Source organism: Oribacterium sinus (assembly GCF_014202695.1).
Lineage (GTDB): Bacteria > Bacillota > Clostridia > Lachnospirales > Lachnospiraceae > Oribacterium > Oribacterium sinus.
This window is the reverse complement of record NZ_JACHHH010000001.1, coordinates 226,410-284,080: the sequence shown is the minus strand read 5'-3', so window position 1 is coordinate 284,080 and position 57,671 is coordinate 226,410. Positions and strand designations below refer to the sequence as shown.

49 protein-coding genes (2 of these 49 cut by a window edge) are annotated in these 57,671 nt (G+C 43.2%); 9 read left to right on the top strand and 40 right to left on the bottom strand.

The features are described from left to right. From gap to HNQ46_RS01025, 30 genes are all read right to left on the bottom strand, one after another. A protein-coding gene (gene gap, locus HNQ46_RS01170; protein WP_007155861.1) for a type I glyceraldehyde-3-phosphate dehydrogenase crosses the window boundary here: on the bottom strand, positions 1-897 show its 5' portion. 129 nt of this gene lie to the left of the window's left edge; only the first 897 of its 1,026 coding nucleotides appear in the window; its start codon is at positions 895-897; its stop codon lies off the left edge, out of view. 438 nt (positions 898-1,335) lie between these two features. Beyond that, entirely contained in the window at positions 1,336-3,021 is a 1,686-nt protein-coding gene (locus tag HNQ46_RS01165; RefSeq protein ID WP_183681870.1) for a Na/Pi cotransporter family protein, read from the bottom strand. Positions 3,022-3,387: 366 nt separating this feature from the next. Next, a complete protein-coding gene (locus HNQ46_RS01160) occupies positions 3,388-4,416 on the bottom strand; it encodes a hypothetical protein (protein ID WP_183681867.1) in 1,029 nt (342 codons plus the stop codon). A 203-nt stretch (positions 4,417-4,619) separates the two neighbouring features. After that, positions 4,620-5,438, bottom strand: coding sequence for an N-acetylmuramoyl-L-alanine amidase family protein (locus HNQ46_RS01155; protein ID WP_183681864.1), 819 nt, complete (start codon positions 5,436-5,438; stop codon positions 4,620-4,622). A gap of 110 nt (positions 5,439-5,548) precedes the next feature. Next, the gene (locus HNQ46_RS01150; protein WP_007155856.1) at positions 5,549-6,391 is read right to left on the bottom strand and encodes an undecaprenyl-diphosphate phosphatase; all 843 of its coding nucleotides are present in this window, start codon (positions 6,389-6,391) and stop codon (positions 5,549-5,551) included. Between the two features lie 23 nt (positions 6,392-6,414). Beyond that, positions 6,415-7,080: a uracil-DNA glycosylase gene (locus HNQ46_RS01145; RefSeq protein ID WP_183681861.1), complete on the bottom strand. Its 666-nt coding sequence runs from the start codon at positions 7,078-7,080 to the stop codon at positions 6,415-6,417. Further along, the gene (locus HNQ46_RS01140) at positions 7,077-7,763 is read right to left on the bottom strand and encodes a metallophosphoesterase family protein (protein ID WP_183681857.1); all 687 of its coding nucleotides are present in this window, start codon (positions 7,761-7,763) and stop codon (positions 7,077-7,079) included. Before HNQ46_RS01140 ends, HNQ46_RS01145 begins: the two co-directional genes overlap by 4 nt. Continuing rightward, positions 7,760-9,676: a BMP family ABC transporter substrate-binding protein gene (locus HNQ46_RS01135; RefSeq protein WP_183681854.1), complete on the bottom strand. Its 1,917-nt coding sequence runs from the start codon at positions 9,674-9,676 to the stop codon at positions 7,760-7,762. Before HNQ46_RS01135 ends, HNQ46_RS01140 begins: the two co-directional genes overlap by 4 nt. Positions 9,677-10,021: 345 nt before the next feature. Then, complete coding sequence (locus tag HNQ46_RS01130) at positions 10,022-11,134, bottom strand: N-acetylmuramoyl-L-alanine amidase family protein (protein WP_183681851.1); 1,113 nt, start codon at positions 11,132-11,134, stop codon at positions 10,022-10,024. 179 nt (positions 11,135-11,313) lie between these two features. Further along, positions 11,314-12,672, bottom strand: coding sequence for a H2O-forming NADH oxidase (nox, locus tag HNQ46_RS01125; RefSeq protein ID WP_183681848.1), 1,359 nt, complete (start codon positions 12,670-12,672; stop codon positions 11,314-11,316). Positions 12,673-13,151: 479 nt separating this feature from the next. Continuing rightward, complete coding sequence (locus HNQ46_RS01120) at positions 13,152-14,996, bottom strand: sugar phosphate nucleotidyltransferase (RefSeq protein ID WP_183681846.1); 1,845 nt, start codon at positions 14,994-14,996, stop codon at positions 13,152-13,154. Positions 14,997-15,180: 184 nt separating this feature from the next. Beyond that, positions 15,181-17,301, bottom strand: a complete 2,121-nt coding sequence (locus HNQ46_RS01115; RefSeq protein ID WP_183681843.1) for a glutamine synthetase III family protein — start codon at positions 17,299-17,301, stop codon at positions 15,181-15,183. A gap of 264 nt (positions 17,302-17,565) precedes the next feature. Continuing rightward, positions 17,566-18,432, bottom strand: coding sequence for a class II fructose-1,6-bisphosphate aldolase (gene fba, locus HNQ46_RS01110; RefSeq protein WP_040648254.1), 867 nt, complete (start codon positions 18,430-18,432; stop codon positions 17,566-17,568). 84 nt (positions 18,433-18,516) lie between these two features. After that, the gene (thrC, locus tag HNQ46_RS01105) at positions 18,517-19,992 is read right to left on the bottom strand and encodes a threonine synthase (protein ID WP_183681839.1); all 1,476 of its coding nucleotides are present in this window, start codon (positions 19,990-19,992) and stop codon (positions 18,517-18,519) included. A gap of 13 nt (positions 19,993-20,005) precedes the next feature. Then, positions 20,006-20,623: a uridine kinase gene (gene udk, locus HNQ46_RS01100; RefSeq protein WP_243155795.1), complete on the bottom strand. Its 618-nt coding sequence runs from the start codon at positions 20,621-20,623 to the stop codon at positions 20,006-20,008. Between the two features lie 43 nt (positions 20,624-20,666). Next, positions 20,667-21,371: an ABC transporter permease gene (locus HNQ46_RS01095; protein ID WP_183681836.1), complete on the bottom strand. Its 705-nt coding sequence runs from the start codon at positions 21,369-21,371 to the stop codon at positions 20,667-20,669. Further along, positions 21,346-22,305, bottom strand: a complete 960-nt coding sequence (locus HNQ46_RS01090; protein WP_183681833.1) for an ABC transporter ATP-binding protein — start codon at positions 22,303-22,305, stop codon at positions 21,346-21,348. Before HNQ46_RS01090 ends, HNQ46_RS01095 begins: the two co-directional genes overlap by 26 nt. After that, positions 22,302-24,641 (bottom strand): hypothetical protein, encoded by a 2,340-nt coding sequence (locus HNQ46_RS01085; protein WP_183681830.1) that lies wholly within the window; start codon positions 24,639-24,641, stop codon positions 22,302-22,304. The genes HNQ46_RS01090 and HNQ46_RS01085 overlap by 4 nt, the downstream gene beginning before the upstream one ends. A gap of 6 nt (positions 24,642-24,647) precedes the next feature. Continuing rightward, positions 24,648-25,883: a sensor histidine kinase gene (locus tag HNQ46_RS01080; protein ID WP_183682178.1), complete on the bottom strand. Its 1,236-nt coding sequence runs from the start codon at positions 25,881-25,883 to the stop codon at positions 24,648-24,650. A 56-nt stretch (positions 25,884-25,939) separates the two neighbouring features. After that, a complete protein-coding gene (locus HNQ46_RS01075; RefSeq protein ID WP_007155840.1) occupies positions 25,940-26,641 on the bottom strand; it encodes a response regulator transcription factor in 702 nt (233 codons plus the stop codon). Positions 26,642-26,746: 105 nt separating this feature from the next. Continuing rightward, positions 26,747-27,892, bottom strand: a complete 1,146-nt coding sequence (locus HNQ46_RS01070; protein WP_183681827.1) for a bifunctional chorismate mutase/prephenate dehydratase — start codon at positions 27,890-27,892, stop codon at positions 26,747-26,749. A 123-nt stretch (positions 27,893-28,015) separates the two neighbouring features. Continuing rightward, on the bottom strand, positions 28,016-28,774 hold the full coding sequence (locus HNQ46_RS01065) for a lysophospholipid acyltransferase family protein (RefSeq protein WP_183681824.1): 759 nt from the start codon (positions 28,772-28,774) through the stop codon (positions 28,016-28,018). Positions 28,775-28,857: 83 nt separating this feature from the next. Then, positions 28,858-29,673: an ABC transporter permease gene (locus HNQ46_RS01060; protein ID WP_183681821.1), complete on the bottom strand. Its 816-nt coding sequence runs from the start codon at positions 29,671-29,673 to the stop codon at positions 28,858-28,860. Positions 29,674-29,760: 87 nt separating this feature from the next. Next, a complete protein-coding gene (locus HNQ46_RS01055) occupies positions 29,761-31,302 on the bottom strand; it encodes a DUF2142 domain-containing protein (protein WP_183681818.1) in 1,542 nt (513 codons plus the stop codon). Next, a complete protein-coding gene (locus tag HNQ46_RS01050) occupies positions 31,299-31,676 on the bottom strand; it encodes a DUF2304 domain-containing protein (RefSeq protein WP_183681815.1) in 378 nt (125 codons plus the stop codon). The genes HNQ46_RS01055 and HNQ46_RS01050 overlap by 4 nt, the downstream gene beginning before the upstream one ends. Positions 31,677-31,679: 3 nt before the next feature. Next, entirely contained in the window at positions 31,680-32,654 is a 975-nt protein-coding gene (locus tag HNQ46_RS01045) for a glycosyltransferase family 2 protein (RefSeq protein ID WP_183681813.1), read from the bottom strand. 93 nt (positions 32,655-32,747) lie between these two features. Next, positions 32,748-34,070 (bottom strand): lipopolysaccharide biosynthesis protein, encoded by a 1,323-nt coding sequence (locus HNQ46_RS01040; RefSeq protein WP_243155794.1) that lies wholly within the window; start codon positions 34,068-34,070, stop codon positions 32,748-32,750. 21 nt (positions 34,071-34,091) lie between these two features. After that, positions 34,092-34,781, bottom strand: coding sequence for a glycosyltransferase family 2 protein (locus HNQ46_RS01035; RefSeq protein WP_183681810.1), 690 nt, complete (start codon positions 34,779-34,781; stop codon positions 34,092-34,094). A 44-nt stretch (positions 34,782-34,825) separates the two neighbouring features. Continuing rightward, on the bottom strand, positions 34,826-35,872 hold the full coding sequence (locus tag HNQ46_RS01030) for an ATP-grasp domain-containing protein (protein WP_207719920.1): 1,047 nt from the start codon (positions 35,870-35,872) through the stop codon (positions 34,826-34,828). Then, entirely contained in the window at positions 35,869-36,981 is a 1,113-nt protein-coding gene (locus HNQ46_RS01025) for a DegT/DnrJ/EryC1/StrS family aminotransferase (RefSeq protein WP_183681804.1), read from the bottom strand. The genes HNQ46_RS01030 and HNQ46_RS01025 overlap by 4 nt, the downstream gene beginning before the upstream one ends. A 132-nt stretch (positions 36,982-37,113) precedes the next feature. Between HNQ46_RS01025 and HNQ46_RS01020 the strand changes: the two genes are divergently transcribed. The 8 genes from HNQ46_RS01020 (at position 37,114) to HNQ46_RS00990 (ending at position 44,919) form a co-directional block, all read left to right on the top strand. Next, positions 37,114-38,721, top strand: a complete 1,608-nt coding sequence (locus tag HNQ46_RS01020) for a L,D-transpeptidase family protein (protein ID WP_183681801.1) — start codon at positions 37,114-37,116, stop codon at positions 38,719-38,721. A gap of 11 nt (positions 38,722-38,732) precedes the next feature. Further along, complete coding sequence (locus HNQ46_RS01015; RefSeq protein ID WP_183681798.1) at positions 38,733-39,758, top strand: glycosyltransferase family 2 protein; 1,026 nt, start codon at positions 38,733-38,735, stop codon at positions 39,756-39,758. 1,049 nt (positions 39,759-40,807) lie between these two features. After that, positions 40,808-41,293, top strand: coding sequence for a transposase (locus HNQ46_RS01010; RefSeq protein WP_183681795.1), 486 nt, complete (start codon positions 40,808-40,810; stop codon positions 41,291-41,293). Positions 41,294-42,091: 798 nt separating this feature from the next. Continuing rightward, positions 42,092-42,229, top strand: a complete 138-nt coding sequence (locus tag HNQ46_RS12355; RefSeq protein ID WP_456299638.1) for a listeriolysin S family TOMM bacteriocin — start codon at positions 42,092-42,094, stop codon at positions 42,227-42,229. 67 nt (positions 42,230-42,296) lie between these two features. After that, positions 42,297-43,229, top strand: a complete 933-nt coding sequence (locus tag HNQ46_RS01005; protein ID WP_456299639.1) for an ATP-binding cassette domain-containing protein — start codon at positions 42,297-42,299, stop codon at positions 43,227-43,229. A gap of 1 nt (position 43,230) precedes the next feature. Further along, complete coding sequence (locus tag HNQ46_RS01000; RefSeq protein WP_183681789.1) at positions 43,231-44,007, top strand: ABC transporter permease; 777 nt, start codon at positions 43,231-43,233, stop codon at positions 44,005-44,007. Further along, positions 43,997-44,308: a DUF5963 family protein gene (locus HNQ46_RS00995; protein WP_183681786.1), complete on the top strand. Its 312-nt coding sequence runs from the start codon at positions 43,997-43,999 to the stop codon at positions 44,306-44,308. The genes HNQ46_RS01000 and HNQ46_RS00995 overlap by 11 nt, the downstream gene beginning before the upstream one ends. 17 nt (positions 44,309-44,325) lie before the next feature. Next, a complete protein-coding gene (locus HNQ46_RS00990) occupies positions 44,326-44,919 on the top strand; it encodes a nitroreductase family protein (RefSeq protein ID WP_183681783.1) in 594 nt (197 codons plus the stop codon). A 107-nt stretch (positions 44,920-45,026) separates the two neighbouring features. Here HNQ46_RS00990 and HNQ46_RS00985 read toward each other — a convergent pair whose 3' ends face one another. From HNQ46_RS00985 to rfbA, 10 genes are all read right to left on the bottom strand, one after another. After that, entirely contained in the window at positions 45,027-46,502 is a 1,476-nt protein-coding gene (locus HNQ46_RS00985) for a lipopolysaccharide biosynthesis protein (RefSeq protein WP_183681780.1), read from the bottom strand. Positions 46,503-46,647: 145 nt separating this feature from the next. Further along, complete coding sequence (locus HNQ46_RS00980) at positions 46,648-47,619, bottom strand: glycosyltransferase family 2 protein (protein ID WP_183681778.1); 972 nt, start codon at positions 47,617-47,619, stop codon at positions 46,648-46,650. Between the two features lie 191 nt (positions 47,620-47,810). Continuing rightward, positions 47,811-48,785 (bottom strand): glycosyltransferase family 2 protein, encoded by a 975-nt coding sequence (locus HNQ46_RS00975; protein WP_183681775.1) that lies wholly within the window; start codon positions 48,783-48,785, stop codon positions 47,811-47,813. 124 nt (positions 48,786-48,909) lie between these two features. Further along, a complete protein-coding gene (locus HNQ46_RS00970) occupies positions 48,910-49,770 on the bottom strand; it encodes a glycosyltransferase (protein WP_183681772.1) in 861 nt (286 codons plus the stop codon). Continuing rightward, on the bottom strand, positions 49,770-50,744 hold the full coding sequence (locus HNQ46_RS00965; protein ID WP_183681769.1) for a glycosyltransferase family 8 protein: 975 nt from the start codon (positions 50,742-50,744) through the stop codon (positions 49,770-49,772). Before HNQ46_RS00965 ends, HNQ46_RS00970 begins: the two co-directional genes overlap by 1 nt. Before the next feature lie 62 nt (positions 50,745-50,806). Beyond that, positions 50,807-52,528: a 2-isopropylmalate synthase gene (leuA, locus tag HNQ46_RS00960; RefSeq protein ID WP_183681766.1), complete on the bottom strand. Its 1,722-nt coding sequence runs from the start codon at positions 52,526-52,528 to the stop codon at positions 50,807-50,809. A 122-nt stretch (positions 52,529-52,650) separates the two neighbouring features. Then, a complete protein-coding gene (gene glmM / locus HNQ46_RS00955) occupies positions 52,651-54,003 on the bottom strand; it encodes a phosphoglucosamine mutase (protein WP_183681764.1) in 1,353 nt (450 codons plus the stop codon). A gap of 169 nt (positions 54,004-54,172) precedes the next feature. Then, a complete protein-coding gene (gene rfbD, locus HNQ46_RS00950) occupies positions 54,173-55,090 on the bottom strand; it encodes a dTDP-4-dehydrorhamnose reductase (protein ID WP_183681761.1) in 918 nt (305 codons plus the stop codon). Between the two features lie 2 nt (positions 55,091-55,092). Next, positions 55,093-56,109 carry a dTDP-glucose 4,6-dehydratase gene (gene rfbB, locus HNQ46_RS00945; RefSeq protein WP_183681759.1) on the bottom strand — a complete coding sequence of 339 codons (1,017 nt, stop codon included), beginning with the start codon at positions 56,107-56,109 and terminating at the stop codon, positions 55,093-55,095. Positions 56,110-56,118: 9 nt separating this feature from the next. Next, the gene (gene rfbA / locus HNQ46_RS00940; RefSeq protein ID WP_183681756.1) at positions 56,119-57,003 is read right to left on the bottom strand and encodes a glucose-1-phosphate thymidylyltransferase RfbA; all 885 of its coding nucleotides are present in this window, start codon (positions 57,001-57,003) and stop codon (positions 56,119-56,121) included. Between the two features lie 277 nt (positions 57,004-57,280). Here rfbA and mnmA point away from each other — a divergent pair, with 277 nt between their 5' ends. Then, on the top strand, positions 57,281-57,671 hold the start of the coding sequence (mnmA, locus tag HNQ46_RS00935) for a tRNA 2-thiouridine(34) synthase MnmA (protein ID WP_183681753.1). The gene runs 698 nt beyond the window's last position; 391 of the gene's 1,089 nt are visible here — the first part of the coding sequence; its start codon is at positions 57,281-57,283; its stop codon lies beyond the right edge, outside the window.

Here is a 57,671-nt window from a genome sequence, read left to right as displayed (position 1 = left end):
AGTAGCATCGAAAAGAGATCCATAGGTCATTCCGATGATATCGCTGGAAACCAACTCTTCCTCTGTGTAGCCAAAGGTCTCAGGATCGGAAGCCTTCTTCATAGCAGCATTGATAGCTTCCTTGGTAACTTCCTGAGAAGACTTAACAACTGCGAAAAGGAGGGTTGTGGAACCTGTTGGAACAGGAACTCTCTGTGCAGAACCGATTAACTTACCGTTTAACTCAGGGATAACCAAGCCGATAGCCTTAGCAGCACCGGTAGAGTTTGGAACGATGTTGATAGCTCCTGCGCGAGCTCTTCTTAAATCTCCCTTTCTCTGTGGTCCGTCAAGGATCATCTGGTCTCCGGTGTAAGCATGGATAGTTGCCATGATACCGGACTGAATTGGAGCGAAATCATTTAAAGCCTTAGCCATCGGTGCAAGACAGTTGGTGGTGCAGGATGCTGCGGAAATGATGTTGTCCTCAGCCTTAATGGTCTCATGGTTAACATTGTATACGATAGTAGGAAGATCATTTCCTGCAGGTGCGGAAATAACTACCTTCTTAGCACCGGCCTGGATATGAGCATTTGCCTTATCCTTGGAGGTGTAGAAACCGGTACACTCAAGAACTACGTCTACGGAAAGCTGTCCCCAAGGTAACTTGGAAGCGTCAGCCTCCTTGTAAATCTTAATCTTCTTTCCCTTAACTTCGATATAGTCTTCTCCGGCAACTACTGTATCTTCATACTTATATCTTCCCTGAGAAGAATCATACTTTAAAAGGTGCGCAAGCATCTTAGGATCGGTTAAATCGTTGATGGCAACAATCTCTGTTCCTTCATGATCAAACATCTGACGAAATGCCAAACGTCCGATACGTCCAAATCCGTTAATCGCTACTTTTACTGCCATATCCTTTTCCTCCTACATAATAAATCATTTTAATTTCTTAAACAGCACGTTCATTCTATTGCAGGCAATGTGTTTTTGCAAGTACAAATGACGAAAAAACGCAAGTTTTCACCAAAAGTTTACAGATTTCTAAAAAGAAAAATTAAATCATTATTAAAATAATTATTTTTAAATCTAATTCCGCTTTCTTGAAGTTCTTACTATCCTCCTTATTCCGGAAACCATAGCATAAAAAAAGAGCGGTAAAATCAAAATATATATAGGTTTACGGCAATATAGGTCTAAATACGGGGTAGTCTGAGCCCGTCGGTACTTGCGAAAAACAAGTGAAATGCAGTTTTTCGCTTAGTATCCGCTACGTGGCGATGCTAGCGAGAGCGTGCCCCGATTTTAGACCTATATTGCTTAGAAAACCATTTTGATTTTACCGCTCTTTTTTTAAATCATCGTTTTCACATAACCCGCCACATTATCCGCATGGTCGGAAATTCTTTCCAAGTCGGAAATGACATCCAAGAAAATTACACCGGCCTGAGGCACACAGTCCCCGGAGCTTAATCTTAGAATATGGGTCTCTCTCATATCCTCTTCCATCTCATCCACCTGATCCTCCAGATGAGCTGTTCTTACCACAGCATCCAAGTCATTGTTCTCAAAGGCATCAATACTGGCTTCAAAGGACTCCATAACCTTATTGGAAATCTTCTTTAAATCATCCTGACCGATTTCCGAGAAAGAGATATCGTGATCCTGAGCATACTGAGCCTGCTCCGCAATATTTTCCGCATGATCCGCAGCTCTTTCCACATCGGTAATGGTATTAAACATATTGGTCACTTCCAGCTTCTGATTCTCATTTAAAGAAAGATTTCCGATGTGAATCAGATAATCCGTCAGAAGCTTCTGCATATTATCAATGATTTTCTCTCTGGCATAAACCTCTTGGATTTCTTCCACCTTCTCTTCCAGTAAGATGCCCATGGCGTGAGAGATATTTACCGCCGTAATTCTGGCCATATTGACAACCTCTGCCTTAGTAGCGGAAATGGCGATGGCGGGAGATTCCAAAATACGCTTGTCCAAGTGCTGAATCAGATTCTTCTCCACCTCCGTGTAGTGGTTCGGATTCTCCTCATCCTCCTTATCCTGCTTACTCTCTCTAACCAAAGTTCCGGAAAGATTCACCAGTAGATCTCCAAATGGGAATAAAACAACGGTACAGGATACGTTAAATATGGTATGGAAGAGGGAAATTTCCACTGGGCTTAATTGTCCCTGGAAAAAACTCTTCATTGGAAGACTTAAAAAGAAAATAATAGCTCCGAACAAAATCGCACCGGTCACATTAAAGAGAAGGTGAATTACCGCCGCTCTCTTAGCGGTTCTGGAGGCTCCGGTAGAGGAAAGCATAGCGGTTACACAGGTACCGATGTTTTGTCCCAGAGTGATATAGAAGCCCGCGGCTCTCGGTACCGCACCGGATAAAGCCAAGGTCTGAAGGATGGATACGGAAGCTGCAGAGGACTGGATAATTCCCGTTACCACCGCACCGGTTAAAATACCAAGAATAGGATTTCCTCCCATTACCTGAAAGGCTTTCGCAAAAATAGGAGAATCCGCATAGGGAGACACGGAATCACTCATAAATTCCAAGCCGATAAAGATAAAACCTACACCGATACAGAAATTGGCTACAAGGTCATCTTTACCTTTTTTCCCAAAAAGAAGGCGGAAGGCACCCACTCCCACTAAGAGTGGTGCAAAAAATTCCGGCTTCAAAAAAGCCAGGGAGGAACTGGACACCTGGGTTAAGGAAACCATCCAAGCGGTAATGGTGGTTCCGATATTGGCACCCATGATAATGCCGACAGACTGACTAAGATTCAAGATTCCGGCATTTACAAAACCTACCACCATAACGGTGGTTGCAGAGGAGGATTGCACAAGAGCTGTTATGGCTGCTCCTAAAACAACGGCCATCACACGATTTCCCGTTACCAAATTCAGGAACTTGGACATACGGGAGCTGGCGGCTTTTTGCATACCGTCACTCATCACCGTCATACCGTATAGAAACATTCCCAAACCACCAATTAAGCCAAAAAGGCTTCCGATGAATTCCATGATTCTCTTTTCTCCCCTTTTCTTTAGACCCGTAAAGAGACCGTTTCCTTCAGCTCTTCTTATAGTCTATAACCTACCCGACTTCCCTCCTGAGAAATCCTGTAACGTAAAAAAAGCCAGTGTAAAAACACTTGGCTTAGTATACAAATACTTTCTTAAAAAAACAAGGAATTTCTCTTGAGTCAGGAGAGGGGCAGTGAAAACCCGCACTACAACAAGCCTTGTTCCCAGCTTCCTACAATGTTTTTCAATGCCATATTCGTTCCTATCTCATTTCCTTTTAAATTATCGGCCTATTTCAAATTCATATAAGAAGGGGATGTAAAAAATCAAAATAATTTTTTACATCCCCTTCTTGGAAAAATCTTATTCCTCTGAATCTCCAAAGCTATCTGTATAAGGAAGACCTGCATCCTGTACATCCTGCTTTTCTTCTCCAATGGGATAAGCCAGGAAGGAGTTCTTGTCCCACTGCACTACGCCGATGGAAGTCACTAATCCGCAAATGAAAGTGAAAAACAGCTGTAAACCGAGATTCTTAAAATAATCTGCTTGCAAATTGGCCGTTTCCACAATAGCCACTACATTTTTAAACGTAAAAGACAGGCTGAGCTTTGTTCCCTCCATGCCGAACATATCCGGTGTAAAATATCGCTGAATCATTAATGCCCAATCCAGGCGGTTAATTAAGTACATAGCTGCCAGCATAATAATGGCGGAGATGATAATACCGATCTTTTGAATTCGACCGGCAAAAACTTTATATCCTCCCATAACCAAACCGCCCATGACTACACCGCCAAACCAGCTTACATAGCCCAACTGAGAAATACAGAGAACCACTGCCCCTGCTACCACCGCGCCTAAAAGAGCACCTACTGTTCCCAATAAGATACTGCTTGATCCTCTAAGGGCAATCTTATCCTGTTTTTCCTGAATTCCTCTTTCAATCTCCGCATATTCCGATTTCGTAATAATCTTTACTCCCTGAGCAAAATAGGTGGATACTCCCTGAGTAACGCCGCTGATTTCCGAACAATTCTGAAATCCCCTATCCTGCAGGAATCTGGCCAAAGCCGGTAAAATCTCTTGGAATCTTTTCACTGTACCGTCCTTGGTAAAGGCTCCGCCAAGGGTGAAAACCACACGATAATTTTTCTTGTTCACTCCTATAGTCTTTAAATATTTATTATACTCTTTTATGCCTTCAAAGTCCGCCTTTGTGGGCTTCTCGCCTCTGGTGACAGAGACATTCAGATAATATAGAGAGCCTTTATCCGCATTTGTAATCAGCATATCATAACCGCCGACCTCTCCCACTGCAGCATTACCGTTCTTATCATAATAAAACCCTAAGCCCTCTGCCAAAGTCTTTACTAAAACCATCTTCTTCATGTCCTCCAGTTATTTCTTTGTAATCTTAATTCTTTAAGAATACTCCGTAAATTTTATGAACCTTTTCCATTATACAGATTTCCTCTAAAAAAGCTACTCTCTTTTTTCTACAAAAAAGGTCTGAAATCGAGACAGCTTGGAACGTCTCGTTTTCAGACCTTTACTGCAAAACTATGTTTTTAAAAATTCTTTAAGGAGCCTATTTAAGAGGAAAATCCGTAGTAGATATTTACTCCCTTAACCAATCCATCTGCCAGATTGTTTAAGGTCTTTTCACCATGGTCGGAAACCTTATCTCCCAGCTCAATGTCTACAGAAGGAATGGTGGAATAGGATGTTTGGGTTAAATCCATATCCATTCTTCCCTTACCGAAAATCTTCACTCCCTGTCCCTTTAAACCGCTGATCAGGCTGTCTCCCAGCTTTTCGTGGTTCTGCCAGTTACTTGCCACCGGCTCCATCCTCTTTAATCCATCCGGAACGGACATAAAGAATGCACCCTTGTCCTTGGTGGTTGCATCCCAATGCAGAGCAATATGGGCATCCGCCTTGTTGTTGGCTAAAACGGTACGGGCAATATTGTCTAGCTGAACATCCTCTTCACTGCGAATCATCAGCACATCATATCCCTCTGCCAGAAGCTTTTTCCCTAAAATATGAGCCATCTGCAATGTTACGGTAGCTTCTCTGGTGCCGTCCTGGAAGGTCATACCGGAGGACACTGCCGAAGCCGTAGTCACGCCTGCCGCATTGGTTCCGCCGGTTAACTTTCTGGTACCGTCCGGATGGCAAAGGGTTCTCTGCTTCTCTCCCCCCTTGGTTCCGTGACCTGCATTTACCGCAATGGTAATATGCTTCGGCTCCTTAACATCACTGGTATATAAAACGGCCTTTCCTGTATTGATTTTAGAATTTCCCGCATACTTCCAGTTTAAATTTAAACCGATTTCCGTTGCGGCGAAGCTTTGCATCCCCATCACAAGGGATAAGGCCATAGCTAAAACTACTCCTCTTGCTTTCATTTTACTCCCTCTTTTCCTTTTTTATTCTCCTAGTATATCGACCGTTTAAGCATAACGAAGTAGCCTTTTCTATACAAGCCCCTTTCCTTTACAGTGCCATTACGGATTTCTTACAGCACCAAATGGGATACGGCAAACCATAAAAGAATCACGCCGCCAAAGAGAATTCTATAATAAGCGAAGGGAAGAAAATTATGGCTGCGAATATAGCGCAGTAAAAAACGAATACAGTATAGGCTGACAAAATAGGACAAGAGCATGGATAAAAGCAACATAAACCATTGTCCTGCACCAAAATTCCCTGCATGCTTAATCAGTTTTAAAAGACTGGCTCCTGCCATCACCGGCACACTTAAGAAGAAGGAGAATTCCGTGGCTGCCAATCTTCCTACTGATAGAAGCATGGCCCCCAAAATAGTAGCTCCTGAACGGGAGGTTCCCGGTATCAGAGCCAAGCACTGGAAAAGTCCGATCAGAAGAGCATTTTTCCAAGAAAGTTCCTCTACAGTTAAAGTATGAAACTGATGTCCCTCATTTCTTCTTTCCAGTAAAATGAAGAAGATACCATAGAGAATCAGCATCAGTGAGACCACAAAGGCATTGTAAAGATGAGCATCCAAAAAATCATCCAGCAAAAGTCCCAAAACCGCTGCAGGAAGACAAGCTACTAAAATTTTTCCGATCAAAATACATTTTCCCTGCTCCAAGTAGTAGCCTTTCCCCTGAGATCTTCTTGCTACGGGCCAGATACGGAAGAAAAATTCTTTGATTACCGCTCCAACCGCCCCCAGCTGAATCAAAACTTCAAAGGTGGAGAAAAACTCCTTGCTTTGCTGCAAAGGAATAATACTTTGCAGTAAAATCATATGTCCTGTGGAGGAAATGGGAAGCCACTCGGTAAATCCCTCCACCAAAGAGAAAACAATGACTTTTAATAACTCAACAATGTTCATGGAATATTCTAACCTTTCTATTTTTATGCTTTCAAAGCCCAATCAATTTCCTCCTGCCCTTCCTTTCGAAGGTAGGCATTGCACCGGGAAAAAGGCCTGGATCCGAAAAATCCCCTGTAAGAGCTTAAAGGACTTGGATGGGGGGCTTTTAAAATCAATCGTCTTTTTTGATGAATCATCTTTGCCTTACTCTGGGCGGAAGATCCCCATAGGATATAAACTACGGGCTCTTCCTTCTCTTCTATGGCCCGTATGGTTGCATCCGTAAACTCCTCCCAGCCGATGCCCCTATGAGAATTGGCCTCATGGGCTCGAACCGTAAGCACCGTGTTTAAAAGAAGCACCCCTTGCTTTGCCCAGGCATCCAACTCTCCGCTCTTCGGAATTTTACAGCCTATATCCTCCTGTAATTCTTTGAAAATATTCTGTAAGGAAGGGGGAAAGGGAATGCCTTTTCCCACGGAAAAAGATAAGCCCTGGGCTTGCCCAAAATTATGGTACGGGTCCTGCCCCAAAATGACTACCTTCAGCTTTTCATAGGGACAAAGGCTATAAGCTCGAAAAAGCTTTTCCTTGGGAGGAAAAATAGTATGATGCTTATACTCTTCTCTCACGGTTTCATAGAGTTTTTTATAATAGGGTTTTTGAAATTCTCCCTGCAGCTTGCTTAGCCACTGCCCTTCAATCATAATGTTCCTCTTCCCTTTTTGTTGGTTACTTGTTTGTATAGGTCATAGAGGAAAGATCCCGTCTTTCCCTCATTGGGATATTCATCCTCCCCAATATCTAAAATATATTTATCAAATGCATTAATTATTTTCGTGCCTGAGGAATGCATGCACTCTTGTTTATAGGCGTCTCCATAGCTTTTATGAATATGCCCGTGAATCATGTACTTGGGTTTATATTTTTGCAATAAGTCCTCAAAGGCCTGAAAGCCCTGATGGGGCAAGTCTTCCATGTCTCCGTACCCCTTCACCGGCGCATGGGTCAGTAAAATATCAAATCCATTCTTTAGGACAATGTCTTTCTTTACTTTTTGAATGCGCTTCTGCATCTCCTGTTCCGTATACATATGGTCTCCGGGCTTGTAACGGAAGGAGCCTCCCAGTCCCAGTATACGAAGTCCTTTAAAATCATAAACCTTATCTTCGATGCACTCACAGCCTAAGGGCGGTCTTTTCTCGTAGCCCTGGTCATGATTTCCGTGCACATAAAGAAGAGGTGCCTTGCCCATGGTAACCAAAAACTGCAGGTAATCGGAGTGTAAATCTCCTGCGGAAAGAATCAAGTCAATATCCTTTAGCTTTCCCTTATCAAAATGATCCCATAAACCCTTGTTTTCCTCATCTGCTATACATAATATTCTCACAGTAAAAATCCTCCCGACAGGATAGCCTCTTGGGATTCTTTGGTAAATCGGTCCAAGGGAGGGATTTCTCCCACCACATTATCATTTAACCAACGCATATCTACAATTTCTTCCAAGTCCAAACTCTCGTCTCCTTCCCTTCTAAGCTTTTCGCTTTGGCTGTGAATTTCTCCGGAAAAGGGCGCAAGACTTCCTTCTACAATTTCTCTCCTTAAGATAGAAATCAATTTTTTAGAGGCATAGCTTAAATCCCGGGAAAGGATAATATCAATAACCCCTTCCTTCAGTCCAAAGTAATAGTTCAAGGCATTATGGGCCTTAGCCAAGCTGTTGGCATGGTAGGAGCCCTCTAAAATCGACTGCAAAATCAAAGCATAATACTTTCCCCAGTCATAAACCGGAGCCGCCACATTAAAGACCTTCTCTCCCTCTTCCCTGATATAAAGTCCAAATTCTCTGCTGACTTCTGTCGGCTTCGCAAATTCCGGTCCGGAAATCGTTCTGATTCCCTGCTTCCGAAACTCTTCCTTCCAGTTTACGTCCTGCAAACCGCTCCAGGAAAGATGTACTTTGCTCCATGGATTGATAAACTGGGCGCCGATGGCAAAGGCATTGATATTGGCAATGGTTCCGTACAGCGGAAACTGCTCCACATAGCCTAAGTCATTTCCATCGGTAATGGATGCCGCCAAAGCCCCCATCAAAAACTTGGCTTCATACATTCTGCCATAGTAGGTACGAATGGAATTGTAAGAGGTATTTACCGAACAATTCAGGATGGAAGTCTCCGGATGCTCCAGAGCCATCTTGATACTAAGCTGAGCCATCAGGCTGGCTGTGGTAAAAATGAGCTCTGCCCCCCAGCGAATGGCCTCCTCTATACTATCCTGAATACGCTCCTCCGTATTACAGGACTCAAAAATCTTCGTTTCTACCAAGCCCCGGAACTTCTCCATAATGTAATTTCGTCCCAGCTCATGGGCATAGGCCCAAGTGGAATCCTGTACCGTACGTTCATACAGAAAAGCAATCTTCAGAGGATGCTTTCCGTTATAGAGCTTTCCGCTCTGGAACAAGTCCATAAAGCCGCTGACTTTTTTCACTTCCTCAGGATTCTGTACCAGCACCACATCTCCGGCAGACTTTCTATATTCATTCCAAAGACGTTCTATATTTTCTTTAATTTCCTCCGTACTGTTATGCAAAATAGATTCCATCCCGAAGACGGTAAGATAAACATAGAAAGCATCTCCGATAGTATTTCCCAGCTTTCCTCCACCCATTTGCATATAGAGCTCCGCAAAACGAGAATAGGCCGCACGAAGGTCTCGGCAAAGCTCCTCTTCCCAAAGCTCTCCGGGTTTTTTCCCCATTACCTGACAAAGCCGGTCATAGGCTCCCAGCTCGGAAAAACGAATTCTATAGATTCCGGTACATTTATAAAAATCCACAAATTCATAATACAGCTTATTTTCCCGTTCCTCTGTGCGCTTCGGTAATATACGAATTACTGTAGCGGGAATGGAAACCGCTTCATTAAAGCGGCTGACGGAAACTCTCTTGTTTCCTTCCTGTACATAGAATTTATACATGTATTCATAAACCAAGATAGGCTCCCGAACACCCTCTTCCTTGACAGAATCATAAAGAGCCGACCATTTAAAGGCAAATTCCGTTTTTGCCCCTAAAATCGGCATGAAATTCTTGGCAAAGGCCTGCTGTCTTCCGGTGGTTTTGGTTCCTACAATATCTTCCAAGGGTATCTCCAGGACACCAAGGCGGTTCTCTCCCTGAATATCTTCATCCTTTAATTTATCATCCAAAGCTTCCAAATAAGGATACTGCCCCGTCAAAAGGGCATTTCTATAGGCTCTGTCTCCTAATTTTTTGGCTTCTAAATAATCCTCTATCATTCCTACTCCTCTCTAAGAAACAATAAACCGATTCCTGACGAGTAAATTTCTTGCCATATTTTAGCATAAGTTCCTTGTTTTGCGACAATATACAAGCGTAAATTTTTATTAACCTTAGTTCTGTATAAAAGCTTAATTCTGTATAAAAGCTTAGGTCTGTAAAAGCCTCCATGTAATATAGGTCTGAAAACGGGGTATTTTCGAAATCCCCATCTTCAGACCTATTCTTTAGAAGCATTATTCTTATTTGATTTTTTTACCGCAAGACCTGTCCTAAAGCCCTTATCAAAAATTCTATAGAGAATTCCGGACAAAAAGTCCTATCGCACTCCCTGAAATTCTATATTACTGTGGTCCCTGGGTATTGCCTTCCTGAATGGTTCCCTGTCCCTGTGCACCGCCGGGAGTAGAGGAAGAGGAATTACTTCCGCCGGGACCGTTACTGCTGGGGCCGTCTCCGTTTGCAGGACTACTCTGGCTATTGCTGTCACCTCCGGGAGTATTACCGCTATTTCCTCCGGGGCCTACATTATTGTTGTTATTATTGTTGTTATTATTGTTGTTATTGTTGGTATTGTCGGTATTCGCATTGGCTTCGGTAGCCGTTACATTGGAAATATCGGAGGTGCAAACACCGTGCTCATTAAAGCTAAAGTCCCTTCCATCCAGATTAACGGTGGTATTGCTGAGCATCTTTCCGTCCTGTAAATAGTAGTAATGGCTCTTCTCTTTCAGCCATCCCTTCACCATCTTACCGTTATCCTGGAAATAGTACCAAACGTTCTCAATCTTGGTCCAAGCTCTAGCCATCTTTCCGTTAGAAGGATCCAAATAATACTTATTGCCGTCTGTGTCCGTCTTCCAGCCCGTTTCCATATTACCATTGCTTGCGGAAAGATAATAGTAAGTTCCGTTTAATTGTAGCCAGCCGGTCTGCATAGCACCATCATTTCCGAAATAATACCACTTATCGGAAATCTTCTGCCACTGTCCCATAACCAAAGAGCCGTCTTCCGAACGGAAATAATACCATTTATCGGAAATCTTTCTCCATCCCTTGGCCATAACACCGGAAGCCTTCAGATAGTACCAAACGTCCTTTCCATCCTTCTGCAGTTTCAACCAGCCGGTCTGCATGGTACCGTCTGTCTTTAAGTAATACCACTGCTTATCAATCTCTCTCCAACCGGTTACCATAAGACCTGACGGACGAAAATAATGCCAGGAGTTATTAATCTTCTTCCAGCCGGTTACCATATAGGTATCGGCTCCAATGTAATAATATCCGGAAGATGTATGAATCCACTTTCCGCTAACCTTCTGATTGGTCTTAGAATCCACAAAGTAATACTTTCCGTCCTGCTGTCCCCATCCCGCCGCAAAGGCTGTCAGCGAAAGGCTGGCTACACAGAGCCCAAGTGCCAAAGCTTTTATGCCGAATTTCTTTCCCAGTTTCATAATCTTCCTCCCATTAAAACGGATTCTGTATAAGTCTATGAAAAAGGCAGCTCTCCTATAGAAAACTGCCTATTTTCGTCTTTTCTAAACTATAGCATAGCAAGCTTTCAAATTTCTATACTAAGCTCTTACTTTTCCTTAACAATTATAAGAATTTTTTCCGTTTTTAAGGATGTTTCTTAGCCCTTTAAGCCTAATTCCTTATTCAGCCAGTTCAATCCTGTTCTGGTGACATAGTTATAGGGCTGATTGAAGTGAGGCATAAAGAAAAGATCCACCAAAGGAAGCTCCGGCATGGTCAGGCCCTTCTGAATAGCCAGAGAGAAGAAATGAATGATGGCAGTTGCATCGTAGCTGGAGCCTAACTGGCAGCCCACAATCTTTTTATCCTCCTTCTTGTAAACAATACGAATCTTCACCTTCGGATTCTCCACTTCCATAAAGGCAGGGAACTGGGTATCCTCGTAATCCTCGTAGGATACGTCCATGCCTTCTCTCTCCGCCGCTGCTAAGGAAAGTCCAGTACATGCCAGCTTGTAGCCGTAGATTCCTAAAGCACTGGAGCCCTGAACGCCTAAGCTTTCTACAGGAGTTCCGCAGATGTTATGGCCTGCCACAACGCCGGAACGTACCGCATTGGTCGCCAAGGCGATATAGTTTTCTCTGCCTCTTGCATTGTCATAAAGGCTTGCACAGTCTCCGATGGCATAAACGGAAGGATCGCTGGTCTGCTGCTTTCTGTTTACCAGGTAAGCACCGTTTTGATACAACTTTAAGTGGTCCGCTCCCAGGCTTGCATTGGGTCTGAAGCCCACTGCACAGATTACCATATCCGCATCATATACACCCTTATCGGTCTTAACGCCGGATACCTTACCCTCTCCTAAGAACTCTTCTACCTTCTCACCCAAAGCAAGCTTAATGCAGTGCTCTTCCATTCTGTTCTTCAACTCATCGGAGAAGGGAGCATCAAAATATCCTGCAAGAATACGATCCACCATATCGATTAAGGTTACTTCCAAGCCAAGACGCTGGAAGGCTTCCGCAAGCTCCACACCGATATAGCCTCCTCCAAGAACACATACCTTCTTGAATTCGCCCTTATTCTTCAGCTTTTCAATAACCTCCGCAGCGTTCTGGTAAAGCTTTACCATCTGTACATTTTCTAAATCAAAGCCTTTTACCGGGATTCTGTTGGGGATGGATCCTGTAGCAAAAACCAAATTGTCGTAGTGATCTTCAATCACCTGTCCGTCTTTAAGCTGTACCTTAACGGTCTTCTTGTCATAATCCACGGAAAGTACCTGAGACTCCATATTTACCTTGGCTCCCTTTGTCAGAAAGTCCTGTGGCTTTGCATAGAACAGGCCGTCTCCGGAATGAATCTGTTCTCCGATCCAGAGTGCCATTCCACATCCTAAAAAGGAAATGTTGCTGTTCTGGTCATAAATGGTAAGCTCCTGATTGGGATAAGACAAAATGGTGTTTGCGCAGGCTGTTCCTGCGTGGTTAGCTCCTACTAGTATTGTTTTTGCCATGGGATTCCTCCTTGAATTTTGATATTTTTTTAGCAATAGAATTATTTTATACTATTTTATGGAGAATAAAAGTGAAAATAGTATAAAGAATTGTTCTTATTCTTATCGGCGATTTGGATAGGCGTTATAAGAATGAGTAGGCAGTACTCTTTTGAGCCTGTGCAGCTTATAAACTCATGAATTATATACGTTTAAGCCTGCGTTGGCTGTACGCCATAATAAGCCTACGCATTCGGGCTGCACGCCATAAGCCTACGCATTCCGTAGGAATGCTAAAGCAACCGATACGGATTTTTGTCCATAAGCTAGCTTATGAGCAAAAATCTGCATCGGCTGCTTTTTATAAAAGTGGCTTCGCCACTTTTAGGCTTATGGCTGAGTTAAGACTTTTGAGCTAATGACTGAATGGCTACTTTTGAGATTATACTTTATTGCCAAGTCTAGCTTCATGGCTTTCAAATCTAAAAACGATTCCGGTTCTAAATTCCCAAAATCTTCTTGGCATCCTTGAAGTATCTAAGCATTTTCAGACTGTATTCTCCAAATTCTTGTCCTTTTCTCATCTTATAAGCACACCACAGGCTCCATAACAGTCCTGATAATCCCATATAGGCAATCAGTAGTTTTTCCAAATCCGCTTCTGTTCTTCTGCTCAGAATCAGCGGTTTTTCTTCTCCTTCCGCCTTCGCCACCTGCAGATAATCTTTTAAAAATTGCTTTGCTTCTTCAAAATCCATATAGGAGTAGATTGCTCCCATGGCGATATCCAGCAAGGGATCTGCCATGCCTGCGTACTCCCAGTCAATCATCTTCACGCCTTCTTTTGTGAAGATAAAATTATCCTGCACCGCATCGATATGACAAAGGCAAAGGGGTGGGTTCGTTCCTTCCGTAAACTGAAGCATCCTTTTCATTCCTTCTTTGATTTTTCCATAGTCCTGATAGGGGATTTCTCCTCCTCCTTCCAGGCAGATATCTTCGTAATATTGGATTTTTTCTCCCAGGGAAAAGGCGTGATTCACCTCTTTTTTTCCTTCGTGCAGCTTTAATAAAAGCTTCATACAGGCTCTTCTTTCCTCTTGTTTGGAAAAGTCTGCATTTCTGGCTTCCTCATAGTAGCGGGAAATCTTATAGCCGTTTTCCGGATTAAAGTACAGAAGCTCCTCTGTAATCTCCAGATCCTTTACAATGCTGTAAATTTCCTCTTCTTCTCTTCTGTTAATCAGCTTGCCGGTGCCCACTCCGGGGATTCGGCAAATGAAATCCTTTCCGGCATAGTCTTTATTTTCACTTTCCTCATGGATACTGAACAGGAAGGATTTATTGGTCATTCCCGCCTTTAAGCAACGAAGCTTTACAATATCCCGCTCCGGAATCCGAAAAACCGAAGAAATCAGCTCCATAGCTTCCGAACCGGAATGGTCATTGTACTTTTCATCAAAAAGACGCAGCTCTTCTAAATTTTCAAATTCATAAATCTGTCCGTCCTTTTGCTCATTTCGATAGATTGGGGGCAAATGCTTTAACTCTAAACGGAGCACATCCTCCCAGTAAAAATCTTCCGTTCCCGGTCTATGGTAGTATTCCTCTATAAAGGGCCGAAGAGCCGCGAAAAATTCCTTCTTCAGGAACACCGGACCGTACATACAGTAGGCATCTTCTCCGCCTACCTCCACTCTTTTAATCTGTCCGTCCTTTCCGCAGTCTAAAACCCACTCCTTAGTCTCTCCTGCCATGTAGCTGGCAGCATACCAGGATAGGGGCTCAATGCTGTGATACATATTTTCCCGCATCCAGTTGTCGGAAGAAAGAATATAAAAGTTTTTCCCCTCCACCGCCTTTCGGGCATGATACAGGGTTCCGATGGTATTCTTCGTAGAGTACTCCGGATTATATAAAAGCTTCACGCCATAAGCATCTACAAGGTAGTCAAACTTCTCCTTCAAATATCCTACCACGATGGTGATATCCTTAATCCCTACCTCATGAAGCTGCTTAATCTGTCGCTCAATCATTCTTTCCCCAAAAACCTCCAGCAATCCCTTGGGACATTCATAGGTTAGGGGAACGAAGCGGGAGCCGAAGCCTGCGGCCAAAATCAGTGCCGCATCCACCTTGTGTTCCTGTAAAAAGGCCTTTCCTTTTTCCGTCAGGTTCCGCTTTTCTCCCTTGCTTTCCTGTTTTTCCAGATAGCCCTCTTCTTCCCAGTGCTTGATGCACTGATTCACCTTTCCCAGGGACATCCCTGTTTCCTCAGCCCATTGTCTTTGGCTGTACTCCGGATGCTCCATCATATTTCGCAATAAAATAGTACAGGAATTCATTTTTTCTCCTCTTCTATGCCAGGCAGTAACGTTCATTATAATTATATATCGTCATATTATGAACATTATAATAGAAAAAAAGAAAATTTTCTCCTGTACTACTTTACGATTTATTGAAATTTATTTTTATTCACAAAGGGCTGTCAAAATCAAAATGATTTGTTTAGCAAGATCGGTCTGATTCTTAAATCTCGGAAACTTCGTATAAAAGGTCTCCATAGCTTGGGAAAGGCCATAGGCTCTTGTCCATGATGGTCTCCAGTAAATCTGCCGGCTCTCGCAACTCCGCCATATCCTTGGTAATCACCTTATGGAAGAAAAAGGCTTTTTCCTTTTCCTCCGAAAGCTCTGCAGCCTCTTCCAAATGCTGCAAAAGCTTTTCTCTGGCCTTTTCCATATCCTCCAAATACTGAGAGGCCCGGTTTAGCAGCTTTTCCTGGGCATAGGTGCTGGCCTTCGGAGAAGCAGCCTTAACGGCATTTAAAGATTCAGCCAAGTTTTGTACGAAGCGAATCGCTGCCGGAATAATCTGTTTTCCGGAAATATTCACCATGGCTCTTCCCTCAATGGAAATCACCTTACTGTAATGTTCGTACTCCACCAGCTCCCGGCTTCTAAGCTCTGTCTCCGTATAGATGCCGAAGGAGGAGAATAAATCAATGGACTTCTTCGTGGTCAAGGCGGAGATGGCATCCACCATAGATGGATGATTGGGAAGGCCTCGTCTCTTCGCCTCCTCTACCCATTCCTTTCCGTAGCCGTTACCATTGAAAATAATCCGCTCATGCTCTCTTAAGAGCTTCTTCAGATAATCATGTACCGCCGTTTCAAAGTCTTCCTGCTGTTCCAGAAAATCCGCTGCCAGCTTAAACTGCTCCGCTGTAATGGTGTTCAGGATAATGTTGGCACCGGCAATGGAATCGGATGAACCCACCATACGAAACTCAAACTTGTTTCCGGTAAAGGCAAAGGGCGAGGTTCTGTTTCTGTCCGTATCATCTCTTGCCACATCCGGAAGGGAACGTACACCGGTATTGATATGCTCTCCCTTTGTGGATTTTGTTGCATAGCCTGTTCCGATGAGCTGGGCTACCACCTCTTCCAGTTGACTACCCAAAAAGCAGGAAATAATGGCGGGAGGTGCCTCATCCGCCCCAAGTCTATGGTCATTTCCCACATTGGCCGCAGACATCCTCAGTAAGTCCGCATGGTTATCCACAGCAGCTAAAACGCAGGCCAAAACCAGAAGGAACTGCACATTTTCATGGGGTGTTTCTCCCGGATTCATCAGATTGATGCCGTCATCGGTGGACAAGGACCAGTTGTTATGCTTTCCGGAACCGTTAATGCCTTCGAAGGGCTTTTCATGAAGAAGGCACTCCAAACCATGCCGGGAAGCCACCTTCTTTAGATTTTCCATCACCAGCTGATTGTGATCCACCGCTAAATTGGCTTCCTCAAACATGGGCGCCATCTCATGCTGGGCAGGAGCCACCTCATTGTGCTCGGTCTTTACAGGAACCCCTAAAGCCCAAAGCTCCTGATCCATATCCCCCATAAAGGCGGCAATTCTCTTCCGAATGACTCCGTAATAATGGTCATCCAGCTCCTGGCCCTTTGCCGGCATTCTGCCGAAAAGAGTTCTTCCGGTATAAACCAGATCTTTTCTTCTAAGGTATTTTTCCCGGTCTACCAGGAAATACTCCTGCTCTGCACCAACAGTCGCCTTAACGGAACGGCTGCTCTGATTTCCAAAAAGACGGAGGAGTCGTAAAGCCTCCCGATTAATCGCCTCCATGGAACGAAGAAGGGGAGTCTTTTTATCCAGTGCTTCTCCGGTATAGGAGCAAAAGGCTGTAGGAATGCAGAGGGTTGTGGTCTCTCCGTCCTTTCTCAGGAAAGCAGGACTGGTACAATCCCAAACCGTGTAGCCTCTGGCTTCGAAGGTAGCTCTTAAACCGCCAGAGGGAAAGGAAGAGGCATCCGCCTCGGAACGCACCAGCTCTTTTCCGGAAAATTCCAGCATCACCTTTCCTTCTCCCACAGGGCTCAAAAAGGCCTCATGTTTTTCCGCGGTAATACCGGATAAGGGCTGGAACCAGTGAGTATAATGAGTTGCTCCCTGCTCAATGGCCCATTCCTTCATTCCCTGGGCCACCGCATCTGCCAAGTCGGGACTTAAAGCATAGCCCTCCTGCATACTTTTCTTCAGCTTCTGGTAAACATTTTTCGGTAAACGCTCCCGCATTACACCGTCATGAAATACATTTTTGGAAAAATTCTCTATCCCGTTTCCAGTCCGCATATTACTCCTTTACTGATTGCTTTACCAAACGATTCCTCTTTTTAAATGCAAAAGGGACTGTAAAAATCAAAATAATAAATAGATTTTCGGCAATATAGGTCTAAATGAGGGGTAGTCTGAGCCCGTCGGTACTTGCGAAAAACAAGAGAATCGAAGTTTTTCGCTTAGTATCCGCTACGTGGCGAAGCTAGCGAGAGCGTGCCCCAAATTTAGACCTATATTGCTTAGAAAACTATTTTGATTTTTTACAGCCCCTTCTTCCTCTTATGCTTTATTAGCGCAACCGAATAACTCAATCTTTGCCTTACATTCTTCAATGATTGCATCTGCACCCGGCTTTAAGAGCTTTCTCGGGTCAAATCCCTTACTCTTCTGATCGGAACCTGCTTCAATATATTTTCTGGTAGCTGCAGCAAATACAAGCTGAAGCTCTGTATTTACATTAATCTTTGCAACACCCAGAGAAATTGCCTTCTGAATCATCTCCTTAGGAATTCCGGAACCGCCATGAAGTACCAATGGCATCTTCTCTCCGATCTGCTCCTTGATTGCAGCAAGAGTATCGAAGGAAAGTCCCTTCCAATCAGGGGGATAAACACCGTGGATATTTCCGATTCCTGCAGCCAGGAAGTCGATGCCTAAATCTGCAATCTTCTTACATTCAGCAGGATCCGCACACTCTCCCATACCTACAACACCGTCTTCTTCTCCACCTATGGAACCTACCTCGGCCTCAATGGAAAGACCTGCCTTATGGGCAGCCGCTACCAATTCCTTGGTCTTTTCAACATTTTCCTCAATATTGAAATGAGAACCGTCGAACATGATGGAAGTAAATCCTGCCTTGATGCAGGAATAGCATCCGTCATAGGAGCCGTGATCCAAATGCAGAGCTACCGGAACGGTAATGCCAAGGCTCTTGTCCATAGCCTTAACCATTGCGGCTACTGTTTCAAAACCGGTCATGTACTTTCCTGCACCCTCGGAAACACCAAGGATTACTGGAGACTTGGTCTCTTCGCAAGCCAGAAGAATGGACTTTGTCCACTCCAGGTTATTGATATTAAACTGAGGAACGGCGTAATGGGAAGCCAGCGCTTTATCCAACATTTCCTTTGCATTAACTAACATATTAATCCTCCTTTTTAGAAAAGAATATTCATTATCATAAATCTCACCCTAAACTACGGGGAGAGTGTAACACATTTTTAAAGCCTAGGAAAGCAAGAAATGAGAAACCGTTGCCTCCATATCCTCTACAGAACATACGGTACTGTGGCGAATTTCTCCCTCCTCCACTTCCTTTACCGGGGCAGGGATAGGCTCCTTCCAGAGCTTTTCCAAAGCTTCGATTCCTTCAAATACATCCTTTGGCACAGGCTCCTTTAAAGCCTTTAAAACAGTCTGGGAAAATTTATAGGGACTTGCGGTGGAAACAACAAGGCATTTGTCCCGTCTTCCCTGCTCGTAGGCATAGTGATCAGCCACCACCTTAGCCACTGCGGTATGGGGATCCAGAACATAGCCCGTTTCCTTATAGGTCTGGAAAATGCTTTGACTGCCCTCCGCTTCCTTTCCATAGCCACTGTAAAAGTCCTTAAGCTCCTTCTCCATAGCCTCTGAGATCCGGTATTTTCCTTTTTCCTTCAGTTCTTCCATCAGCTTCTTGCATTCCTCGGCATTTTCTCCGGCAAAATACAGGAGTCTTTCCAGGTTGGAGGAAATCAAAATATCCATAGACGGGGAGGTGGTTACATGGAAGGGACGGTTCTTATCGTAAATTCCGGTGCGGAAAAAGTCGGTTAACACCTTATTGTCATTGGAAGCACAGAGAAGCTTGCCTAAAGGAAGTCCCATACGCTTTGCACAATAAGCCGCCAAAATATTTCCGAAATTTCCGGTAGGTACGGAAACGTTCAAGCTCTCTCCGGCCTTCAGCTCTCCGCTTTTTAGCAAACGACAGTAGGCATATACATAGTAAACAATCTGGGGAACCAGACGACCGATATTAATGGAGTTAGCGGAAGAAAGTCTATAGCCCTTATCCAGCAGCTTCTCCTGATAGGCTTTATCGGAGAAAATCTTCTTTACTCCGCTCTGGGCATCATCAAAGTTTCCAAGAATAGCCGCCACATGGGTGTTCTGTCCCTTCTGGGCACGCATCTGCCGCTCCTGGAAGGGAGAAACTCCGTCCTTCGGATAGAAGACAATAATCTCACAGCCCTCCACATCGCAAAAGCCTTCCATGGCAGCCTTTCCGGTATCTCCGGAGGTGGCGGTAAGAATCACAATCTTCTCCTGAATCTGATTCTTTTTACAGCTTACCTTCATCAGGTAAGGAAGAATGGACAGTGCCATATCCTTGAAGGCCAGGGTTCTTCCGTGGAAGAGCTCCAGATAGTAGCTGTCTCCCTTTTTTACTACAGGGGCAATTTCCTTTGTAGAAAACTTATCATCATAGGCAGAATTAATGCAGTAACGTAATTCCTCCTCCGTAAAATCCGTAAGATAAAGCTTCATGATTTCATAAGCCAGATCCTGATAGGATAACTCAGCATAGTCTTCTAAAGACTTCTGAAGCTTCGGCATTTCCTTCGGTACAAAAAGTCCCCCGTCCTTTGCCAGTCCCTGCACAATGGCTAAAGAAGGACTTACATTTTCTTCTCCTCCGCGTGTGGATTGATAAACCATATTTTCTCCTTTACTACTCATTCTGCAATAAGCTTTCAATCTTTGTCTTCATCAGATCAAAGGCAACATCATTCATTCCGGAATTCATCACGATATCCGCCTTGGCTCTGGTAGGCTCCACATAAAGATAATGCATAGGCTTTACCGTGTTTAAATACTGTTCGGAAATATCCTCTACCTGACGACCTCTTTCCTTCACATCTCGAATAATTCGCCTAATAATTCTTTCGTCCGCATCCGCTTCCACATAAATCTTTATATCAAAAAGGGAGCGCAACTCCGGATTCTCCAGCACCAAAATCCCCTCCACCAGAATAATTCTCTTCGGTTCTACAACAAAGTACCGGTCGGTTCTGTTGTGGGCACTGAAATCATAGGTGGGAGAGGAAATACTTTCTCCCCTTCTCAAAGCCTTCAAATGCTTAATCAAAAGATCCGTTTCAAAGGCATCCGGATGGTCATAATTGGCCTTTTGCCGTAGGGCAAAGGGCACTCCGTCATTGGACTTATAGTAATTGTCGTGGTAGAGAACTGCCACTTCCTCCGGAAAGCATTCTTTGATTCTCTTGGTAAAGGTGGATTTTCCTGAACCGGAACCTCCCGCTATACCAATCATTACCGTTGAAAACATAGTTTCCCCTCTTCCTTTTAAACTTCCTACAGAATATCCTAGTTCAATTTGTTTGTAAACCTCTTAGATATTTTTTCCCTATTCCTAAAAAACTCAAACTAAAGAGGATAAAAAACAGAAATGCCAGGATCAGACCGTAGAAAAAATATCCCTGAGTTCTACACCAGTAAAGTCCATAGAAAACAAACAAAAAGCTGATAAATTCCAGCACGTAGCTCAGTGCCGTGGAATAAGCCGTATTCTTTCCCAGACAACTGCAAAAGATACCGAGAGCCGTGCAATAGAGGGCGGAAAAAATATAAAAGAAAAAATATAAAAGCACCAAACTGCCGGAAATTCCGCCATAGATATATAAGGTAGCCAAAAAAGGAACTGTGGAGGAAAGTAGAGTCAGATGGGTGGACATATAGGCTATGAGCTTTCCCTGTAGTATGGTCTTTTCCGTACAATCCGTACACAAAAGCAGAGCTAAGTTGTTTTGCTCTCTTTCCTGGGTAATACTGGAAGCACTTAGGGCAGGAGCCAAAAGCAGAAGAAAAACAAAAAGGCCGCTCCCTACATAATAATAAAAACGATTAAACATGGCGTAACGAATTTCTCCCGTCTGCTGTGCATTCAAGGAAATATAATAGAGATTTCCGAATAAAAGCACAAAGAGCAAAAGATTGGTAAAGAAAATCAGCATAGGAAGAAACAAACTTCGGTTTCCCAGCAAACTGTCCTTACTCCATATCGGATTCTCTTTCATAAGATAAAAGACTCCTTTCCTCTTGAGATTTTTGAAACAAAACGCCCTCGATACTGCCCTGCTCTCTATAGAAGGAATAAAGCTTGATTCCGCTTTCCACTATATTTTGTAAAAGCCCGGCCTCTTCCTCCTGACTTCCCGAAAAGCCTACCCGGATTTCATTTTCCCGAAGGCTTATAGACTTGACTTTCGGCTCATTTTTTAAAGCCTGCATAAGTCCTGTATTCTTCCCCTGCACTTGAATAATAATAGGATTTTGCATGCTGAGCTCTCGGGTGATCTGCGACACCGATCCGCTCCGAATCATTTTCCCCTGATGCAAAAAGCCCAGATGGGTGCAAAAGTCCGACACTTCTCCTAAGGAAGAGCCTGTCATGAAAATGCTTTTTCCTTGACTTTGATAATCCAATAGCATGGTTTTGATTTCTTCCAGTGTTCTTGGATCCAAGCCCGCCAAAGCCTCATCAATAATCAGAATCTTGGGATCGTGCAGAATTGCTCGAACAAAGGAGAGCTTTTGTAAAGCCGCCTTGGGCAAAAGCTCCATGGCACTGTCCTCCCAAGCCAAAAGCCCGGACATTTCCAGAAGTAGTCGAATCCTTCCCCGAATACGGCTTTCCTCCATAGAGTAACAGGAGGCAAAAAACGCAAGGTATTCTCCCACCCGCATCTGGGGATAAACTCCCGGAATATTGGGCACATAGCCCAGCCTTCGCTTAAGTCTCCGCAGTCCTGAGCCTGCCTCCATATCATCAATAAAAATATGACCGCTATCCAAGGGATAAAGCCCCATTAGAAGATTCACAAGAGTGGATTTCCCGGTATCCGGAAGTCCCAGCAGGCCAAAAATCTGATCATCGGAAACCTCCAAGGAGAAGTCTTCAATCACCTTGATGCCGCCATAGCTTTTTTTTACATTTTGGAATTGAATCATGCTTCCTCCTTTGCCACAACATAAATCTGAGGCAGGTACTGCCTGATTTGAGGAGAAACATTGCTTTCCTTCGGTACAAAGCGGATATTCAGCTCCTTCTTCTCGCTTAAATAGGGAGTGAGCTTCTCTCCTTCCAGGGTTCCGTCCTTGGAAGGAAGCAGGTCATAGCCTCCTGTCTGATAATTGTAAAGAGCCATATTTCCCTGAAAATTCTGCAAGAGCTTTCCATCCTCCAGCTCTATCTTTTCAAAACGGATACCTTCAATATTCTGCTCCTCTCCCAGGGGGTAATGAATTTCCAGGGGAATCATAGGATTCATGGTATTGGTCTGTAAATCGTATTCTCCGCTGGACACCACAGGGTCTCTGGAAAGGGCACAATACTCTATGCTGTCTCCTTCCTTCCGATCCAAAGCCACAGACTGGGTAAGAATATGTACACCGTATTTTTCGATATTTTTTTCTGCCGTAAAGCCCAACTGCTCCTCCCGGATAAAGCCGAAGAATCGGGCATCGGAAAAATAGCCGTGCAACCTTTCACTTAAAATATACCGAAGAAAGTTCTTTCCGTTTCCGCTACTGATTAGATTACTGCTGTACTCATAATCTCCCACAGGTATGGCTATGCTCTCCAAGGTAGACAGGTCTATTTCCGCCCCGCTCTCCCATTTTCCACACTTCACCATTCTGCCGAAAAGATAAAAAAAGCTGTCATAGAAGGTGTATTCCGTGGTATTTTTCAGTTTTCCGCTAATCTTTCCCTGATAATAATGGATGATGCCCTGAATATCTCCCTTGGCATTGGCGGATTTTTTATTGATATTAAAATAATGAGGAGCAAAGGCATCACTCTTGATGATATGAATCAGAGACTCCTCTCTGTCTCTACGAATATCCATCCGATGCAAATCTTCCTTTTGCAAAAGTTCGGTAAGATCTCCGGTAAAATCCATTCCCTTTACAATGGGATTCACGGTATATTCGGGCTTTACGGAAAGACTGATATTGTTTTCATTGGGAGAACGCAAGTTAATGTAGTTCTGTTCCTCCACCGTATTTTCCGTAATTTGCGAAAGCTTCAGGTAAGAAAGAAAGCTTCCGTTAAAACGGGTTCCCATCCCCAGGGACCAGACAATTACACCCAAAAAGAGGGAAAACAGCAGAATACTCAAACGATAGTATTTTAAATTTCCCTGAGAACGCATCAGAAGATAAAGCCCCGGTCCCAGAAAAATCAGGCTGGGAAAGAGAATGGCAAAATATAAGGCCAGGGAGGGGAGCTTACTTAAATCGGAAAGATTCATCAGCTCCTCTAAATCCCAGTACTGCTTTAAGCTTTTCTCCGATGCGGATATGGACAGGTTGTCCAAACGGTTTTGCCCATAGAGGGCAAGAAGCAGTCTGCCTACATAGGAGCTGTCTTCCGTGGCATAGCGCTCCACTTCGGATAAGTCATAGCCTAAAACAGCCAATAAGCCGTTCCCCTTGGGAAGCACGGAAAGGTAGGGCTGATTTTCTGAAAAAAGCCCCTCTCTTCCTCCTCTAAAATGTACGGGAGAGCTGAAAACCGATACGGTACTCTCTTGGGCCAAGTCCCCCTCTGTACCAAGATGCAGAGGTCTTTCCCGAAAATCCAATTCCTTTTCCAGTAAGGCGGAATAATTGTCCCCTAAGGTTTCTCTTCCTCTTGTCCCGGAAAGAGAAAATAAAACCACCCCACCCTGTTCAATATAGGAATTGATGAAATTTTCCTGTTCCTTGGACAAGGCGGAAAAGGAAATATCCCGAATAATCAATAAATCCAAAAGAGAAAGCACCGACTCTTCCTTGGGAAAGGACTCCGGTTGAAATGCAAAAGTTCTGCTTTCCAGAAGTCCGTTATTGATTCTGGCATTGTGCAGATAACCGATTCCCTCTCCCTTTTCGGAAAGAATTCCCACAAAAAGCTCCGCATCGGTTCCCGAAATATCCAAGCCCACTCTTTGGCTGTTGATTTGCTCTCCCCGCTTATTCTCAATGCTGATAAGCATCTGATTCACACCGGTGGGAAGACTCAGGTTCTTTACCAGCTCTTTTTTATTGTTGCCTTCCACCACAATTGGGTAGGAATATTCCACGATACTCTGGTTGGATTCCGCAAATAAAACCTTTAAGTTACCGGAAAAAACCTGTTCCTCCGTATTTTCCACTGTAAGAAAAAGGGGCAGACTTCTCCCGGACTTCGCCGTATTTTGTATTCCGTACTGGTAGCTTAAATTCAGATTTTCCGCTCTTCCCTCTTTTCCCATGAGGAAAAGGAAGAAGAGAAATACAAAAATCAACGCCTTCTTTCCCATCTCTCCCTACTTTCTGTCTTTCTTGCGATTCTTCTTTTCCGGCCTTCTCTCAGGCTTTTTCTCTACTCTTCTTTCAGACCTGCCCTCATTTTTCTTCTCTCCGCTCTCAGTTCCTTTACCGTTTCTTTCTTCCCGGACAGGTCTCTCCGCAAAGCTCTTTCCTTCCTCCGTATATTTCAGGGGAAGAGTCACGTTAAATCGGGTTCCTCCCATATCCGACTGCACCGTAATATTTCCATGATGCATGTCCACGATATTCTTTACAATGGCAAGTCCCAAGCCGGTTCCTCCCGTGCTTAGGGAACGGGAATGCTCCACGCGGTAGAATTTATCAAAAATCAACGGCAGTTCCTTTTCCGGAATCACATAGCCGAAGTTTAAGACCTGCACCATCACCTCTTCCTTTTCCTTACGAAGACGAATCAGAACTCGCTTTCCTTCCGCCCCGTATTTGATGGCATTGCTGATTAAGTTATCAAAAAGTCTGGCCAAAAGGTCTCCATCCCCCTCGATAAAAAGCGATTTCACATTGGCGGAAAAGTCATAGGAGAGATTGTTTTTCTCAAAATTCGGATAGCTTTCCTCCACCAGCTGGGACAAAAGTTGAACCAAATCCAGGGTGCTGATATTCATGTTCAGTTTACCGTAGGATAATTTTGTAAAGCCAAAAAGCTCTTCGATTAGTTTTTGTAAACGGAGAGCTTTGTTATATACTATTTCGATATAATGTTTTTTCATTTCCTCCGGAACCATCTGGCTGTTTCGAAGCAAGTCCAGATAGCCCAAAATAGAGGTGAGGGGGGTTCTTAAATCATGGGCAATATTGGTAATCAGGTCTGTTTTAGACTGTTCGTTTTCCCTCTCCCGTTCAATATGGGAGGACAGTTCCTCTTCCATAAGGCGGATGCTTTCCGCAATATGCGCCAGCTCTCCTTCTCCGGAAATGGCAATATCCGTATGAAAATCCCCGGCGGAAATCTGCTTTACCCCCTGAGCCAGAGTCTCAATATCTCTTGCCGTCTTTCTTTGCAGAAAGAGGAAAATGATGGTAAAAATCAAAATCCCCACCAGCACAAAAAGTAAAATACTGACGGTGCTGACAAAGGCAAAGCGTTGTACAAGGGGATTGTCATTTCCGATTTGCACTAGGTAATTGGTGTAGGAGCCGATATTTAAAACCAAAAAACATTCGATAACCGCTGTAAAAAGGGCGGAAATTCCCACATGAACCAACAGTTGCATGAAATAGCCCCGACCGAAATGGTGGGGTAAACTCGTCTTCTTCAACGCCAAGACCCCTACTTTTCAATCTTATAGCCAACGCCCCAAACGGTGGTGATAATCTTGTCCTCTCTCTGATCCTCTTTCATCTTTCCTCTCAGACGACGGATGTGTACCATAACCGTATTATTGGCCTCATACACCTTTTCATTCCAAACCTTTTCAAAAATCTCATCGGTGGAGAAAACTTTTCCGGGATGAGATGCCAAAAGGAAGAGAATATCGAACTCGATGGGGGTAAGCTTAATGTCCTCATCGTCAATCAATACCTTATGATTGTCCTTATTAATCAGCATATTCCGAATATGAATCTCATTATTCACATAATTGGGACCCGCATTGGGATTTAACTGGGTATAGCGTCTTAACTGAGACTTTACCCTGGCAGTAAGCTCTAAAGGATTAAAGGGCTTAGTCACATAGTCATCCGCCCCGCCGGTTAAGCCTACAATCTTGTCCAGATCCTCGGACTTTGCAGACAGCATAATCACGGGAATATTGGAGCTTTCCCGAATCTTACGGCACATCTCCAGTCCGTTCATTCCCGGCATCATTACATCCAAAAGCACCAGATGAATCTCTTCCTGAGACAAAATCTGTAAGCCTTCCTCCGCATTATATGCCTTAAATACTTTATATCCGTCAGACACCAAGTAAATTTCCACTAACTCGGCAATCTCTTTCTCATCGTCTACTACCAATATATTAATTTGCTGCATACTACCTCCTTAGCACAATATGTCATAGTGTACTGGATATTTGCGAAAAAAGAAAGATTATCTACTTTCTAAGTTCTTGCATTTTCGTTCCGAAAAACTTAATTTTTATCTTTTGAACTCTTTAGAAGGATAATTTCCTAAAACTCTAAAATCAACGCCCTCTTCCTGTAAACAGCTCAAGGCATTCAACACTTCCTTTTGCTCTAAATTTCCAAGAAAATCCACATAGAAGCGGTAAGAAAACTCTCCGTCCCCCACCGGTCTGGACTGAATCATGGTGAGAGTCAATCCGTTAAACAAAAAGTTCCCTAAGATATGGTACAGACTTCCCACTGCATGGGGCAGAGAAAAGGAAATACTGAGCTTTCCGGCATTCTTAGAGAACACGGCTTCTTTTCCTAAAATGAAGAAGCGGGTAGTGTTCTCCTTTTTACTGAGATTTTCCTCTAAAATCGAAAGACCGTACTCTAAGGCTGCTTCCCAGCTGCACAAAACCCCGGCGCCCTCTTCCTTCGTCTCCATAAGATTCTTAGCGGCAATCGCTGTATTTAAACTGGGAATTCCCTGTATCTTTGGATACTTCTGAAAAAAGTCTGCACACTGGGACAGGGCCTGGGGATGGGAATAGACTCTTTTGATGTCGGAGAAAGATTCTCCCGGAAGGGTAGCCAGGCAATGGGAAACCGGAAATTCGATTTCCTGCACCACATAAAGCTTAGGATGCTTAGCCAGAAGGTCGAAATTGTCCTGTACCATGCCGTAGGTGGAGTTTTCCATGGGCAAAATGGCATAATCCGCCCTTCCTTCTTCCAAAGCGGAAAGCACCTCCTGAAAATGTGTGCAGGCTATCATATTTTCCTTTTGGAAAAAAATTCTTCCCGCAAGATAGGAGTAGGCTCCCTCCGCGCCCTGATACACCAGGCTTTTCCCGGAAAAAGGAAGACAATCCAGCTTTTGAAAACCGGCGGAAAATCCCCTTCCCCGTTCCAAAAGCATACCGATTTGCTTTCTTCTGGACATACTCATCATTTCCTGAAAAAGCTCGGTAATGGATTCCTGTAGCTTCGGGTCCTCCACGTAGCTTCTTGCCACCTGAAGCTTTTCTTTTTCCCTCTTGCTGTCCAGAACGGCCTTTCCGGTATCCAGCTTGAATCTGGCCACATCCTCCACAAGACCCATTCGTTTTTCGAAAAGATGAACAATCTCCCGATCCAATATATCCAATTCCTTTCGAATCTCCAAAAGATCCATACACCCTTCCTCCTCTTTATTCCATAGCTTTCGCCTTGTGATATTCGGAACTTTTCTGCTATTCCGATTATACTGTTCTGTCTTTACTGTTCCGTCTTTACTGTTCAATCTTTACCGTTCCGGCTATACCGTTCCGGAAAGCTCCCTAGCCTCCTTCTCTTTCAGCTCCGCAAGCATCTCCCGGATCCGTTCCTTGGTATACTCCGCAATATTCTTTCTGTCCTCCTCGGAAAGCTCTGATAAATCTATAGGCTTTCCGAATTGCACATAGACCTTGGCGCTGTGCAGTCTGGGAAAATCCTCTTCCATAATCCTTCTGGTATTAATCATGGCCACCGGAACAATCTTGCAGCCGCTCTTTTCCGCAATCTTAAAGGAGCCTGCCTTAAACTCTCCCAGATCCAGCTCCGACTCCCCCCTCGTTCTAGTACCTTCCGGGTAAATCCACATGGAAATGCCGGCCTTCACCTGCTTAATGGCCTCAATAATCACCTGGAGGTTTTGCTTCAAGTTTTCTCTATCCAAAAAGAGACAATGCAGCTCTCTCATCCATAACTCTATGTTGGGAATTTTTGCAATTTCCTTCTTGGAAATAAAGCCGGTAGGACGGGGCAAAATGCTGTAAGCCACCACAATATCAAAGTAAGAGCGATGATTTCCGATAAACAGTACCGCTTCCTTCTCCGGAATTCTATCTAAACCATCCACGGAAAGCTCCACCTTGCAGATTTTTAAAATCTGCCGTAATTTTCCCCCCACAATGGAGAGGACTAAATCATCCCGTTTTTCACCTTTTTCCATCTTTCGGATAGAAAAAAGACGCAGGCTGCCAAAGCTTAGGAAAACAGCCAAAACCACTACTACCAAAACCATTGAAAGCATAAACTCTCCTTTATTTCTATAAAGACTTTGTGCATTGTCCCCTTACAGGAACAGACCGTAAAAAATAAGTTTCGTTACAGACTTTACAGTACATCGGAAAAATGAGGCCGTAAAGAGCGGAAAAATCTTAGAGAGAATAAAAACATAACCGTGGTCACTCCCCAGAAATACAGGCTTAAGCCCGGTCTTTCGAAGAACCAGTGTCCGGTAAGCATAGAATCCCTGTAGCCTGCCACAATATAGTACATAGGGTTTATCTTCAAAATCCACTTAACAATGGGCGCCTTCCCGGTAAAGAGGGTTTCATCATACATAATCGGGGTCATCCAAATACCGAACTGCAAGACAATTCCCACAATCTGCTGCATGTCCTTAAAAAAGACGGAAACCGCAGAGGTAAAGAAGGATAAAGCCAAGGCGTAAAAGGCCGTGGCAAAGGAATAAAAGAATACCTGTGGCCAGGTAATCAAAATAGGCTCTCTACTAAACAGGGCAAACAAGAACATCACCAGTAGGAAGAAAAGATGCACCAGAGAACAGCTGATTAACTTAATAATCGGCAAAAGCTCAATGGGGAAAACCACCTTTTTTACCAGATACTGATATTCCTGTAAGATTCCCGTGTTCATATTCATCACTTCCGAAAAGAAAAACCAGGGAACCATTCCGGGAATCAACCAGGTGGTATAGGAAACATTGGGCACCGGAGGACTGGATTTAAAGCCATAGGGACCAAAGATAAAAGCATAAATCGCAATGGTTACCAAGGGCTGAATCAACATCCAAACCGCCCCGAAATAAGAGCCTACAAAACGCTTCCGAAAGTCCGCAAAGGCCAGGCTCACAATCATTTTTCTTTTTTCTTTACAAATCCTGATAAGGGTTAAAAATCCCCGCATGCTATTCCCTTTCCGTTTATCTCGAATACTCCAAAGGAAGGATGAAATGCTTCCTTCAGGATACTCGGTATCCATCAAAGTTCGAGTTTAGTGTAAAAACAAACTGATATAAGTGTATAAAAGAAATGAAAGATTCGCAAGAATCTGGAAGAAAAGGACGAAAGAAACGATCCTCTCTCCCTGCTTTCCCACTTTTTTGCTTGGCATAAAGCAAAGGATAAACAGGGGCAGTACCGGCAAAAAGTATCTTCCCTGTACCCCTAAGACATAGTCCGTACGCTTTGGTGTATAAGCAAAAAGCATGGAAGACAAAATCAAAACGATTAATCCCAAAGGAATCAGGAAAAGAATTATTCTTTGTAAAATATGAAGTTTCTTCCCCCGCATTTCCTCCCTCTCACCGAAAATTCCTGCCAGGAAGGAGCAAATGCTGAAAAGCACCACCAAGGGAAGCGGGAAGGACAGACGGCTGTCAAACTGTCCCAAAGGACGGCCAATCAATGTATACCAGTACTCCTTTCCCTTGATAAAAAAGGTATTTCTCAGAATCTTTAAATACACATCCGGCTGAGCCAGAATCTCTCTTCGGTTATAGGTTTCCATGCCTCCGTCCTGTCCTACAATATTGGAAAGATTCACCGTATCCTCCTGAGGACGGACATAACGGCTAAAGGCATCCAGATTCACCAACAACAAGGGTAAGACGATAGATAAACCGATGGCAAAAATACCGATAAAATACAGCCATGGGGAGGAAAAGCGTTTAAAGGAAACCATAACGCAAAGCAAAAACAGAAGGGAATACACCATCTTACAGGGGGAAAGTGCTATGGCAATCAGACAAATCCATAGGATTTCCTTAAGTCCCAGCTTTTCCTCGCGAAACTGGTATTGGAATACCAGGGATAAAAGAAGAAAGCTTAAGGCCAGGATATAGGCATCATAGGACAGGGAAGAAATCAACTCCAGGGTCATGGGGAAAAGACTTATGGAAAAAAGGATTTCCTTACCCATGGGGATTTTTTCTATGGCCAGACTCCCTAAAATACTGAAAAAGAGAAGGTTGAAAAATCGTCCGAAATACAAAAGGGTAAAACGGGAGCCGTATAGGATTCTTGCAAAGGAAAATCCCAGTGCCGGAAAAAAGTAGGCTAAGGGAGTGGTCTTTACCGGTTTTTGCAGAGTAAAGCTGTAGCCCTTTTCTTTGGCAAAAAAGGAGGCCTGCTGCCGCTCTTCTATCTGTGATCTATCAATATGCATGCCGAAAACCGTAGCCTCCTCCGGCTTCCCGTCTCCGGTCCAGTCATCAATCTCCTCATCCTCCTTCCGGATTCGAAGATTTCCATCTTTATCATACAGCTTTCCCCCCTGTCCCAGCATTTCCGAAGACAGAGCATAGGCACTGACATAATGCAGAACCTCATCCGGGGCGGATAAGGGCATTAAGACAAAGGAATACAGGGAACCCAGAATCATCATGCTCAGAAAATAAATCTGGGCAAGCTTCATTTTTCTACGAAAAAGAAAGAAGAAAAAGCCTGCTGCAAAGGCAAGGGAAATCAAACTAAGGAAAATAGTCTCCCGCAAAAATGCGGGGTGCTCCTTCCACAAGCTTAGTAGATTACTCATTTACTATCCTCCTGCCCTACTTCCAAATGCTTTTCCCTTTCTCTTTCTTTTCTCTCCTCCAATGCCATATCCTGCACGATTCGATTCACCTTTTCCTCCAGCTTTCCCAATTCCACATGGGTATGGAAAAGCCGTAAAAGCAGAATAAAAATCACCAGCAAAAAGAGAAAGTTCGGTGTGGAGTAAATCCCCAGGCTTCTGGCCATAAAATCCGGTACAAAGGGAAAAATGGCAAAAACAAGCAAGAGAATAGAAAAGAGTAGCCAAAAGATACTCTCTTCAATCCGCATCTTCGCCTTTTTGATGGAACGGTGTAAAAACAGACTGGTTCCCAGGCAGACCAATATGATAATCACTCTAAATAAAGGACTCATAGATTACTGTTTTTCCCTTTCTTTGGAAAACTTCTTTCGGAAATACTGGGGATTCACGGTAAAGGCAAACACCCAGCTTTTCGGAAGCTTATGATAGCGCTTTCCCAGTTGATAGCCAAGGAAACGAAAGGCTGTTTTATAAAGGAAGGGGAGGATCAAAAGCGCCTTCTTCTCATGCCAAAGCTTTCCTATGCTTCTCTTCAGGTACTTCATTCCTTCCTTTTCCGCAGGAATTTTTGAGAATATCCCCCTATAGTCTCTGTGGGACACCCCCAGGTCAAAGTTTCTATGGAACTGATCCATGGCGGAAAAATGATGGGAATGCCAAACCTCCGCCCTTGGGCAGTAGGCTGTTTTTCCTCCTGCTTCCTGCATCCTTGCGGCATAAATCATATCCTCGTTAAAAATGCTGGGTTCGGAAAAGCCACCTAGACTTTGAAACAAATCCTTTTTATACATACAACAGACATTGGACTGGAAAAAGCATTTGATGCCAAGCTTCGGCAACTGCTCTATCCCGCAAATCCTTTGCTCTGTCCCGTAGTTAAAGCTCCGGGAAAGCACCTCGTCAAAGGAGCTTTCCTCGTCGGTAAGCTGTCTTGCGTAAACCGCTCCGATTTTCTCCTCCCAAGAAAAGGCTTCCAGCAATTCCTTGGTGCAAGAGCTATCTTTTGGAACCGCATCCTCCGTCATACATAGAAAAAAAGGCGCATCCGAAAAAGATACCCCCAGGTTTCTGGCGTAAGCATGGTCAAATTCTTCTTTCTTGATATGTTTTAAAAGGTAAAGCTCCGGATTCCTTCCCTCCAATAAGGACTTGGGAAAAAGAGCTTCTTCCGTATTAATCAAAATGATTTTTCGTGGAGGAACTTCCTGCTTTTCCAGGGCATCCAACAATCTTTTGCATTTCTCATCCGGCTTATAAGTGGGGATGATGACGTCATAGTTTTGCTTCTGACTTTGGGCATTTTCCTGCATTTCCTACCTCCTTTTGGCATTTTAACATGGGCTCTTTAGAAAAGAAAGGCTATAGTTTTGGCTTCTGCTTCTACTCTGCTATAGCTCTTCGCCTCATGAGGAAGAAACCGAGAATGAACTGCCCTTAAATTCTCCCTTTCCGTGTCCCGTAACAAAGAAGAAAAGGAACAAAAAGACCATCATGGAGAGAAAATGCAGACTTCCGTAAAAAAATCCTCCCCTGGCCACCACCGGATTTACCGTAAAAAAGGAAAGCAGACTGGCAATGCCATAGCCGATAAATACCCATTTTTGCTTTCGCTTTAATATCAAAAGATAGTACTCCGTGTTAGCCAGAGCATAGAAAGCTCCGCCCAAAATCAAAATGCAGAATGTCCATCTCTCTCCCGTAAATTTTCCGGAGAAGTTGCTGCCAAGAATCCACTCCAAAATACTGAGTGCCAGACCGGAAAAAATCAGAGCCAAAAGAAAAAGTACCAAGGACAGCAAGGCTACCTTTTTAAACAAGGCGTTTTCCTGCTTTCGGAAGGCCTTTTCCTTTCCTTGCTGAAAAAGCACTGCCAGATGGGGAAGGGCAGGACGGATAATAAAGTTGGCCAAAAGATAAATGAAGTTTCCGGGCATAAAGAGGAGATTAAAAATACCGGAACGGGAAGAGCCGTAGACCTGATCCACCGCATATTTACTGGAAGAAAAAACATAAAAGTCTAAGAACACGGAAAGAAAGAGGGTAAAAACCTCCTTCCATAGCTTTACTAAGTCCGACTTGCCGAGACTCTTTTCTTCCCCCAGGGGCTTGGTGGCTTTTAAAGGGAGAAAGGAAAAGAGAAAGAAGGAGGCCGCCTGTGCCAGATTCATAGCAATGGCTCCCAAGAAAAGATTTTTTGTGATTAAAAGAAAAATCAGAAGAGCCAGGACGGAAAAAACCGTGCGAAGAAACATGGATTGCCCTGCCTTATACAAAACACCCCTTCTTTGCAGCTCCGACTCATAGACGTCACAAAAGGCATCCCCTATTTTAAAAAGGCATAGGAAGAATAATATCAGACTCTTCTCCCCGCTATAAAGACCGCTACCGTACTGAAAAAGAAGAAAGAGCACAGCAAAAATCAGAGCCAATCCTCCAGTAAGACTGCGAAACTGCCTATATTGTCGAAAGGAAAACTCTCCCTTCATATCCGTGATATGAAAAGGCCGAAGCCCAAAGTAAGCCACGATGAAAAACTGTTGTCCCAAAGTAGAATAACCGAAGCCGAAGATTCCCCCCTGCTCCTCTCCCCCTAGGCGAAGGACAAAGAAAGCCAGCACCATGGAAGCCAGAGCATAGCACATACTGCCTATGCCGTTCCAAAGCACATCATTTTTCATAAAGGAAGGCTTCTGTCCTCCCTGTTTTCCAACTGCTTCTATACTCATTACGTTCTATTTCACTACTTTCTATATTTTTGTATTCCCGAAAAAAAGAATAGACAAAAGTACTCTGGTCATATATTTTGCCGCATTCCAGGGTTTTAAATAGGACTCTCCCTCCCGTCTTTCCCGAATCTTTACCGGCACCTCGGAAACCGTCATTCCCGCCAAAAGTAAATGAGCCAGAGTATCCGGCTCCGGAGAGAAATTCCGTTCTCTGGAAAAGCGAAGAATGGCTTTCCGCCCGTAAATCCGAAGTCCACAGGTGGGGTCCGTCAGTTTTGTTCCGGTTCTTAAAAGAATAGCCAGGCTGATTAAGGCAGAACCGAAGTCTCGTAAAGAGCCTCCTTTTTTCTTTTCCAAAAAACGGGAACCGCAAACAATGTCCACGCCATTTTCCGCTTCTTCCAGCAAAGCCTCCACATCCTCCGCCCGGTGTTGTCCGTCACCGTCAAACTGCAAGGCAAAGGCAAAGCCCCTTTGATCTGCATAACGCATACCGGTTTGAAAACAGGCTGTTAAACCGAGATTTTCAGGAAGGGCAAGGTAGGAATAGCCCTTTTTTTGGCAAAGCTCCACAGTTCCGTCTGTGGAACCGTCGGAAACAATAATATATTCCGCTTTAGGATCTACGGACAAAATGTCTTCCACCACCGCGTCCAGACTCTTCGCCTCATTGTAAGCGGGAATAATCCAGAGTAATTTCTTTTCTTCCAATAGTTCCTCCTTAGAAGAATTTTTTAACTTTTTATCTGTCTTAGCTAGGAAAGATAAAAATCATCATAATACTTTCCATAAAAACCATAACGAATACCGGCTTCCGGCTTTTGAGAAACAAAATCCGCCATCGCCTTTGTTTCTGACAGCCTTCCTGCAGCCTTCTCTCCTTCGGCACCCGGTTCCGATGTCTCAGAAAGGTAAAAGTCCACCGCCTCTTCCACAAAGGGCGCTCCTGCCAGGACAGAAAATCCGATGCCTCCTGAGGGACGAGGATTAATTTCCAGAAAATAAAAGCAGTCCTCCTGCTCCTCATAAATCCACTCAAAATTCACAAGACCATAAAGATTTAAAGCTTCTGCAATCCGCTTGCACTGCCTTTCAATGCCCTTCTCCGGCAAAATTTCCACACTGACTCCGGCTCCATTTTTCGTCCGAAGATTTTCTTTCCGTACCAGCGCTCTATCCACTCCCCCATGACCTCGAAAGTAATCTACGGTATAGACCTTCCCTTCGATTTTTCTTTGGAAAATGTAGTTCTTCTCCTCTTCTCTCCACATCTTATTGCAGAAAAATCCCAACTGATCCTCATCTTCAATCTCACACAAGCCCTCTGAAGAACGGCCGTTTCTTTTCTTGGCAATCATGGGAAAAGATAGATTCTCAAAATCCAAATCTTCATACTCTTCTCCGGGAATCACGGAAAATCCCTCTTCCAGCTTGTCGGAAAGAAATTTACTTAAAAGGTATTTGTCCCGAATCAGACTTAGATCCCCCTTGGGAATACAAAGGGTAATTCCCTCCTTTTGAAAGCGTTCCTTATGTTTTTCATAAAAATCCACTTCCAAATCAATCAGCGGAAAAATAGCGGAAAGCTCCCACTCCTTACATAAGGAAAGAATTCTATCCAAATATACCTCTTCCTCCCGTACTAAGGGAATTTGCGCAAAGTCCTTCACCCTTTTCGCCATGGGAATCCACTCTCCGGGATAACAGTCCGCACCATATACGGTATAGCCCTTCTTTTCCAGTCCTGCTATAACCGTCTTGGTGGAAAAGGAGCCCAAGGCTGTACACAGAATATTTTTCATGAGCACTCCTTTTGTAAAATAACGGAAATTCTTTCAATATCGGAAAAATCCAAATCAGGATAGATGGGCAAAGTCAGTATTTCCTCCGCAATTCTCTTGGCTATCGGTGTGCCATCCCCCGAAAACTTTCCTTTATAGCAATCATACTCGGAAATCAAAGGATAAAAGTATTTTCTGGGATGAATGCCTTCTTTTTCCAGAAGGGAGAAAATCTGATTTCTTCTTCCCTCTCCTAAAATCCGTACAGGAAGGTAGGCATAGTTTTTCTCCACCCCCTCCTGCTCCTTAGGAAAAATAAGACCGGGGACGTCCTTTAACAGGCTTTCGTAATGCCGGTACCGCTTTTCCCTTTCCTTAATATATTCCCCTATATGCCGTAAATTGCAAAGTCCCATGGATGCGGAAAATTCATTCATTTTCCCGTTACAGCCCACCAACTCCACACTTTCCTGCCCCATAATACCGAAATTTTTCAAGGCATAAAGCTTATGCAAAAGTTCCGGATTTTTCTCTCCAATACAAACCGCACCGCCCTCTATACTGTGAAAAACTTTGGTGGCATGAAAGGAAAACATGGAGGCATAGCCAAAGCTTCCCACTCCTCTTCCATGGTAACGTTCCCCAAAGGCGTGGGCAGCATCATAAAGCACCGGAATGCCGTATTCCTTAGAGATTTTATCCAGCTCCTCCACAGCGCAAATATGACCATAGACATGCACCGGCAGTATGGCCACCGTATTCTTAGTAATCAGGGAGCGAAGCTTTTTTACATCTATAGTATAAAAATCCTCTTCAATATCGCAGAACACCGGAGTACAGCCATTTCTGACGATGGCATGGGTGGTGCTGGCAAAGGAAAAGGGGGTGGTGATAATTTCTCCCTTCTTTCCCAGGCTTTCAATCAAAAGCTCTAAAGCGACGTGACCATTCACAAAAAGCTCCGTATTTTCCACGGAAAGAAAGCCGGAAAGCTCTTTTTTAAATTGTTCATGAAATTCTCCCATATTGGTTAAAAGACGAGTTTCCCATAACTTTTCCAAATAGGGAAGAAATTCCTCCAAGGGAGGAAGGCTTGATTTTGTAACGTAGAGCTCTTCTTTCTTTTTCATTACTTCCTCCTTAAATTCTGTCGAGATTTTTACAATTCTATAGTAATCCCATGAAAATGTAAATGCTCCCTAGTTCTTTTTGCGTTTTTGTGTTAAGGTTCATAGGTATATTAGATTTTAAGGAGGTTGACTATGAATCAAGCGAAAAAATTCGCTGCCATTCTTACACTAATGAGTATTTCCGCAACACAGCCCTTTCTTGCTTTGGCAAATCCTGTAGAGGGTACGGAAAATACCGCCATTGTATATACAGAGGAAAATGCCCCCTCAATTTCTCAGGGTCCTGTAGAAGGAAGTAATAGTACCGACCTAAGCCCCGGAAATACAGATTCCGGAAGCAGCAATGCCGGAGAGAATACAAACGGAACTTCCCAGAATAACAGCGGAGAGAATAATGCCACTGTTCAGGACTCTGCTCCATTGGAAAAAACAGAACTTACTGTGGATGCCATTCGTCCCTTAATGACAACCGATCATGCCGGAGATATGGCCGCTGACCCCGTTTTAAATCTGGTTCCCTTGGCGACCTACTATATTTATAATTCCGCAGGAGATCGTATTGACTACGGCTACAGCCAGGACAACCAGTCCTTTACCTTCAGTCCCAACGGCTTCCAGCGAATCATGCTGGAGCACCAGAACGTAGGAAGATGGTATTATCGTACCTATTCTCCCTCCGGCTCCTGGGGACCCTGGGCGGCATCCGGAGAAACCACCCCGGATAAGGGAACCGTTACCGCTATCATGCTGAGAGTTAAGGGTTATACCCATACCATGGGAGAAATCTACTACCGTGCAGTATTAAGTGACGGTACCGTAACGGATTGGGCGAAAAGCGGAGAAGCCTGCGGAAGCTTTTCCGGAGACAAGTACATTGTGGGCTTAAAGATTGCCCTATGGAAAAACGGTGTGGAATTTAGCGGAAAGCGCGGGAAGGCATTAGACAGTGCATATCAGGAGGGACTCTATTTTGAAAATGGAGAACCTAAGTACCAAACCGCCGACAACAGCCCCTATACCGGCTATGCCTTTGACCCGGATTCCAACCAGTACTACTTTGAAAACGGTGTTGCCCAGAGAGGCTGGAAGGTCGTAAACGGCTATCGCATTTACCTAAACGAACAGGGTATTGCCTTAAAGGACTTAGAGCCGATTATGGGTAAGCAGGCTGCCTACAGCATCCGTATTAATAAAGAAACCAGAACCCTCTATGTAATGACCAAGGACGAGGAAGGAAAATTCACTATTCCTTATAAAACCATGATGTGTAGTGTAGGACCGGATACCCCTCTTGGTACTTTCAAGATTTACCAGAAATATCGTTGGCACTTCATGCATAAGGATTGCTACACCCAGTTCCTCTCCCGTTTCTACAAGGGATTTTTGATTCATTCCTTATTGTATGAAAAGGCGGACCCCCACAGCTTTGATGCCATCAACTACAACTTTATCGATCAGGCTATTTCCGGCGGATGTATTCGTTTAAGAGCTATCGATTCCCAGTGGGTCTACGAAAACTGTAAGAACGGAACCCCCGTAACCGTGTATTCCGATGCCTGGGACAAGGGTCCCATCGAAAAGGATGCCATCATGCAGGCTATCCCCAGAGAGCAGAACTACGATCCTACGGATCCTGTTGTTGCCGGCAAGCAAAGTGCAGAGGATGCCAAGAGTGTAGCCGACTCCAAGAAGGAAGTAGCTAAGGAAGCGGAAGAAAATATCATTGAACCCAATGCCTAAGGGACAAACAAATGAAAACAACCATCGTTATACCAAACTATAATGGAGCTCATTTTTTAGAAAAGTGCATGCCTGCTTTGCTTTCGCAAAGTAGGCAGGACTTTTCTATTCTTTTTGTGGACAATGCTTCCAAGGACGACAGTGAAAAACAAATCCGGTATTGGATGGAGCAGGATCCGGAGCGGATTTTCCTGATTCAAAATACGGAAAACACAGGCTTTGCCACTGCAGTGAACCAGGGAATACTCTGGGCCAAGGGGCAGGGAGCAAGCTATGCCCTGCTTTTAAACAACGATACGGAGGTGGCTCCTGATTTTGTGGAGCAGCTTCTGCTTTTCATGGAAGAAAAAGAAAAAAAAGGAGAAAAGGTATTTGCCCTTTCCTCCAAAATGGTAAAGATGCATGACCCCAGCCTGATGGATGATGCAGGGGACGAACTGTGCCTCTTAGGTTTTCCCTTCCAAAGAGGTTTAGAGGATGAAGCCTCCCGGTGGACTAAGGCCGAAAAGGTATTTTCCGCCTGCGGAGGGGCTTCCCTATACAGTATTCCTCTTTTGGAAGAAACCGGACTTTTTGATGAAAAGCACTTCGCCTATCTGGAGGATGTGGACCTTTCCTTTCGGGCCCAGTGGAAGGGCTACTCTGTGTACTACTGCCCCACTGCCCTCTGTAAACATGTGGGTTCCGGAACCAGCGGAGGAAAATACAGCGATTTTAAGGTGGAGCTTTCTGCCAGAAACTCTATTTTCCTGCTTTATAAAAACTTTCCTCTCGGGCTGAAAATTCTGAATTTCCTGCCCTTCTTACTGGGAATTTTGATTAAGGCTCTTTACTTCCAAAAGAAGGGCTACGGAAAGGCCTATCGAAAGGGTATCTTTAAAGGCTTAAAGGAAAGAAAAGAAATGAAGAAGGTGGATTTCCGAGGGGTGCCGCTGGGAAGGATTCTAGCCATTGAACTTAGGCTGTTTAAGAATTGCTTTGTGTATCTTTCGGAGAGAAAGAGGAGAAGAAAAGGGCTGCGCTCCCATGCTGTGTAGGCAGGAAAGCGGGCACACTTGCGACAACCTCGCTCTGCGTAATTAAAAAGCTGTAGAAAAATCAAGGGCAATGCTCCGAAGCTGTATGGATATGAAAGCGGACACGCTCCCGCTAACCTCGCCTCTACGTAATGAAGAACAGTAGAAAAATCAATCGCAACGCTCCGATGCTGTGTAGGCAGGAAATCGGGCACGCTCCCGCTAACCTCGCCTTCGTAACAGTACTAACTTCAAGCTTCGCATTGCTCGCTTTCAGTAAGTACTGACGGGCTCAGATTGCCCTCTTTCCTGCCTACACAGCATCGTTCGCTTCGATTTTGGATTTCTACAGTTCTTCTCTTCGCTGGCTTTCTGCAAGTACCGACGGGCTCAGATTACCCTCTTTCATATCCATACAGCTTCATTCGCTTTGGCTTTGGATTTCTACAGTTCTTCCCTTCACCGGCTTTCTACAAGTTCTAACGGGCACAGTTTGCCCTCTTTCCTGCCTATACAGCATCCTTCGCTTCAATTATGGATTTCTACAGTGCTTCTCTACAACGGCTTTCTACAAGTTCTGACGGGCTCTGGTTTTCCTCTTTCATGTCTACATAGCATTTGCCGCTTTGATTTTGGATTTCTACGATACTGAAATAATAGGAGATCGCAGGAACTTGCTTTCTATGACGAGGTATTAAGGAATCTTTGCGAGGGCTTAGGCTATGCACGAAAAAGACGATCACTAGGCTTCCGTAGGGAGCTGCACTCTAGCAACGAAGGCGGGCGCATGTTTGAGCCCGAAGGGTGAGTTTGCGCAGGAGCCTGAGTGAAAAAGCGAGTGCAGCGAGTAGGAAACGTAGTGTGTCTTTGAGGCAAAGCCTAAGCCGAAGCAAGACATTCATTAGTCTGTATGATAGAGTTGCCAACGATTACTTGACAGAGCATATTTTATCGCAAGTTCCAATCTCACCCACCTGAAAGCTCTACTTGCTGATGCTTCAAAAGGGCACTATGGTCGTGAAAAGGCCATTGAAATCAGAGAAACTGCAAAATCTTCTATCGGATTACTTATGCCTGCTAAATCAATGGAACTCAGGCAGACAATCCGTCGAATTGACACCCTGACTTCCGATATTAAAGAAGTCGAGCAGTCCATTCAGAAAATCATGGATGATTGTGGTTCTCCAATTACAACTATTCCCGGCATCAAGTATCGTATGGGGGCAATGATTCTAGCAGAGATTGGAGACTTTACACGCTTTAGCAATGCAGATCAGGTTCTTGCTTATGCAGGACTATCTCCGTCTACGTACCAGTCCGGAAAACTAATATCTTCTTATGCTCGCATGGAAAAACGTGGCTCTAAGTATCTGCGTTACGCACTTTTCAATGCTGCTATATATGCTTCTGTATGGGACGAGCGATTCAGGCTCTATTTGTCAAAAAAACGGGCAGAAGGCAAGCACTACTATGTCGCAATAAGCCATGTGGTTAAAAAATATGTTAGAACCATCTTTCGGATGGAAATAACTCATACGTTATATCAGCCTTTATAAGTTAAATTAGCTCATAATCTTTTCTGAGAGCATCATCACTGATGCTCTATTCGTCATACAGTTTTCAAAGTACTAATCTATCTAAAATACGTTTCCGTATTTTATTCTGAAAATCTTAATTTTATGCTTGACCATTAATAGTTAGTCTTTTAAAAAATAATAAATTTTATTATTTTTATATCATAGCAGAGATTCATAGGAATGGCAAATAAAGGCGGGTTTTTCCTAAGGCTTCAAAAATAGGCTTTGTCATTACGGCGTGCTTATAAGAGAATTGTATAATCGCTTTTTTATTAGTTGATTATGTATAAGTTATTGCCAAAAAAATATTTGGATTTCTGAAAAATATAGGACTAAATATATAGAAATCATTCTGACAAAGTGGCATAATTTGACTATACTAACAATAATCTAAGAGATACCCTTCATAGAGGAATGCCGTATAAGATAAGTCTAAATATAATATAGGCATTAACAAGTGAATGGCACTGAATCGTATCAGCGATGTATTGTGCAAACCAGACTAAGAAAGAGTTTCCATGAATTATGGAACAAATGATTTTGTGGTTAGAACTAGTGGCAATGATTAATTCATGTAAAAGCAAAGTACTGAAAAACTATTACCTAGAAACGATGTTACGTATCCGTATTCTGCAGTAAATATAAAAATGTGGCAGATATTGTTGTTACGAACGAGACCATTGATAGCAGTATTTTTTTCTCGGTTTGCTATAGTGGATGCTTTAAGATAATATATCTAAAGCATACCTATAAATATTATGAAAGGAGATAACATTTATGGAAATTAAGAAGCATAATGCTAACTTGTATAACATTGCAGATTCTGAAAATGAGATGAATTATGCAAGTAGCGGTTGCTCTTGCTCGTGCTCGTGTTCTTGTTGTTCCAGCTGTGCAGCAATCTCAGAAGAGTAACGAACAACATCTGCCTCCAGAGTTGCAAAAGCTTTGGAGGCTATTTCAAAAAAACAATTGCCATGTCATGGCATTACAGATAATTAAGAAACTATACGTTATGGTTTATGGAGGGGCTATGGAACCGCTATTGGAAATAAAGGGTCTAAATGTGGATATTAACGGTTTGCAAATTTTAAACCTAAGAGAGCAAACGATTACTATTCAAGAAGGCGACATTGTAGGCATAATAGGTGAAAATGGAGCAGGGAAATCCACTTTCATAAATTGCCTTATAGATAAAATAAACTATAAAGGCAAGATTGTAAGAAATTACAGTTTAGATAAATTAGGAATCCAATTTCAAACAAACAACTACAATAAGTTAATGAAGGTTTTTGAATTAATTCAGATTATTTCTCACAAGTCCAAGTTTGATTCCTCGCTAAAATCACAAATAGATAAGTTTGATATTACAGAGTTGCTTAATAAAAGAATAGAAAAATTATCTATAGGTGAGCAACAAAGGCTGACTCTATTTTTAGTGCTTTACCTAAACCCGGAAATCTTGATATTCGATGAACTTACAACAGGGCTAGATTACAAAAAAAGAACTAAAATCCTCGATATAGTTAAAACTTACAGTCAAGGGAAAACAGTGCTTACTGTAACTCATTATTATGAGGAGCTAAACGACTGGGTCAATAAAATCTTGATTTTGCACAAGGGAGATTTGGTGTTCTGGGGAACATTCGATAACTTAAAAGAAACGTTCAAACATTATTCCATAGTTACACTATCTACAGACGATTTTTACAACTTGCCGAAAGAACTTAAGAATATAAACACTGTTAGCGTAGACGATAAAACCTGTGGGTTGATTGTAGCTGATGAATATCACCAGGAAGAAATATTAAGAAGTCTTTCAAGAAGCAATATTCGGTTTCAGATTAATCCTAACAGCATATATAATTTGTATATGCTGGCGATGAAAAATTTCATAGAAAAGAAGGAGGCTTGATATGATGAGGACATACTTGTTTATTGATTTAAAAATAATGTTTCGCATTCCGCTTTCTATATTTTTTTCTATAGCCTATCCAATATTAATGATGATTATAATTATGTTTTCATATGGTAACATTTCAATCGGGAATGGCTATTATTTGATTGATAAGTATTTTTTGATCGCTATTGGAATGGGAATCCTTCCTCTCTCTTTAATTTCTTTCCCAATGTGGATAGGCAATTCCTTTGAAAATAAAAGCATAGAACGCTTGAATTTTTTTGGAGTAAATACAAGTAAAATGTTCGTAGGTGATGTACTGGCTCATTTCATACTGGCAATGATAAGCATGGCTATTAATATTTTAGTTGCCTTTTTGTTTTGGAGACTAAAATTTCCGTCCATAGGTCATTTTCTTTCTTTTATTATACAATATTTCATAGCTATTGTTATAGCTATGATTATTGGTGGCATATTTGCCTATGTATTTAAAAATCCGCAGATTTTAATGACTCTAGGGCTAGTCGTAATGTTTGTTTTATATATGTTCTGTGGCGTGTTCATATCTATCGATCAAATGCCACAGTTATTCCGAAATATATCTTCATATTTGCCAATAAAGTATGCAATGAATGACTTCTTTGACATTTGGACTATGGAGAAATTCTGGGACAAGGATTTTTTACTAATATCTGCAGTGTACTTGGTAATAAGCACTATAGTTTTGGGCATCTGTATCATTAGAGAAAATAAAAGAGTTATTTACAGTGGAGGAAAAAATAATGAAAAATAAGCAAGGGCTACGTATCATCTTAGAATTAGTTGCAGGAATGGTATTCTCGGTAATTTTGTGTTACATTTTAATCTCTTTAGGCTACTCGACTTTCTATAAGGATAATTTTAATGAATACACCGTGAATATCTTTGGCCTACCAATATATGAGATAGTTATGCAAGGTGGGAAAGGACAGGGAACGGCATTTAACCAGAACATGTCTCTTGTCGGTATAATCTGCTCAACCATCACGATGATAGCGGTTGAAACAACTATTTTTATAAAAAACAAGAATAAACCGGAAATTACTGAAAAATAAGCCTGAGGAAAGATACGATGGAAACAAAATTTACTGAGAAGGGGTTTTTCAATCAGCATTTAAAAGTGCAGATGGATAATTCCAATATAAATAATGGAAGAAATGCCGATGTATTTAGCCAAATACTTGTTGGCAATGTAAAGTCCAGCCAGATGGACTATCTATTGAATCTTGGATATATACGGCTTAATGACACAAAGAGTATCGGTATGTTCAATGAATTAAATATTGCAGCCAATAAAAATAAATTCAAGAAATATGAAGAAATTGTGGATAACAGCACTTTGTTTCTGCCAAAAAAGTTTAAAAAGATAAAAAAATCTCTAGAAGATTGCTTGGAATATCGTCAAAGCATTCGAACATTTTCTCCTTACCAGATGAGCCTAAAAGACTTCTCAACATTGTGTAAGTATAGTTTTGGTCAATCAAATAGAACTGCTAATTACAACGGAATCGTTGCAACCAGCCGATATTATGCTTCCGGTGGCGGCTTATATCCTGTTCAGGTTTATATTTATGCCAATAATGTTAGCGGAGTAAAAAAGGGAATCTATAGATATCAGTTAAATACACATTCATATTCTTTAGTTTTTATTTTCTTTTTAGATTGAGATAAAATATTTTCAAATTCAATCGATAAATCACTTTGAATCCTCGTATATTCAAAAATATTAATTGCCTTCATAAATTCTCCCAATTCAAATACTTTAATCAAGCATTATTTAAATTTATTTCTTACATGTATGAAAGAGCACAGTGTCTTTATATCATTCCTGTTTACTATAAAAGAAACTACAGTGTAGCAGATTGCTCCCAGGGGGATGAGGACTATGAGTTGCCATAGTTCTGTCATTCCTCTTTTTTCTAAGAATCCTTGCACAAGGTAAACGATTCCCCCCATTAGGAAAGATGCGGTAAAGGAAGCCAGGCAGTCTTTTACTTGAGAGAGGAAGCCATATTGTATCAGCTTTTCATTGGGTTTGGCGTTTAAATACAGGCAGAGGACTTCTCCTACATTTTTCCCAAAGAGCATGACGAAGATCCCAAAGGGGAAGGTGAGGAGGAGAATGCCTATGCCTAAAATCTTCTTGATGATCTCCAGCTTCAAAAACAAATCCGAGCGTCCCTGACTGTTCATGAGCTGGAGATTACACATGTGAAGGGGCAGGAATAGATAAGTCACGGAAAGAAAGCGAAGATATGAAAGCATGCCTATCCATTTCTTTGTGAGCAGTAAGATAATAAAGGGCTTTGCCACTGCCATCAGGCCAAAGAGTATGGGAAACAAGAGGAAGGCGGAAAAACGAATGGTTTTCCTGGCCATTTCCTGTAAGGCATCCTTTTCCTCCTGCATCTTGGAAAAAGCGGGAAACATTACTCCTGAAATCATGGTGGAAAGGGTAGAGGACAGGAGCTTTGGAAACATTTCTCCTCGATTGTACAGAGCCAGCTCCTCTACCTTGTAGCGTTTTCCAATGACTAGGCCATAGATATTTTGCCAAATCTGATCCAAGAGTCCGGAAAAAAGGATTTTCCAGCCAAAATGAAAAAGGGCAGAGAGGGAGGAAAGCTTAAATAAAAGCTTCGGTCTCCAAGGAAGGCATAAGAATAATATCAGCATGGTAAAAAAGTAGTAGGAAATCTGCTGATAAGCCATAGCAAAGGAGCCATAGCCCCGATAAGCTAAAAACACTGCCAGCACTCCGGAAAAGAGGGAGGAAAAAAAGCTGGCTAAAAAAATCGGTCGAAATTGCAAAGCCCTTCCTGCATAAGCCATTTGGATGGAAATGACTGCACCGGGGAAGAGCAAAATACTCATTTGCCGTAAAAGGGACTCTAAAACCGGGAGATGATAAAACTCCGCCACAAAGGGGCTGATGCCATAGAACAAAAGATAGATTCCTCCGGATAAGGCCAAGGTCAGATAAAACACCGAGGAATAATCTTCCTCTTTGATTTCTTTTTTCTGCATCAGCGCCTGAGAAAAACCGGATTGAATAAAGGTATTGGCAATGGTGATAAAGATGCTGATGACACTCACCGCCCCTACCTCTTCCGTATCCAAAATCCGAAGGAGAAACAGGGAGAAAATCAGCTGTATGCCCTGGTAAGAAATCTGCTCTAGGAAACGCCAAAAAAGGCCGGAAAGAATTTTCCCCTTCCACCCCTCTTTGTTTTGCGTCACTTCTCCCATGGCATTCTCCTTTAATTCCTTATTTTACTTACTGATACGCTTAGTGTTTTACTTAGCATCTTTCTTCTATATTACCGCTTCCGCTCTAGGCGAAACAAATTCTTCTTTTTAATGCTTCCACGCTATTCCGAACAGACTCTCCTTTTTAACGCTTCCGCTCCATACCGAAGCTTTTCTGTAGAAAATGATAAAGCTTAGGACAAAACTGTTCCAATCGAAGCAGAGCTCTCTTCCCAAAAGACATTTCTTGTAAATAGTTTCTATAGTCCTTCTGATAAATTTCGGAAAAATCCCTAAGATTCAGCGCAATGGAAAAGCTGAGTCTATTGATAGCTTCATCTACTTCCAAGCGGTATTTTCCTTTGGACTCCTCTAAGAAAAGCTTATAGCAATGCTTCATTTCCGAAAGATATTTTTCCTGCTGCTGCCGTCCTTTTTCCCTTTCCGTCCAGGAGCTTTGCAAATGAAAACGATAGGCAGTGTATTCCTCCGGCAAGTATACCGCCTTTCCGGCCAAGGCCGCCATCAACTCTATAGGTCTGTCTCCCACCGGACAGGCATAGTAAAAGTCCGGAAGCTTTTCAATTAAGCTTCTTCTAAAAAACATTGAGGAAAAGGCAATCCCCTTAGGATGATTGATTAGCTCCCTTCCTTCCAATATTTTCCTCTCCAAATAGGGACGAAGTAAGTCTTTTGGGCCTTCCCTGCCGTCAGGAAGCAAAACCTTTGCCGGATGAAAGCAAAGAACAGCCTCTTCTTCTCTTATCAAGGCTTCCATTTGCTTTTCCAGTTTATCTTCTCGAAGGTAAAAATCATCCCCGTCAATCACGGTGATAAATTCTCCCCTTGTCCTTGGAAAATTAAAAATTCCGGTAATATTTCTTTTCCCTTGGGAATACTGATTTTCTGTCTGTAAGATAGGAAAAAGAATCTCCGGATATTTCTCCTGATAAGAACGGATAATCTCCTGACTTCCGTCGGTGGAAGCATCATCATGGAGAAGGATTTCCAAAGAAAAATTCCCTTTTTGGGAAAGAATACTGTCTAAACACTTTCCGATATAATCCTTATGCCGGTAGGTCACAATACATACGGAAATTAATGGTTTTTTCTCCATTCCTCCTCCTTTCTTTCATAATCTAAGCCATTTAATTTATTGATTTCTCTATTTCCTGATTTACCAATTTACTAATTTAACAATTAACCGATTTGCTGATTTAACAATTAAGCGATTTGCTGATTTAACGATCAACTGATTTACTGATTTATGCAATCATAAATCCTATTGTTTTATACGGCTCTAAGCTCTTAGCTATCCAAAAACAACATTGCCCCAATTCCTCTATATAGCGGATAGGGGTAAATGCCGAAAAGTGCCATGGTGGTAATTTTCCCCAGTCGACTTTTCCCCTCTAAGGATAAGAACGCCTCTAAAACCTTCCTTTTGATTTCCGGAAGCTCATCTCCGAATAAGCGCTTCAATTCCCTTCCCTGGGCAAACAATGCCCGGTAAGAAGAATGAATGGTATCTTCCTTATCCTTTTCTTTAGAAGCGACCAGCCTTTCTTCACATTCCTTCAACACACTTGCTTTTTTCGCCCCTAAGACATTTTCTCCATGCTGCCGGTAGGCATAGCTGGCATAGGGCAAATATTGAATTTCCCCAAAGCAGTTTGCTAACAAGGCCAGCCAATGGTCATGCATCTTTACTTCCGCAGGAATTTCCTTGCAATATTGCAGCAAAGCTTTGTTGATTCCCACAGAGGCTCCTGTCACATGGTTTTGCAAAAGCAGGCGGGAAAAACGGTAGGAGGCACCCGGTAATTTCTGATACCTTCTATAGGACTTGGCAAGAAGCTCTCCTCTTGAGTTCACCAAAGAGCAGTCTGTGTGACAAAGGATAGGAAGGCTTTCCCCAAACTTTCTTTCTTCCTCCTTTATGACAGAAATCGTCTTAGAGAGCTTGTCCGGAAACCATTCATCATCCTGATCCGCAAGGAAAATATATTCTAAATTTTCTGTCTCCACCTCCCCCTTAGCCAAGGCGGAGAGAATAGAGAGAAAATGCTTTGCCGGACTTCCACTATGCATAGGTCTCGGGAAAGCCCTCATCCTCCTTCCATACTTTTCCTGCAAGCTTTGCAGAATTGCTTTTGTACTATCGGTGGAGCCGTCATCAGAATAAAGGAGGCAAAAATCCTCCCTATCCTGCTCCATAATGGATTTAATCTGCTTTTCCAGATATTTCTCCCCATTATAAGTACATAAAATAACACAATGCATTTCAGCAATTCCTCTCTTTGACTAAGGAATTCCTCTCTTTGACTAAGGAATTCCGGCTCCGCATAAGTTTTTTTCTACACAAGTTCCACCCATAAAATAGGACTTTAGCATTCTTGATTTCGGCTTATTTAGAAAGCAAAAGAGAATAAAAAAGGGTTTCTCCCAAAATCACTGCCTGCACAAGCCTTAAGAAAAGCATTTGTAGGAAATTGGCATGAAGATATTTTCGGGCATACAATGCCTCGGACTGCTGCCGAAGCTTTTGTCTTTGCACCAAGGATTTCAAGGATTTCTTGGTACTACCGCTGTCCTCATGAAGGTAAGAACAAATCGTACAAAGATAGGATTTGTAGCCTGCCCTTCTCAGCTTTTGACCAATTACCTTTTCCTCCTCATAAAGGAAGAACTCCTCGTCATAACCCCCGGTCTTTTGGAATGCCTCTTTAGAAATACAAAGGGAGGAGCCATGCAGCACATCCACCTTCACATAGGGCTTTTGTTCCAAATAGGCTTTAGGATAAAAGAGCAGGGAAGAAAAAATTCTCTTGCTAAAGGGTCCCATGCTCAGAAGGTTTTTCAAAAAGCTTTGTAAAGGCCAAGCTGTAGCCTGTTTTCCGTAAGGGTCCTTCATTCTGCCGGAGACCAATCCCACCTGCTTCTCCTTTGCAAAAACAGACAGAACATTTTCAAAGTAAGCTTCCTGAAAACGGGTGTCGGGATTGGCCAAAAAGCAGTAGTCCATCCCTTCCGAAAAGGCGGCCCGAAAGCCCAGATTGTTTCCTGCCCCATAGCCCTTATTTTCCTTGGCAAAAATCAGTTTACACTTATGGTCTTGAAGCTTCTCTAAAGTCTGCCTGCTACTATCCGTAGAGGCATTATCCACGATATAAATTCTCGTTAACACGGAAAAATCCTTCAGCTCTTTATATAGCCGAAGGGTATTTTCCAAATCATTATAATTTAAAATCACTATAGCACAGGACATTAGTTTTCCTTCCCCATAGAACGATAATAAAGCTCTCCCACCTTCTCCCGAAGCTTAGGGAATACAAAAGTCAGGAGATTTAGGACATGGTAGCAAAATAAATAGCCCTGCTTTCCCTTTTCTTTTTCTAATGGAAGGGGACTTTCTTCCGCATAATAGTCAAAGGCTCTGCGATAATAATTGTGATTGCCTTCTCTCCAAGGTCTTTCGTCTCCGGCAAAATGGACAATCACCGGATGAGCCTTTGCCTGTGAATAGCTCTTTTTGTTTTCCAGCTCCTGATACCAGGGAGAAAAACGACACAAGGCACTATACCTTGCATAAGCATAGTTAGAAAAGAAGTTAAAACGCTGGGGCAGGGAGCGAATCCTTCCCTTACACACCATATTCAAAATGTCCTGGTCATTAAAAGGAAGCTGACCTTCCTTCATTTGATAATAGCGAAGACATTTTTCTTCCATCCCTTCCTCCCGAAGCAATGAAAGATTCATAAGCATCACTCCCGCATTATAGTAGGGGCTTTCCTCCGCTAAGGATAAAAATTCCTTATGCTTTTTATAAATACTGGGCTCCGGAGCCATGCCCAAAAGCTTATCTCCAAGCTTTAAATGATAAAGGGGCAAAATGGATTGGAGCACCACTGTATCCGCATCCAAGTATAAAGCCTTGGTAATCGTTTCCGGAAGTGTGGAAGGGATAAAGAGTCGAAGCAGGGTAGCTTTGGAAAATTTTCCGGTGAAAAGGGCGGGAAGCTTTTCCTTCCATTCGGATAATTTCTCTTCCAAATCATAAAAGCTAATTTTCTGTCCTTCCGTCTCCACATATTGCCGAAGTTTTTCCTTACTTTCCTCTTCTATCCCCAAGGATAAGATATGAAAATGAAGAGCTTCTCCCTCCGCATGCAAAAGAAGAGAGGAAAGTGACACCGCAAGAATCGGCATAAAGGCCTCATTGACTCCGTAAACGATGTGCATACTTTTCTCCCTTCTGTATTCTACTTAGTTTCGCTTTAAGCTGTATTCTACTTAGTCTTGCTTTAAGAGCTTCTTTCTTCCGCTACTCTACGCTTTCCTTCCGCCTCAGCCTCTTCCGGGAAAAGCAGACGGTTCATCGCACTGAAAATCGCTCTAACGGAGGAACGGGTAATGTTGGAGGAAACTCCCACACCGAAGCCGGACTTTCCGCTATTTTCCTCTGCAAGTTGAATATAGGACACCGCCTTTGCAGAGGAACCTGCACTAAGAGCGTGTTCTGTATAGTCCACAACCTTTAAGGCCAGCTTGAATTCCTTATTCAAGGCACTGATTACCGCCTCGATAGGACCGGATCCTTGACCGGAAACCTCTCGCAGTACACCGCGATTTTCAAAGGTCAGGTTAATAAAGCTGATGTAGGAATCTCCCTCTCCTTCCACATCGGTGGTACGAAGATTCTTGAAGAATAACGGAGCCTTGGCTTCCACATATTCCTCCCGGAATACCTCTAAAATTCTCTTCGGATTTACCTCGCCCTCCTGCTCGGAAATCTTCTGAATATAATCCGCAAATTCTCTCTGCATTGCCTTGGGCAGCTTATAGCCGTAATCAAAGTCCAGAATAAAGGCAACTCCGCCCTTACCGGACTGGGAATTGATTCTAACCACAGGCTCATACTGTCTTCCGATATCTGCAGGGTCAATGGGAAGATAAGGCACCTCCCAGAAGGGGTTCTTTCGTTCCCGCATGGCCAATACACCCTTATTGATGGCATCCTGATGGGAGCCGGAAAAGGCGGTAAATACCAGCTTTCCCGCATAGGGATGACGATCCGGCACACTCATCTTGGTACAACGCTCATAAACCTCCTGAATTTCCCGAACATTTTCCAGATTCAACTTGGGGTCGATGCCGTGGGAGAAAAGGTTATAAGCCAGGGTTAAAATGTCAACATTTCCGGTTCTTTCTCCATTCCCGAAAAGGGTTCCCTCGACTCTTTGTGCTCCGGCAAGAAGAGCCAGCTCTGCGGAGGCAATTCCCTCACCTCTGTCATTATGGGGATGCACGGAAAGAATCACATGCTCTCTTTCCTTCATGTTTTTGGACATAAACTCAATCTGATCCGCATAAACATTGGGGCTATGCATCTCTACGGTATTAGGCAGGTTAATGATAATCTCCCTTCCCGCCTTGGTTCCCCATGCGGAAATCACCGCATTACAGATTTCCAAAGCATAATCCATCTCCGTTCCGGTAAAACTTTCCGGAGAATATTCCAGACGAAGCTCTCCGGAAAAATCCTTTTCATGCCGCTTCACCATTTCCACAGCGGAAAGGGCAATGGCGGTAATCTCCTCTCTGGACTTTCCGAAAACCACATCTCTTTGCAATACGGAGGTAGAATTATAAATATGGACAATGGCCTTCTTTACTCCTTGGAGAGCCTGGAAGCTTCTTTCCAAAAGCTCTTCTCTACACTGTACCAAAACCTGAACTGTAACATCCTCCGGAATCAGATTCTTCTCCACCAAAGTTCGTAAATAATCAAATTCAATCTGAGAAGCCGCAGGAAAACCGACTTCAATCTCCTTAAAACCAAGCTTACATAGGAGTTGGAAAAATTCCACCTTTTCTTCTACGGTCATGGGATCCACAAGGGCCTGGTTTCCATCCCTTAAATCCACAGAACACCAAATCGGTGCTTTTGTGATTTCCTGATCCATCCAAGTTCTTTCCGGATAACGGAAAATCGGAAATTTTCTGTAACGTTTTACCTGATCCATTCTTACCTCCTATTGTATTTTTCCACTACTACTCTTACTTACTTCTTATTTTAAGTCTACCCTGTACTGCCAAACAAGCTTTTCCAAGCTCTGCAGGGATTCCTTTTACTCTATCAATAAACTTAGGAAAGGACTAGTCCTTCCTTTTTCATAACAGCTATAACTTCCTCTACATATTTCTCGCAAAGCTCTTCCCTGGAAGCCTCCACCATAACACGAATCAGAGGCTCTGTTCCGGAAGCACGAAGGAGAATTCTTCCATCCTCTCCCAGGCTTTCCTCCACCTTCTTCACCGCCTCCTGTACGGTTTCATTCTGCTCCACCAAAAGCTTATCTTTCACCCGAACATTCTTTAGTACCTGTGGAAAACGCTGATACTCCGCCAAAGCTTCCTTAAGACTCTTCTTTTCCTCTAAAAGCACTTCCATCAGCTTAATACTGGTGAGAATTCCGTCCCCGGTAGTGGCATGCCGCATAAAGATGATATGTCCGGACTGCTCACCTCCCAAGGAATATCCATTCTCTGCCATATTTTCATAAACATAGCGGTCCCCTACTTTGGTCTTTTCATAGGAAAGGCCTGCCCCATCCAAGGCCTTGTATAAGCCTAAGTTGGACATAATGGTAGTCACAATTTTATTGTCCTTTAACTGCCCCTTATCCCGCATATTTTTTCCGCAAAGATAAAGGATCTGATCTCCGTCCACCAGTTCTCCGTCACTGTCTACACAGAGACAACGATCCGCATCTCCGTCATAGGCAAAGCCGATTTCGCAATCCCCGTTCTTCACATACTCCTGCAAGGCTTCCATATGGGTAGAACCGCAGTTGGCATTTATGTTGTAGCCGTTAGGATCATTGGAAAGTACATGGGTATCCGCTCCCAGGGCATCAAATACCGCCTTGGCACAGGAGGATGCGGAACCGTTGGCACAGTCCAAAGCAATCTTCTTTCCCTTAAAGGAACGGGTAGCCAAAGAAATCAGATAGCCGATATAGCGGTTTCTTCCTTCGGCAAAATCTACGGTTCTTCCGATTTTATCTCCGGTGGCTAAAGGAACTTCCCCGGTTTCTCCATCCAGATAGGCCTCAATCTCCGCAATAAAATCATCGGAAACCTTTTCTCCGTTTTCATTGATGACCTTAAGACCATTGTCATAGAAAGGATTATGGGAGGCGGAAATCATCACACCGCAGGAAAAGTCTTCGGAACGAACAATATAGCTAACGGAAGGCGTAGTGGTAACGTGCATCAGATACGCATCTGCTCCCGCAGCGGTAATTCCTGCGGAAAGAGCATATTCAAACATATAGCTGGAGCGTCTGGTATCCTTACCGATAACAATACGGCACTCCTTTGTGCCTTTGTTTGAAAAATAATAGGCCAAGAACTTTCCCACCTTAAAGGCGGTATCCGCTGTCAAATCTACGTTAGCCTCTCCACGATAACCGTCTGTTCCAAAATATTTTCCCATCTTTTCTCCTTAACTTTATTGCAAATTGAACCAGTACATTTTTTCATTCCGGCTTGAAATATATTGCTATTCCCTTCTACCGGGTTCTTCTGTCCCTTATTTTTGGAAAGGGACCTGTCTGCCGAATCTGCAAACAGGTCCTCTCTCCTTTCTATAAAAGAAAGCTTCTTTATTCCGCTTCTAACGCTTGTAAATAACGCTTTAAAGCATCCTTCCAATGAGGAAGGCCCTGAAATCCCTCTCTCTTAAGCTTTTCTTTACTCAGTCTTGAGTTAAAGGGACGTCTTGCTCTACTTAAACCGTACTCCTCCGTAGTAACGGGAATCACCTCCGTGGAAAGTCCCGCCTCTTCGTAAATGGCCTTGGTAAAGTCATACCAGGAAATGTACTCTCCTTCATTGGTGGCATGATAAGTACCGTACTTTTCCGTCTCCACCATATCCACCAAAAGCCTTGCCAAATCCAAGGTATAGGTGGGACTTCCCACCTGGTCGGAAACCACTCGCACACTGGGATGCTTCTTACCCACCTGTAACATGGTCTTAATAAAGTTCTTTCCGTTTAAGCCGAAAACCCAGGCAATACGAACAATAAAATGCTCCGGTAAAACCTTTCGAATCGCCTCTTCTCCCGCAAGCTTGGAAGCTCCATACACATTGATGGGATGGAAATCTCTTTCCTCCTCTTCCCAGGGCTTTGTTCCCTCGCCGGAGAAAACATAGTCTGTGGAAAGATAGAGCATTTTCCCCTTTAAATCCTTCATGACTTTTGCAAGACTTCCGGGAACCTCTCCGTTAATACGAAAAACAAAATTTCTTTTCTCCGGATCCTCCGCATCATCCACCGCAGTCCATGCGGCACAGTGAATCAGACAGTCAATCTTCTCTTCGGTAAGAATTCTTCTGGCTTCCTCTTCATTGGTCAGATCCAGTCCCACATAGGGCATCGAGCAAACCGGACTTCCGTCCATAATACCCACATACTCCGGCTCAATCCCGGAGCCTACCGCCTCTATGCCTCTTCGAGCCAGCTCATTCATCACATCATGACCTAACTGCCCATTAACGCCGGTAACGAAAACTCTCATGCTTATTCTCCATACTGCTTCTTATAATAATCCTGATACTCTCCGGAAATGATGTGCTCCCACCAATCCTTGTGATCCAGATACCACTGAATAGTTACGGGAATACCGGTATCAAAGGTATATTCCGGCTTCCAGCCAAGCTCAGTCTCCAGCTTCGTGGGGTCGATGGCATAACGCATATCGTGTCCTGGACGGTCTGTCACATAATGAATCAGGGATTCCGGCTTGTCTAAAGCCCTTAAAATCGTCTTTACAACCTCAAGATTGGTTCTTTCATTGTGTCCGCCAACATTGTAGACCTCTCCCACTCTTCCTTTACGGACAATGAGGTCAATAGCCTTGCAATGGTCGGTTACATAGAGCCAGTCACGAACATTCTCCCCCTTACCGTAAACAGGAATGCTTTCGTTATTTAAGGCTCTGGAAATTACCAGCGGAATCAACTTCTCCGGAAAATGATAGGGACCGTAGTTGTTGGAACAACGGGAAATGGTCACCGGGAGACCGAAGGTTCTGTGATATGCCAGGACAAAAAGATCCGCACTTCCCTTGGAGGATGAATAGGGAGAAGAGGTCTTAATAGGAGTATCCTCTGTAAAGAAAAGGTCTGTTCTTTCTAAAGGAAGGTCTCCGTATACCTCATCGGTGGATACCTGATGATAACGCTTTATACCGTACTCTCTGCAGGCATCCATCAGGCAAACCGTGCCCAAAACATTGGTCTTTAAAAAGATTTCCGGATCCTTTAAAGAGCGATCCACATGGGACTCTGCCGCAAAGTTAATCACCACATCCGGCTTTTCCTTTGCAAATAAATCAAAGATAAAAGCTCTGTCTGTAATATCTCCCTTGATAAAACGATAATTTTTCTTTCCCTCTAAGGGAGCCAAGGTTTCCAAATTTCCTGCATAGGTCAGGCTGTCCAGGCAAATCCACTCCTCCTCGGGATAGGCATTTACCACAAAATGCATGAAGTTTCCTCCAATAAAGCCTGCGCCTCCGGTTACGATTGTTTTCATCTTCTCCTCCTACTGCTCCTCGATATATTTTCCGTCTAAAACATCCTTTAAGTACTTGCCATATTCGTTTTTCTTTAAAAGCTCATAGGCTTCTAAAACCTTTTCCTTGCTAATCCAGCCATTACGATAGGCAATTTCTTCAAGACAGGCAATCTTTCTGTGCTCATGGGTCTCAATGGTACAAACGAAATTGGTAGCATCCACTAAGGACTCATGGGTTCCGGTATCCAGCCAGGTAAAGCCCTGTCCCAAAAGCGCCACATCCAGCTCTCCCTTTTCCAGATAGATACGGTTCAGGTCGGTAATTTCCAGCTCCCCTCTCTTGGAAGGTTTTAAGCTTTTCGCATAGTCCACAACCTTATTGTCGTAGAAATATAAACCGGTTACACAGTAGTTGGACTTGGGCTTCTCCGGCTTTTCCTCAATAGAAATTGCCTTTCCGGCCCCGTCAAACTCCACAATACCGAAACGCTCCGGATCATCCACATAGTAGCCGAATACGGTGGCACCATGCTCCTTTGCCACAGCCTTCTTTAAGATTTCTCTAAAGCCTCTTCCGGAGAAAATGTTATCTCCCAAAATCATGGCTACCGGCTCTCCTCCGATAAACTCTTCCCCGATTAAAAAGGCTTGCGCCAATCCGTCCGGAGAGGGCTGTACCGCATACTGTAAGTTTAAACCGAAAGCCTCTCCATTGCCTAAAAGCTCCTGAAATCTTGGCGTGTCTGTAGGTGTGGAAATAATCAAAATATCCCGAATCCCCGCATCCATCAAAACGGACAAAGGATAGTAAATCATCGGCTTGTCATATATCGGAAGCAATTGCTTAGAAGTCACCCTTGTCAGCGGATATAATCTGGTGCCGGAACCTCCTGCAAGAATAATACCTTTCATGGTTTTTCTCCCCTCTTAAAATAATGCATACTGCTGTAAATTTTAGCATAGGCAAAGCAGATATACAAAGGCTTTTTCCGTTAAATTAGCTTAATTTTTATAGGAGTTTTTTTAAGAATTTTTATAAGCCTGTATCCATCATGGACTGTTTTTCAAAAATTCTCTTAATACCTATCTCTACCTCTTATTTTTTCATAAACTCTTTTCCCTGGCTTTGCAAGGCATTTTCTCCTATGTTACACTAATAAAACATAATACTTTGCAAAAGGAGTTTAGCATGGAAAAAGCTTTAATCGCCATGAGTGGCGGTGTGGACAGCTCTGTTGCCGCAGCGCTTATGCAGGAAAGAGGATATGATTGTATCGGCATCACCATGAAATTATACGATAGTGAAACCGGACAGGCCTGCCGCAGCAGAACCTGTTGTACCTTAGAAGACGTGGAGGACGCAAGACAGGTGGCCTCAACCCTTTCCATGCCCTTTTATGTTTTGAATTTCAAGGACGATTTTCAAAAGAAAGTCATTCTTCCCTTTGTGGAGACCTATGAAAATGGCGGAACCCCCAACCCCTGTATTCGATGCAATCGTTTTATGAAGCACGATAAGCTTTACCAAAGGGCGGAGGAACTCTCCTGCTCTTATATTGTTACCGGTCACTATGCCAGAA

Bases quoted from the DNA above. Each gene is read 5' to 3' on its own strand.
- HNQ46_RS01055 (WP_183681818.1), bottom strand. From the start codon at position 31,302: ATGAGTAATCTACTAAGCTTGTGGAAGGAGCACCCCGCATTTTTGCGG.
- HNQ46_RS01165 (WP_183681870.1), bottom strand. From the start codon at position 3,021: ATGGAATTCATCGGAAGCCTTTTTGGCTTAATTGGTGGTTTGGGAATG.
- HNQ46_RS01020 (WP_183681801.1), top strand. From the start codon at position 37,114: ATGAATCAAGCGAAAAAATTCGCTGCCATTCTTACACTAATGAGTATT.
- HNQ46_RS01160 (WP_183681867.1), bottom strand. From the start codon at position 4,416: ATGAAGAAGATGGTTTTAGTAAAGACTTTGGCAGAGGGCTTAGGGTTT.
- HNQ46_RS01135 (WP_183681854.1), bottom strand. From the start codon at position 9,676: ATGATAGAGGATTATTTAGAAGCCAAAAAATTAGGAGACAGAGCCTAT.
- HNQ46_RS01080 (WP_183682178.1), bottom strand. From the start codon at position 25,883: ATGCAACTGTTGGTTCATGTGGGAATTTCCGCCCTTTTTACAGCGGTT.
- HNQ46_RS01090 (WP_183681833.1), bottom strand. From the start codon at position 22,305: ATGATTCAATTCCAAAATGTAAAAAAAAGCTATGGCGGCATCAAGGTG.
- HNQ46_RS01050 (WP_183681815.1), bottom strand. From the start codon at position 31,676: ATGAGTCCTTTATTTAGAGTGATTATCATATTGGTCTGCCTGGGAACC.
- HNQ46_RS01070 (WP_183681827.1), bottom strand. From the start codon at position 27,892: ATGGATCTTTTGGAGATTCGAAAGGAATTGGATATATTGGATCGGGAG.
- fba (WP_040648254.1), bottom strand. From the start codon at position 18,432: ATGTTAGTTAATGCAAAGGAAATGTTGGATAAAGCGCTGGCTTCCCAT.
- HNQ46_RS12355 (WP_456299638.1), top strand. From the start codon at position 42,092: ATGGAAATTAAGAAGCATAATGCTAACTTGTATAACATTGCAGATTCT.
- udk (WP_243155795.1), bottom strand. From the start codon at position 20,623: ATGTTTTCAACGGTAATGATTGGTATAGCGGGAGGTTCCGGTTCAGGA.
- thrC (WP_183681839.1), bottom strand. From the start codon at position 19,992: ATGGTTTATCAATCCACACGCGGAGGAGAAGAAAATGTAAGTCCTTCT.
- HNQ46_RS01120 (WP_183681846.1), bottom strand. From the start codon at position 14,996: ATGAATTCCTGTACTATTTTATTGCGAAATATGATGGAGCATCCGGAG.
- HNQ46_RS01085 (WP_183681830.1), bottom strand. From the start codon at position 24,641: ATGGGAAAGAAGGCGTTGATTTTTGTATTTCTCTTCTTCCTTTTCCTC.
- nox (WP_183681848.1), bottom strand. From the start codon at position 12,672: ATGGCAAAAACAATACTAGTAGGAGCTAACCACGCAGGAACAGCCTGC.
- HNQ46_RS00975 (WP_183681775.1), bottom strand. From the start codon at position 48,785: ATGCATTGTGTTATTTTATGTACTTATAATGGGGAGAAATATCTGGAA.
- HNQ46_RS01075 (WP_007155840.1), bottom strand. From the start codon at position 26,641: ATGCAGCAAATTAATATATTGGTAGTAGACGATGAGAAAGAGATTGCC.
- HNQ46_RS01155 (WP_183681864.1), bottom strand. From the start codon at position 5,438: ATGAAAGCAAGAGGAGTAGTTTTAGCTATGGCCTTATCCCTTGTGATG.
- HNQ46_RS01025 (WP_183681804.1), bottom strand. From the start codon at position 36,981: ATGAAAAAGAAAGAAGAGCTCTACGTTACAAAATCAAGCCTTCCTCCC.
- leuA (WP_183681766.1), bottom strand. From the start codon at position 52,528: ATGGATCAGGTAAAACGTTACAGAAAATTTCCGATTTTCCGTTATCCG.
- HNQ46_RS01005 (WP_456299639.1), top strand. From the start codon at position 42,297: ATGGCATTACAGATAATTAAGAAACTATACGTTATGGTTTATGGAGGG.
- HNQ46_RS01010 (WP_183681795.1), top strand. From the start codon at position 40,808: ATGCCTGCTAAATCAATGGAACTCAGGCAGACAATCCGTCGAATTGAC.
- rfbA (WP_183681756.1), bottom strand. From the start codon at position 57,003: ATGAAAGGTATTATTCTTGCAGGAGGTTCCGGCACCAGATTATATCCG.
- HNQ46_RS01015 (WP_183681798.1), top strand. From the start codon at position 38,733: ATGAAAACAACCATCGTTATACCAAACTATAATGGAGCTCATTTTTTA.
- HNQ46_RS01095 (WP_183681836.1), bottom strand. From the start codon at position 21,371: ATGAAAGAGAATCCGATATGGAGTAAGGACAGTTTGCTGGGAAACCGA.
- glmM (WP_183681764.1), bottom strand. From the start codon at position 54,003: ATGGGAAAATATTTTGGAACAGACGGTTATCGTGGAGAGGCTAACGTA.
- HNQ46_RS01130 (WP_183681851.1), bottom strand. From the start codon at position 11,134: ATGAAACTGGGAAAGAAATTCGGCATAAAAGCTTTGGCACTTGGGCTC.
- HNQ46_RS00980 (WP_183681778.1), bottom strand. From the start codon at position 47,619: ATGGAGAAAAAACCATTAATTTCCGTATGTATTGTGACCTACCGGCAT.
- rfbB (WP_183681759.1), bottom strand. From the start codon at position 56,109: ATGAAAACAATCGTAACCGGAGGCGCAGGCTTTATTGGAGGAAACTTC.
- HNQ46_RS00965 (WP_183681769.1), bottom strand. From the start codon at position 50,744: ATGCACATCGTTTACGGAGTCAATGAGGCCTTTATGCCGATTCTTGCG.
- HNQ46_RS01060 (WP_183681821.1), bottom strand. From the start codon at position 29,673: ATGCGGGGATTTTTAACCCTTATCAGGATTTGTAAAGAAAAAAGAAAA.
- rfbD (WP_183681761.1), bottom strand. From the start codon at position 55,090: ATGAGAGTTTTCGTTACCGGCGTTAATGGGCAGTTAGGTCATGATGTG.
- HNQ46_RS01045 (WP_183681813.1), bottom strand. From the start codon at position 32,654: ATGCAGGAAAATGCCCAAAGTCAGAAGCAAAACTATGACGTCATCATC.
- HNQ46_RS01145 (WP_183681861.1), bottom strand. From the start codon at position 7,080: ATGATTGAAGGGCAGTGGCTAAGCAAGCTGCAGGGAGAATTTCAAAAA.
- HNQ46_RS01065 (WP_183681824.1), bottom strand. From the start codon at position 28,774: ATGCTTTCAATGGTTTTGGTAGTAGTGGTTTTGGCTGTTTTCCTAAGC.
- HNQ46_RS01030 (WP_207719920.1), bottom strand. From the start codon at position 35,872: ATGAAAAATATTCTGTGTACAGCCTTGGGCTCCTTTTCCACCAAGACG.
- HNQ46_RS00970 (WP_183681772.1), bottom strand. From the start codon at position 49,770: ATGTCCTGTGCTATAGTGATTTTAAATTATAATGATTTGGAAAATACC.
- HNQ46_RS01150 (WP_007155856.1), bottom strand. From the start codon at position 6,391: ATGAACATTGTTGAGTTATTAAAAGTCATTGTTTTCTCTTTGGTGGAG.
- HNQ46_RS01000 (WP_183681789.1), top strand. From the start codon at position 43,231: ATGATGAGGACATACTTGTTTATTGATTTAAAAATAATGTTTCGCATT.
- HNQ46_RS00985 (WP_183681780.1), bottom strand. From the start codon at position 46,502: ATGGGAGAAGTGACGCAAAACAAAGAGGGGTGGAAGGGGAAAATTCTT.
- HNQ46_RS00990 (WP_183681783.1), top strand. From the start codon at position 44,326: ATGGAAACAAAATTTACTGAGAAGGGGTTTTTCAATCAGCATTTAAAA.
- HNQ46_RS01040 (WP_243155794.1), bottom strand. From the start codon at position 34,070: ATGAGTATAGAAGCAGTTGGAAAACAGGGAGGACAGAAGCCTTCCTTT.
- HNQ46_RS00995 (WP_183681786.1), top strand. From the start codon at position 43,997: ATGAAAAATAAGCAAGGGCTACGTATCATCTTAGAATTAGTTGCAGGA.
- HNQ46_RS01115 (WP_183681843.1), bottom strand. From the start codon at position 17,301: ATGCGGACTGGAAACGGGATAGAGAATTTTTCCAAAAATGTATTTCAT.